The organism is Methanofollis sp. UBA420 (assembly GCF_002498315.1).
GTDB lineage: Archaea > Halobacteriota > Methanomicrobia > Methanomicrobiales > Methanofollaceae > Methanofollis.
Genome location: NZ_DAGX01000005.1, coordinates 372,654 through 419,959, shown reverse-complemented (window position 1 = coordinate 419,959; position 47,306 = coordinate 372,654). Strand labels below are relative to the sequence as shown.

Annotated in this window: 51 protein-coding genes and 2 tRNA genes; 17 read left to right on the top strand and 36 right to left on the bottom strand. The window is 58.4% G+C overall.

Annotated features, from left to right (window positions below):
- From rpoB to BP869_RS08275, 4 genes are all read right to left on the bottom strand, one after another.
- Positions 1–1,550 (bottom strand): DNA-directed RNA polymerase subunit B (rpoB, locus tag BP869_RS08290; RefSeq protein ID WP_342678620.1); only part of this gene is annotated, 1,550 nt, incomplete at its 3' end.
- Positions 1,547–3,118: a DNA-directed RNA polymerase subunit B'' gene (locus BP869_RS08285; protein ID WP_342678618.1), complete on the bottom strand. Its 1,572-nt coding sequence runs from the start codon at positions 3,116–3,118 to the stop codon at positions 1,547–1,549. The genes BP869_RS08285 and rpoB, both read right to left, overlap by 4 nt.
- Positions 3,119–3,128: 10 nt before the next feature.
- Positions 3,129–3,380 (bottom strand): DNA-directed RNA polymerase subunit H, encoded by a 252-nt coding sequence (locus BP869_RS08280; RefSeq protein WP_067049113.1) that lies wholly within the window; start codon positions 3,378–3,380, stop codon positions 3,129–3,131.
- Positions 3,381–3,455: 75 nt separating this feature from the next.
- Positions 3,456–3,529, bottom strand: a tRNA-Lys gene (locus tag BP869_RS08275).
- 174 nt (positions 3,530–3,703) lie between these two features.
- On the opposite strand from BP869_RS08275, the gene BP869_RS08270 reads away from it, so the two are divergent.
- Positions 3,704–4,102 carry a phosphate-starvation-inducible PsiE family protein gene (locus tag BP869_RS08270; RefSeq protein WP_342678616.1) on the top strand — a complete coding sequence of 133 codons (399 nt, stop codon included), beginning with the start codon at positions 3,704–3,706 and terminating at the stop codon, positions 4,100–4,102.
- A gap of 34 nt (positions 4,103–4,136) precedes the next feature.
- Here the strand turns inward: BP869_RS08270 and BP869_RS08265 are convergent, their stop codons facing one another.
- Positions 4,137–4,766: a response regulator gene (locus BP869_RS08265; RefSeq protein WP_300162068.1), complete on the bottom strand. Its 630-nt coding sequence runs from the start codon at positions 4,764–4,766 to the stop codon at positions 4,137–4,139.
- Positions 4,766–5,140 (bottom strand): roadblock/LC7 domain-containing protein, encoded by a 375-nt coding sequence (locus tag BP869_RS08260; RefSeq protein ID WP_067049122.1) that lies wholly within the window; start codon positions 5,138–5,140, stop codon positions 4,766–4,768. The genes BP869_RS08265 and BP869_RS08260 overlap by 1 nt, the downstream gene beginning before the upstream one ends.
- 452 nt (positions 5,141–5,592) lie before the next feature.
- On the opposite strand from BP869_RS08260, the gene BP869_RS08255 reads away from it, so the two are divergent.
- The 6 genes from BP869_RS08255 (at position 5,593) to BP869_RS08230 (ending at position 9,580) form a co-directional block, all read left to right on the top strand.
- The gene (locus BP869_RS08255; RefSeq protein WP_342678611.1) at positions 5,593–6,534 is read left to right on the top strand and encodes a hypothetical protein; all 942 of its coding nucleotides are present in this window, start codon (positions 5,593–5,595) and stop codon (positions 6,532–6,534) included.
- Between the two features lie 7 nt (positions 6,535–6,541).
- Entirely contained in the window at positions 6,542–7,135 is a 594-nt protein-coding gene (locus tag BP869_RS08250; RefSeq protein ID WP_342678609.1) for a hypothetical protein, read from the top strand.
- Between the two features lie 57 nt (positions 7,136–7,192).
- Complete coding sequence (gene minD, locus BP869_RS08245) at positions 7,193–7,978, top strand: cell division ATPase MinD (RefSeq protein WP_342678607.1); 786 nt, start codon at positions 7,193–7,195, stop codon at positions 7,976–7,978.
- 1 nt (position 7,979) lies between these two features.
- Positions 7,980–8,186, top strand: coding sequence for a hypothetical protein (locus tag BP869_RS08240; RefSeq protein WP_067049131.1), 207 nt, complete (start codon positions 7,980–7,982; stop codon positions 8,184–8,186).
- A gap of 437 nt (positions 8,187–8,623) precedes the next feature.
- Positions 8,624–8,700: transfer RNA gene (locus tag BP869_RS08235), tRNA-Pro, on the top strand.
- A 19-nt stretch (positions 8,701–8,719) separates the two neighbouring features.
- Complete coding sequence (locus BP869_RS08230; RefSeq protein WP_342678606.1) at positions 8,720–9,580, top strand: damage-control phosphatase ARMT1 family protein; 861 nt, start codon at positions 8,720–8,722, stop codon at positions 9,578–9,580.
- On the opposite strand, the gene BP869_RS08225 is transcribed toward BP869_RS08230, so the two are convergent.
- Positions 9,570–10,274, bottom strand: a complete 705-nt coding sequence (locus BP869_RS08225) for a tetratricopeptide repeat protein (protein WP_342678604.1) — start codon at positions 10,272–10,274, stop codon at positions 9,570–9,572. The two genes, BP869_RS08230 and BP869_RS08225, sit on opposite strands and share 11 nt — an antisense overlap.
- A gap of 326 nt (positions 10,275–10,600) precedes the next feature.
- Between BP869_RS08225 and BP869_RS08220 the strand changes: the two genes are divergently transcribed.
- The 3 genes from BP869_RS08220 to BP869_RS08210 are packed head-to-tail and all read left to right on the top strand — an operon-like array spanning position 10,601 to position 12,270.
- Positions 10,601–11,059 (top strand): NfeD family protein, encoded by a 459-nt coding sequence (locus BP869_RS08220; protein WP_067049140.1) that lies wholly within the window; start codon positions 10,601–10,603, stop codon positions 11,057–11,059.
- The gene (locus BP869_RS08215; protein WP_342678600.1) at positions 11,060–12,136 is read left to right on the top strand and encodes an SPFH domain-containing protein; all 1,077 of its coding nucleotides are present in this window, start codon (positions 11,060–11,062) and stop codon (positions 12,134–12,136) included. It begins immediately after the preceding gene.
- 8 nt (positions 12,137–12,144) lie between these two features.
- A complete protein-coding gene (locus BP869_RS08210) occupies positions 12,145–12,270 on the top strand; it encodes a hypothetical protein (RefSeq protein ID WP_342678598.1) in 126 nt (41 codons plus the stop codon).
- A 56-nt stretch (positions 12,271–12,326) separates the two neighbouring features.
- Here the strand turns inward: BP869_RS08210 and BP869_RS08205 are convergent, their stop codons facing one another.
- The gene (locus BP869_RS08205) at positions 12,327–12,539 is read right to left on the bottom strand and encodes a KTSC domain-containing protein (protein ID WP_342678596.1); all 213 of its coding nucleotides are present in this window, start codon (positions 12,537–12,539) and stop codon (positions 12,327–12,329) included.
- A 200-nt stretch (positions 12,540–12,739) separates the two neighbouring features.
- Entirely contained in the window at positions 12,740–13,228 is a 489-nt protein-coding gene (locus BP869_RS08200; protein WP_342678594.1) for a hypothetical protein, read from the bottom strand.
- 262 nt (positions 13,229–13,490) lie between these two features.
- Here BP869_RS08200 and BP869_RS08195 point away from each other — a divergent pair, with 262 nt between their 5' ends.
- Complete coding sequence (locus tag BP869_RS08195) at positions 13,491–14,126, top strand: type 1 glutamine amidotransferase family protein (RefSeq protein ID WP_342678592.1); 636 nt, start codon at positions 13,491–13,493, stop codon at positions 14,124–14,126.
- 219 nt (positions 14,127–14,345) lie between these two features.
- Here BP869_RS08195 and BP869_RS08190 read toward each other — a convergent pair whose 3' ends face one another.
- The 5 genes from BP869_RS08190 to rnhB all read right to left on the bottom strand — a co-directional run bounded on the left by BP869_RS08190 (position 14,346) and on the right by rnhB (position 23,193).
- On the bottom strand, positions 14,346–18,221 hold the full coding sequence (locus BP869_RS08190) for a DUF4062 domain-containing protein (protein ID WP_342678590.1): 3,876 nt from the start codon (positions 18,219–18,221) through the stop codon (positions 14,346–14,348).
- A 177-nt stretch (positions 18,222–18,398) separates the two neighbouring features.
- Positions 18,399–19,691, bottom strand: a complete 1,293-nt coding sequence (locus BP869_RS08185; protein ID WP_342679128.1) for an APC family permease — start codon at positions 19,689–19,691, stop codon at positions 18,399–18,401.
- Positions 19,688–21,007, bottom strand: coding sequence for an APC family permease (locus BP869_RS08180; protein WP_342678588.1), 1,320 nt, complete (start codon positions 21,005–21,007; stop codon positions 19,688–19,690). Before BP869_RS08180 ends, BP869_RS08185 begins: the two co-directional genes overlap by 4 nt.
- A gap of 40 nt (positions 21,008–21,047) precedes the next feature.
- Complete coding sequence (locus tag BP869_RS08175) at positions 21,048–22,352, bottom strand: site-2 protease family protein (RefSeq protein ID WP_342678586.1); 1,305 nt, start codon at positions 22,350–22,352, stop codon at positions 21,048–21,050.
- Between the two features lie 199 nt (positions 22,353–22,551).
- Positions 22,552–23,193, bottom strand: a complete 642-nt coding sequence (rnhB, locus tag BP869_RS08170) for a ribonuclease HII (protein WP_342678584.1) — start codon at positions 23,191–23,193, stop codon at positions 22,552–22,554.
- 56 nt (positions 23,194–23,249) lie between these two features.
- Between rnhB and BP869_RS08165 the strand changes: the two genes are divergently transcribed.
- A complete protein-coding gene (locus BP869_RS08165) occupies positions 23,250–23,918 on the top strand; it encodes a TrkA family potassium uptake protein (protein WP_342678582.1) in 669 nt (222 codons plus the stop codon).
- A 50-nt stretch (positions 23,919–23,968) separates the two neighbouring features.
- Here the strand turns inward: BP869_RS08165 and BP869_RS08160 are convergent, their stop codons facing one another.
- From BP869_RS08160 to BP869_RS08130, 7 genes are all read right to left on the bottom strand, one after another.
- Entirely contained in the window at positions 23,969–25,165 is a 1,197-nt protein-coding gene (locus BP869_RS08160) for an NAD(P)/FAD-dependent oxidoreductase (RefSeq protein ID WP_342678580.1), read from the bottom strand.
- A complete protein-coding gene (locus BP869_RS08155; RefSeq protein ID WP_298668242.1) occupies positions 25,155–25,334 on the bottom strand; it encodes a 4Fe-4S binding protein in 180 nt (59 codons plus the stop codon). The genes BP869_RS08160 and BP869_RS08155 overlap by 11 nt, the downstream gene beginning before the upstream one ends.
- Before the next feature lie 233 nt (positions 25,335–25,567).
- Positions 25,568–26,725, bottom strand: a complete 1,158-nt coding sequence (locus BP869_RS08150; RefSeq protein ID WP_342678576.1) for an energy-coupling factor ABC transporter ATP-binding protein — start codon at positions 26,723–26,725, stop codon at positions 25,568–25,570.
- Positions 26,726–26,733: 8 nt separating this feature from the next.
- Positions 26,734–27,519 carry a cobalt ECF transporter T component CbiQ gene (gene cbiQ, locus BP869_RS08145; RefSeq protein ID WP_342678574.1) on the bottom strand — a complete coding sequence of 262 codons (786 nt, stop codon included), beginning with the start codon at positions 27,517–27,519 and terminating at the stop codon, positions 26,734–26,736.
- Positions 27,520–27,559: 40 nt separating this feature from the next.
- Positions 27,560–27,850: an energy-coupling factor ABC transporter substrate-binding protein gene (locus BP869_RS08140; protein WP_300162007.1), complete on the bottom strand. Its 291-nt coding sequence runs from the start codon at positions 27,848–27,850 to the stop codon at positions 27,560–27,562.
- Entirely contained in the window at positions 27,847–28,542 is a 696-nt protein-coding gene (locus BP869_RS08135) for an energy-coupling factor ABC transporter permease (protein ID WP_342678573.1), read from the bottom strand. The genes BP869_RS08140 and BP869_RS08135 overlap by 4 nt, the downstream gene beginning before the upstream one ends.
- Positions 28,543–28,763: 221 nt before the next feature.
- Positions 28,764–29,837, bottom strand: a complete 1,074-nt coding sequence (locus BP869_RS08130) for an endonuclease Q family protein (RefSeq protein ID WP_342678572.1) — start codon at positions 29,835–29,837, stop codon at positions 28,764–28,766.
- A gap of 252 nt (positions 29,838–30,089) precedes the next feature.
- On the opposite strand from BP869_RS08130, the gene BP869_RS08125 reads away from it, so the two are divergent.
- Positions 30,090–30,716 carry a hypothetical protein gene (locus BP869_RS08125; RefSeq protein ID WP_342678570.1) on the top strand — a complete coding sequence of 209 codons (627 nt, stop codon included), beginning with the start codon at positions 30,090–30,092 and terminating at the stop codon, positions 30,714–30,716.
- Positions 30,717–30,913: 197 nt separating this feature from the next.
- On the opposite strand, the gene BP869_RS08120 is transcribed toward BP869_RS08125, so the two are convergent.
- The 9 genes from BP869_RS08120 to BP869_RS08080 form a co-directional block, all read right to left on the bottom strand.
- Positions 30,914–31,660, bottom strand: coding sequence for a proteasome assembly chaperone family protein (locus tag BP869_RS08120; RefSeq protein WP_342678568.1), 747 nt, complete (start codon positions 31,658–31,660; stop codon positions 30,914–30,916).
- The gene (locus tag BP869_RS08115) at positions 31,648–31,809 is read right to left on the bottom strand and encodes an RNA-protein complex protein Nop10 (RefSeq protein ID WP_083523345.1); all 162 of its coding nucleotides are present in this window, start codon (positions 31,807–31,809) and stop codon (positions 31,648–31,650) included. Before BP869_RS08115 ends, BP869_RS08120 begins: the two co-directional genes overlap by 13 nt.
- Entirely contained in the window at positions 31,806–32,594 is a 789-nt protein-coding gene (locus BP869_RS08110) for a translation initiation factor IF-2 subunit alpha (protein ID WP_342678565.1), read from the bottom strand. Before BP869_RS08110 ends, BP869_RS08115 begins: the two co-directional genes overlap by 4 nt.
- A 9-nt stretch (positions 32,595–32,603) precedes the next feature.
- Positions 32,604–32,792 (bottom strand): 30S ribosomal protein S27e, encoded by a 189-nt coding sequence (locus BP869_RS08105; RefSeq protein ID WP_067049209.1) that lies wholly within the window; start codon positions 32,790–32,792, stop codon positions 32,604–32,606.
- Positions 32,793–32,797: 5 nt separating this feature from the next.
- The gene (locus BP869_RS08100; RefSeq protein ID WP_342678563.1) at positions 32,798–33,076 is read right to left on the bottom strand and encodes a 50S ribosomal protein L44e; all 279 of its coding nucleotides are present in this window, start codon (positions 33,074–33,076) and stop codon (positions 32,798–32,800) included.
- Between the two features lie 153 nt (positions 33,077–33,229).
- Positions 33,230–33,925, bottom strand: coding sequence for a hypothetical protein (locus BP869_RS08095; RefSeq protein ID WP_342678561.1), 696 nt, complete (start codon positions 33,923–33,925; stop codon positions 33,230–33,232).
- Positions 33,922–35,058, bottom strand: a complete 1,137-nt coding sequence (gene priS / locus BP869_RS08090; RefSeq protein WP_342678559.1) for a DNA primase catalytic subunit PriS — start codon at positions 35,056–35,058, stop codon at positions 33,922–33,924. Before priS ends, BP869_RS08095 begins: the two co-directional genes overlap by 4 nt.
- Entirely contained in the window at positions 35,058–36,629 is a 1,572-nt protein-coding gene (locus tag BP869_RS08085) for a tRNA uridine(34) 5-carboxymethylaminomethyl modification radical SAM/GNAT enzyme Elp3 (RefSeq protein WP_342678557.1), read from the bottom strand. Before BP869_RS08085 ends, priS begins: the two co-directional genes overlap by 1 nt.
- A gap of 5 nt (positions 36,630–36,634) precedes the next feature.
- The gene (locus BP869_RS08080; RefSeq protein WP_235809566.1) at positions 36,635–36,907 is read right to left on the bottom strand and encodes a UPF0058 family protein; all 273 of its coding nucleotides are present in this window, start codon (positions 36,905–36,907) and stop codon (positions 36,635–36,637) included.
- A 57-nt stretch (positions 36,908–36,964) separates the two neighbouring features.
- Here BP869_RS08080 and BP869_RS08075 point away from each other — a divergent pair, with 57 nt between their 5' ends.
- Positions 36,965–37,849, top strand: a complete 885-nt coding sequence (locus BP869_RS08075; protein WP_067049221.1) for an ADP-ribosylglycohydrolase family protein — start codon at positions 36,965–36,967, stop codon at positions 37,847–37,849.
- Here the strand turns inward: BP869_RS08075 and BP869_RS08070 are convergent, their stop codons facing one another.
- Positions 37,850–38,299, bottom strand: coding sequence for a UPF0179 family protein (locus tag BP869_RS08070; RefSeq protein ID WP_342678554.1), 450 nt, complete (start codon positions 38,297–38,299; stop codon positions 37,850–37,852). It lies immediately after the preceding gene.
- Between the two features lie 6 nt (positions 38,300–38,305).
- Positions 38,306–39,385 (bottom strand): NAD(P)-dependent glycerol-1-phosphate dehydrogenase, encoded by a 1,080-nt coding sequence (locus tag BP869_RS08065; RefSeq protein WP_342678552.1) that lies wholly within the window; start codon positions 39,383–39,385, stop codon positions 38,306–38,308.
- Positions 39,386–39,396: 11 nt separating this feature from the next.
- Between BP869_RS08065 and BP869_RS08060 the strand changes: the two genes are divergently transcribed.
- From BP869_RS08060 to proS, 3 genes are read left to right on the top strand one after another with little or no spacing between them, the layout of a single operon-like run.
- Positions 39,397–40,242 (top strand): DUF63 family protein, encoded by an 846-nt coding sequence (locus BP869_RS08060; protein ID WP_342678550.1) that lies wholly within the window; start codon positions 39,397–39,399, stop codon positions 40,240–40,242.
- On the top strand, positions 40,235–40,801 hold the full coding sequence (locus BP869_RS08055; protein ID WP_342678548.1) for a stage II sporulation protein M: 567 nt from the start codon (positions 40,235–40,237) through the stop codon (positions 40,799–40,801). Before BP869_RS08060 ends, BP869_RS08055 begins: the two co-directional genes overlap by 8 nt.
- A 10-nt stretch (positions 40,802–40,811) precedes the next feature.
- Positions 40,812–42,248, top strand: a complete 1,437-nt coding sequence (proS, locus tag BP869_RS08050; RefSeq protein ID WP_342678546.1) for a proline--tRNA ligase — start codon at positions 40,812–40,814, stop codon at positions 42,246–42,248.
- Here the strand turns inward: proS and BP869_RS08045 are convergent.
- The 4 genes from BP869_RS08045 to BP869_RS08030 all read right to left on the bottom strand — a co-directional run bounded on the left by BP869_RS08045 (position 42,242) and on the right by BP869_RS08030 (position 47,169).
- Positions 42,242–42,703: a hypothetical protein gene (locus tag BP869_RS08045; protein ID WP_342678544.1), complete on the bottom strand. Its 462-nt coding sequence runs from the start codon at positions 42,701–42,703 to the stop codon at positions 42,242–42,244. The genes proS and BP869_RS08045 overlap by 7 nt on opposite strands.
- A gap of 3 nt (positions 42,704–42,706) precedes the next feature.
- The gene (locus BP869_RS08040; RefSeq protein ID WP_342679125.1) at positions 42,707–43,195 is read right to left on the bottom strand and encodes a pyruvoyl-dependent arginine decarboxylase; all 489 of its coding nucleotides are present in this window, start codon (positions 43,193–43,195) and stop codon (positions 42,707–42,709) included.
- Positions 43,196–43,841: 646 nt separating this feature from the next.
- The gene (locus tag BP869_RS08035; RefSeq protein WP_342678543.1) at positions 43,842–46,448 is read right to left on the bottom strand and encodes a heavy metal translocating P-type ATPase; all 2,607 of its coding nucleotides are present in this window, start codon (positions 46,446–46,448) and stop codon (positions 43,842–43,844) included.
- Between the two features lie 37 nt (positions 46,449–46,485).
- On the bottom strand, positions 46,486–47,169 hold the full coding sequence (locus BP869_RS08030) for an endonuclease V (protein ID WP_342678541.1): 684 nt from the start codon (positions 47,167–47,169) through the stop codon (positions 46,486–46,488).
- Positions 47,170–47,306: the final 137 nt, after the last annotated feature.

Sequence of the window (47,306 nt, the reverse complement as noted above, 5' to 3'; positions counted from 1 at the left end):
TCCATCTCACCGAACCGGAGACCACCTTCACGGGCACGCCCTTCGGTCGGCTGACGGGTGAGCACCTGGATCGGGCCGCGGGACCGTGCATGCATCTTCGAGGAGACCATGTGGTAGAGCTTCTGGTAATAGATCACGCCGACATAGATATCCGCGTGGAACTGCTTGCCTGTGTAGCCGTCGTACAGGATCTCGCGGCCTGTGTGTGCGAAGCCGTACTGCTTCAGGGCCTGGCGGAGGTTTTCCTCTGTCTCGCCCTTGAATGCGGTGGAGTCGATCCGCCGCCCATCGAGGGCGCCTACCTTGCCGCCGAGCATCTCGAGCATGTGCCCGATGGTCATACGTGACGGGACAGCGTGCGGGTTGATGACCAGGTCGGGGGCGATGCCCATCTCACCGAAGGGCATGTCCTCCTGCGGGACGATCCAGCCGACGACACCCTTCTGCCCGTGCCGGGACGCAAACTTGTCGCCTACCTCGGGCACACGGAGGTCGCGGGTCCTGACTTTCACCAGGCGCGAGGAGTTCTCGCCCTCGGTGATGATTACGGTGTCCACGATGCCGTGCTCGTTGCTCCGCATCGTCACCGAGGTGTCGCGCCGCTTTTCAACGGCGATCAGTTCGCCGCTCGGCTCTTCGAGGAAACGTGGCGGGGAGGTCTTCCCGATAAGGACGTCCTTCTCCTTGACGACCGTCTCGGGGTTGATGACTCCGTCGTCGTCGAGGTTCTGGTAGTACTCCGCGCCGTGGGCGCCTGAGACTTCTTCGTCCGGGATCTCGATTCTGTCGACCTGGCCGCCGGGATAGCGCCTTTCTTCGCCTTCGTAGGTCCTGAAGAAGTGGGAGCGTCCGAGGCCGCGGTCGATCGAGGCCTTGTTGAAGATGAGGGCATCCTCGATGTTGTAGCCTTCGTAGGAAAGGATGCCGACGACGAAGTTCTGGCCGGCCGGCCGATCGTCGGAACCGATCAGGTCGGAGGCCTGGGTATAGACCATCGGCTTCTGGCAGTAGTGGAGCTGGTTGCCTCTCGTGTCGGGCCGCAGTTTCGTGTTGGCCGTGGCAAAACCGAGGGCCTGCTTGACCATGCCTGCGCCCATCGTGACACGCGGCGATGCATTGTGTTCGGGGAACGGCACATGGGCCGCACCGATGCCGAGGATCAGGGAGGGGTCGATCTCGAGGTGAGTGTGTTCGGGGGTCAGGTCGGCCTCGTTGATCGCGATGTAGAGGTTCTCCTCCTCCTCCGCGTCGACGAACTCTATGAGTCCTCTCTTGATGAGGTCTTCGAAGGCGATCTCGTTCGCGGCGAGCTGGGCGATCTCGGCGTTCGTGATCACGGGCTTACCGTCCTTGACGACGATCAGGGGCCTTCTGGCCCGGCCGCGGTCGGTGTTGATGACGACGTCGCCGTTGAACTCCGCGAAGGCGATGTTCACCTCAGAGGAGATTGCCCCGTGGCGCCGCATGGCCCGCGCCTTTTCTACGATCTCTTGTGGGTTTTCAACGAGTCCGATGAGGGACCCGTCAAGGAATACGCGTGACTTTTTCATTCCTTCTTCCCCCCGATGATCAGCGGCTCCACGCCGAGGTTATAGAAGATATTCTTGACATCGTCAGTTTTGTCATAGCCCTTTGAGATCTCTACCATTTGTGCGAAGTTCTTCACCAGACCACAGTTCGGACCTTCAGGGGTTTCTGACGGGCAGATCCGGCCCCACTGGGTCGGGTGCAGGTCACGGGCCTCGAAGTGGGGCTGGGACCGGGACAGCGGCGAGATAACGCGCCGCAGGTGCGAGAGCACGCTCATCCGGTCTGTCCGGTCGAGGAGCTGAGAGACACCTGTCCGTCCGCCGACCCAGTTGCCGGTGGCAAGGGGATGGAGGAGGCGCTCGGTGAGGACATCGGCCCGCACGGCTGTGCTGATCGAGAGGTCCCGGTGGCGCATGCTCGCGCGTTCGAGCTGGTACTTGATATCGCGGGTCAGCCTGTTGAGGGAGATACGGAAGAGGTCCTCCATCAGGTCGCCTGCAAGTTTCAGCCGTTTGTTCGAGTAGTGGTCCTTGTCGTCGATCTTACGGCGGCCGAGCACGAGGTCGAAGCAGGCTTCTGCCATGCGGCCGAGGAAGTGTGCCTTTGCAAGCCGCACACCGATAGCCGTCTGTTCATAGCCCTCGTCGCCTTCCTTGAGGTTCTCGGGCATGAGGTAGTTGAGGTGGGGCAACAGGTAGTTGTCGATAACGAATTCGGCCCTTCTCCTCTGGTACTCCCGGGTCTGGTTCGGAGCGAGTTTCTTGCCCACGTACATGACGCCGCTCTCGACAGAGTCGCATTCGCTCTCTTCGAGGTTCTGCATCATGTAGGTGAGGATTTCCTCGTCTGTCGAGACCGCTTCTACGATCTCCCTGTCACTCCCGAGGCCCAGGGCCCGCATCAGGTCGGAGAACTTCAGGTGGCCGGCGACCGACGGGAAGGAGACTTCGAGCAGGTTCTTCTTGTTTTTCTCGACGACGACGAGTGCACGGTACCCCCGGAACTGGGAGAAGACCTTTGCCACGTAGATCCGCTCGTTGTACCTTTCGGTAAACTCGGTCATGATCTTGTTCGAGGCAAGATCCTCAAGGGTCATGAGGACGCGCTCAGAGCCGTTCACGACGAAATAGCCGCCCGGATCTCTGGGGTCCTCGCCGTGAGCGACCCGCTCGTTGTCGGAAAGCCCCGCGAGGTTGCAGGCGACTGACCCGACCATGACGGGCAGTTGCCCGATCTCGGTCGTGATCGGATCGCCACGCATGTCCCCCTGCACGAGTGCCATCTCGAGTTCGATGGGTGCGGCATAGGTGAGGTTACGCAGGCGCGCCTCTGTTGGGTAAAGAATGCTCTTCGAACCGTCGGCCTCGCGGACGATCGGTTTCAGGATCCGGATCGTGCCGAGTTCGACCCAGACCGCCTCGCTGTTTTTGCCCCGATTTTCGATGTCGGTTTCAATGATCCGCTGTTCGTCCACCACTTTCTGGAGGTTGTGCTCCAGGAAATGATTGTACGAATCCAACTGGTGGCGGGCGACGTGCTCTTCTGAGAAGTATGCCCTCGATATAACGCTTCTATCTAACAGATCCATCCGCCCCCGGTTACTTCTTTGGCCTCTTTACTACAGAACGATACGAGTCGGCGAGGCCAGCCGTCTGGCTCTTCCGGACAATCTTGATGACATCCCCGATCTTTGCCCCGGTGGCCTTGACGGCCGGGTCATCGCTGTAGATACGCGGAAGCTGGTCGAGTGCGATCTGATAACGGGAAAGGAGCTCTGCAATCTCGCTATCGGTCATCTTCTGATGATCCGGCACCATTTCATGATCTAAAACATTAAATCTGGTGCTCATCTTCAATCCCCCGGACAAGAAAGAGTTAAATTCAGATGTATCACCACATAAAAACCACAGACTGCGCCATGGCAGCGGGCCTAGAGGGATTTGAACCCCCGACCATCTGGTTAAAAGCCAGACGCTCTACCTAACTGAGCTATGGGCCCCGTACGCAGACGGCATTATTACAATGATGTTAGAGTTAATATAATTTTCGCTCCCTCGGGACCGTCCGGTCGCTGAAGATTGTCCGGGATGCATCCCTATGCGTTATGATAAGATTTAACTGCTCCGATTCAGACGAATGTGTGATGGCTCTCCCTCAGGATGATAATCCGCAGATGCAGTGGGCGATCGCTGCCATCATGCGGGTCAACCATGTAATATATCTCTTCATTGCCATCGTGCTCGCCCTCCTTGCGGTGGTATCGTTCTATGATGTGGCGCTCCAGTTCATGGATAGCCTGAGGTCCGATGTGCCGATGACCGACAGCATCCTCACGGTGCTCCACGCCCTCCTGGTCACCATCATCATCATCGAGATCCTGGAGACTGTGACTGCGTATTTCCGGACCAACCGTCTGCAGGTGCGACCGATCCTTATTGCGGGCCTCACCGCTATGGTGCGGAAGGTGCTCGTCTACGGCCTGGAGCCGACCGACATTGTTGATGTGGCAGGGACGGTGGCGGTCATTGCGGTGCTCACCCTTGCGGTGGTCCTGATTGGAAAAGAGGAGTAATGCCCCTGGTGGACCGGGCATCGAAGAAACGGATTTATTTTTTCTGCTGAAGGGTGTCGATCTCTTCCTTGATCTGGGCAAGGCGTTCCTGCTGGAACCTGATGCTGTTTTCCATGGTCTTGATCGCAAGGGAGACTTTCTCGCTCGCCTTGCTGTCATTGATATTGTAGGTCGTCTCAAGGATGCGGAGGAGGCGGTTGTTCACGTCGACCCCTTTTGCGAGCCGCGCGTATTCGTCGACAAGGCGCTGGTCGAGTCCGACCTCCTTCGCCCTGTCGACATCGTCCCTGATCATCTCACGGCGCTTGAGCACGCGCTCGATCGCGTCATAGAGTTCCCGATGGGTGATGGGCTTTAAGATGTAGTCTTCGATATATGAGCCGTACCCTTCTGCTTCATCTGGCGTGAGTTGTTTTGCTGTCAGCATCAATACCGGGATGTCGCGCGTCTTCGGGTTGATCTTGATATTTTCGAGAGTCTCCCAGCCGTCCATCGGCTCCATCATGATGTCGAGAAGGATGAGGTCGGGTGTGACGGTAGTGAGGATCTCAAGGGCCTCCTCGCCGCCGTATGCCGCGATTGACTGGTACCCTCCCCTCTCCAGCATGGTGACGAAGACGTCCACGATGAATGGGCTGTCGTCCACCACCAGAACCGTGTACATTATAGTACCTCCGCGATCTCAGCCGCGATCTTGGTGAATAACTTGTAGGCTGCCTCTGTGTCTGCCGTGGGATCGAGGACGACCGCAAGGAGCGTCCGGTCTCCGGCACCCATGACAAGCATCGAGGCGTCGTCTGAGGTGACCAGTACCTTCCCTGGTGGCTGGATATGTGATATGCTCGCCGCGGCCTCGGCCGCTGCCAGCATGGTCGCGCTCATGGCAGCGAAAGAAGGTACGGATACCCCTGCTGCGAACGATTTGCCCATCAGGATCCCGTCGCGGGAGGCGAGCACGCAGGCTGAAACGCCCCTGACCTCCATGATCTCCCTGATGAACGAATTTATTCTCTCTTTTAATCCCTGATGTTCTGTCATGCCCACCGTGTATCTTACTTCATCTTATATATCATATTTTGGTTTCTCTTGCGCCTGATATCAGGTAATCTCACCAATATGGGCATGTTATGGGGTTCTTGTCGACGTGTTCCGAACATTTTGATTTTTTTTCTCGTGCATCTGTCCGGGACGAATGTTCTGTTCGGTGCATGTGCGGTCTGTTAAAATTCGCCGTCTGTGCCGGTTTTTCAGAATCGGGGGTGACGTCTCCTGCAGGAGATATCGATATATTTTAATGGCGATCTTGATGCTGTCTTGTGATGTAATATTATCTTTTCTATTTCTCACCATTAACATAGGGTTATAATATTCCTAAACACTACACCATATTAATGGATATTCCGAGAGGTACCTTCTCTACAATCAGACGAGATACCGCCATATCTGCTGTTCTTGCAGAGATCCGGGATACATCATTCAGCGGATATGCGATGGTGAGCCACGGAGGCGGCCTGATCTCACTTGTCTTCTCCGAAGGTGCCTGCATACTCGCAGAGTACCAGGGCCTGCTTGGCGCCGCAGCCTTGCAGGCAGTCCAGTCAATGGGGGAGGAGACGGCAGAGATCGGGCTTTATCTTCTCACCCGCCAGCAGCTTCGGCTGGCAGACGAATTCAACAGAAATGCCCGGGTCACTATTGGCGAACCCCCTGCACGGAGTGGGGGGGCGCCGGCGGCACGGGGCGCCGTGAAAGCGCAGCCGCCCGCCGCCGCGCAGGCATCTCCCGGGAAAGAGCGCCTTGTCGTTCCCAGGGGGGAGCTTTGCGAGGTAAAAAAGGATGTGCCAATTGCAGGGATGCTTGAACACCTGAAGGAGCGCGCATTCACGGGCTATGGTCTCTTTACGGTGGCTTCGGTCGGTTTTACCCTTGTCTTTTCCGGGGGATCCTGTATCCTTGCCGCGTATGGCAGGGAGCGCGGCGCTGCCGCTCTGGAAAAAGCGAAGACATCGAGTGCGCCGGGTGATGTCGGTCTCTATACTCTTACTCTCCAGCAGATCGCCCTCTCTCTTGAGTTCAATGGCGGGTACCGCGTCGAAGGTCCCCCCCGGACAGAGGTCCGCTCTATGGCTGGCAGCCCGCCCCTCTCTCAGAAAGGGGCGGAGGCACCTGCCCTGAAGAACCGGCCCTCGCCGCCCCAGAAGGGAGGTACGGCAGGGCCTGCTGTCCCTTCACCGGCACCGGTGCGGGAGAACCTGAAGGGAACTGACCCGGACTCCTCAATGGTGGCCGCTGCCGTCATGAGGGATCTCGACGCCCTTGATGCGATCGATCCCGTGGAAATGGCGGCAAACCTGAAGACCGGCTATGTCTCGATACTGGACCGCCTCCAGCTCGGGCATCTGGTCGATGAAAAGAAGAAAAAGGAAGCGTGATAGTCACATGGATGATGGAACAACGTTCATTGCACTGGGACAGATCATTGTCGTACTCCTTGCATTGATAGGTATGGGTGTTGCCGGCTGTGTCCTCTATCTGGTGAGAGTTCAGGACCAGCTGGCAGCGATACGAAAAGATTCGCAGGAAAGGCAGCAGTATGCCCAGCTGCGGAACATCATCGGCGGGACAGCACAGGCGCCGGTGGACATGTTCACGCTCTTCAAGCATATCCAGCGGTCTCGTGAGGTTGAATGGGAAAAGCCCCCCCTTGCTCTCAGCCTCTTTGATGGACGCACCGATATTGCGGGAAGCATGCAGGCGATGTGTGAAAAGTACTATCTGGATGCATTCACGATCGCCACCGACGACGGTCTTGTGGTCGCCTCCTCGGAGGACGATGCATCTGCCGATGCGGCAAAGTACAGTTACCTCTTTACCGAGGGGAAACTTCCCGACGATCCGAAGGTGATGCTCTTTGGTATCCAGCACAAGGGTTCGAGCCTTGTCGGCATCCTCAGGACCGAACACAACATCCCCGATGCCTGGGTCAAAGACATGGAAAGCGACGCGGTGTCCGTTCTGAGGAACTGGCTGTGAGGATAGTGTGGAGGTCGGACAGAATGAGTCGAACCGAAGCATGGTACGAGGTATGAGATGATACGAGCATACACAATAGCATCCGGTAAGGGCGGGACGGGGAAAACGACCTTCACGGTCAATCTCGGCACCGCACTTGCTCAGCTCGGCAAAGAGACCTATATTCTTGATGCTGACGTCGGGATGGCGAATATCGGGATCCTGCTTGGCCTGGAAAATGTGCCGGTGACTCTCCATGAGGTACTTGCCGGAAAAGCAACTATTGATGAGGCGATCTATGACGGCCCTGCCGGTCTGAAGGTGGTCCCGAGCGGCATCTCCCTCCAGGGATTTCAGGATGCAAATCCTGACCGTTTGAGGGAAGTCATGCATGACCTTGTCGATCGGTGCGATTACCTGCTGATCGATGCCCCGGCAGGCATCAGCAGGGACGGTGTGGTTCCGCTTGCAGTTGCCGATGAGGTGATTCTGGTGGTCAATCCAGAACTCTCCTCCATTGTCGACGCGCTGAAGACAAAGATCCTCACCGAACTGGTCGGGGGCCATGTCCAGCATGCGATCATCAACCGGGCCGGCAGGGATAACCTTGATTTCGTCGAGCATAAGATTGAAAAGTCTCTGGGTGTCACCTCACTGGGCGTCATCCCCGAAGACACCTATGTCAGGGAATCGGCGGCGTACAAGATGCCGGTGGTGATCAAGCACCCGACTTCGGGCGCCGCGCGGGCTATCAAGAAGATCGCCGCGGAGATCGCCGGCTGTGAGTATCACGACGATGTCGCTGTAACGCGTGAAGGATTCATTGATCGTCTTGCAAGAACTCTCTTCAGGGGGAATCGGTAAAATGGAACCATTCGACATGGGAGGCATCCTCCTCATTATTCTGGGCTGCGTGATTGTCATCCAGCTCTTCATCATGTATATCATGTACGTCAGAATTCAGCAGCTGCTGACAGAAGTCGACGCCATCGGTAGCAAGATGAAGATCACGGACACCGAACTTGAAGCGCTCACCAAGAACGTTGAAAAGTTCAAGCAGTTACGGATCTGAATTTATTTTACTTTTTTTTAATCTCTGATGAATCGCTCATGAAACGAAGTTTCAGGCGTTTCTTTGAAATCATCTCGGGGGTTTTCGTGGTAAATCTTTTACCAGTCTTCTCGTGCTCCCTTCGGTCGCAGCCCCCGGACCCCCAATGTAAGATAGGACGGGAAAGACAGAACAGAAAATCCAGGGGGGATTGCCATCCACTCCTACCTATCCTAATGTTGGGGTCTGGGGGTGAAGCCCCCGGTGAATTACGCCCGTACACTACCTTTTCCGTAATGCTGCGTTCTCCGGGGTAGCGATATACCTCTTCTCCTCCAACCCCTCCCGCTCCAGTCCCCTGCTCGCGAGTCGTCCCTGTCACTGCCCTCTGGCCCCCATTCGAGTGCTCCTGACGGAAGAGTACATATAGCGTGACGTCCCAACATATACAGTCGGTTGGGGTCATAGGGTAGCCTGGCCATCCTAGGAGACTGGGGGTCTTCTGACCCGCGTTCAAATCGCGGTGACCCCACCACCTTATTCTTGGTGTTTTTATGAAATTTCAGCCACGGTGTACTGAATGTCTTCTCTCCCGCGTGGGATATGAGGCCGGGCTTGTGCTCGACGATCCCGCAGCGATCGAGGAGGTGCGGCGTGCGGCGGCGGCAGTGCTCGCCGCGGGACAGGATGACCCGGCGGTGCCGGCACCGGTGCTTGCAGGTGCTGTCCACCGGTGCGCGTATAGTCTGATCGGTGTCGATGACCCGTACCTGGACCTCAAGAAGCAGAACAACAGGGACGCCCTCCTTGCCGTCGAAATGGTCGCGCCCGACCTCGTGACTTTCAGGGATTATGTCACTGCCGCGGTGCTCGGCAACACCTTTGACTACGGTGTCCAGTCCCACCAGGTGACCGGAGACTTTCTCTCGTTCTTTGCGACAGAGTTCCCGAAAGGCCTTGCAATCGACGACACCGACAGGATCCTCCCGCTCTGCCGCGATGTCGTCTATTTCACTGACAATTGCGGGGAGATTGTCTTCGACCGCCTCCTTCTCAGGTACCTGAAGGCACAGGGTGCGACGGTGACCGTCGTCGTGCGCGGCGCTCCCATTCTCAATGACGCTACCATGGAAGACGCCCTCACCCTCGGCCTTGACGCCATTGCCGACCACGTGACCACGACAACCTGCGGCGAGCGTGAACTCGGCGTGAACCTCTCTTTCATCCCTGACGACCTTGCGACGGCCCTCGAAGGATGCAGCCTTGTCATTGCAAAGGGGATGGCAAACTACGAAGCTCTCACCGAATATGACGATTTCCCGCCGACCGCCTTCCTGATGGCTGTCAAGTGCGAGACGATCGCCGGTATGGTCGGCGTCCCGAAGGGATCGAAGGTGGCGCTGCTCAGGGACTGATCCCGTCCTTCTCCCGGATCATCCCTTCCATGCACCTCCTGATGAGGTCTTCTGTCTTCGGATTGCCCGGACGCCTGGCCATGGCACGTTTGCAGAATGCGGCGGCCTCTTTGTAGTGGCCAAGTGTGATGAGGCGTTCGGCCATCTCGTGGATGAGGTCGACGTTGGTCGGGTCGAGGCGGCAGCCGCGGGCCAGATATTCGATCGCCTCCCTGTCGCTCCCGGCTGTTTTTGCAAGGTAATACATCAGTTGAGGCTGGTTCGGCTTTTTTCTCAGGGCCTGCCGGAAGGCCTCCCGGGCTTCTTCTTTCCTGCCGAGGTGGTAGAGCGCCGCCCCGTGGCCGAACCAGGCCTCGCCGTCGTACCTGTTGAGAGTGAGGGCTGCAAGGAAGGCCTCGTCGGCGGGCCCGGGCATGTCGAGTTTGAGAAGCGAACTCCCCAGGAGAACAAGAGCCTTCAGGTTTTCGGGCTCACGGGTGGCGGCCATAAGGAAGTGCTGGTATGCCTCCCTGTACTGACCTGTCGCCATCAGCACCTCCCCTTTGCCGATCAGGAAGTCAGGGTGGTCGGGCACCACCTTGAGTGCACGCTCGAAAAAAGAGAGCGCTTCCTCGTATTCGTGCATGGAAAGGTGTGTGATGCCTTCGTTGTACCATCCGAGAGCATATCTCTTCTGTCTGGGTATATCCTGCATGGCGATCACGGGCGGTGCGACGAATGATCAAATACTATTTATTGTATTTATTTGTTTTCCTGGGTCCTCGGGGACAATAATACTGAATTCATAATATAATCATATATTTTTGTAATGTGTGAGAAAATAGTGGTTATTTGTTGGTAGATCTCTCCCGCCTTTCTCGTCCCTGCCTCTCTCTGGCGAGGGCGTCCATAAAAGAGGTGATGACCTGGCATGGAAGAATATTTTTTGCCAGAAAAAAAGCCTTTAATGGAACATTCGGCACGATCAAAACTCTGTATATCTCCAGACAGGTTTATATGCGGCCTCTCCGTATTCTTCGTATGGATCCTGTGCTGGGCATCTCCCTTGGCTGGGTTCTGATCGTGCTCGGGGCCCTCCTGCTCGTTATCGAAGCCACGAATCCCGGCTTCTTCGTCGCCGTCCCCGGGACCGTGATGATCATCCTGGGTGTTCTCTTTGTGCTGGGCGTCGATGTCTTCGGGTCGACCCTCGGCGTCGTCGTCGGGGTGGTGACGGCCCTTGCAGCGGCCGCGGTCACTGTCTGGCTCTACTCCCGGATCACTCCCCAGGAAAAGCCGACGACGATCAGCCGCGACTCCGTCGTCGGCCAGGAGGGGCATGTTGTCAGGGACGTGGACCCTGACTCCATCGCGGGGAAGGTCAGGATCGGTGGCGTCGAGTGGAGCGCCAGCTCGGCCTCCGCCCCTCTCAGGGTGGGGACGAGGGTTGTCGTCGTCCGTTCAGAGGGCGTGCATGTCGTTGTCGATGAGGTGAAATGAATGGTAGTTGAAGAAATACTCAACAATCTGGTCACGATCTTCCTGATCCTCGTGGTCATCTATATCATGTCACGGGGGGTTGTGATCATCCAGCCCTATGAACAGGGGCTGCAGATCAGGCTTGGAAAGTATATCGGGAGGCTCAACCCGGGTTTCCGGTGGGTCGTCCCCCTGATCACGTTCGTCCAGAAGATCGACCTCCGCACTCAGGTGATGGATGTCCCGTCGCAGGAGGTGATCACCAAGGACAACTCCCCGACCAATGTCGACGCCATCGTGTACACCCGTGTGGTGGACCCGGAGAAGGCCTTCTTCGAGGTCGCGAACTACCGGATGGCGACGGTCGCCCTTGCCCAGACAAGCCTTCGCGGCATCATCGGCGATATGGAGCTTGACGAGGTGCTTTACAACCGCGACCTGATCAACACGAAGCTGCGTGACATCCTGGATCGGGAGACCGACCAGTGGGGCGTGAAGGTTGAGCGCGTGGAGATCAAGGAGGTCGACCCTGTCGGTGCCGTGAAGCAGGCGATGACCGAGCAGACGGCTGCGGAGAGGGAAAGGCGTGCGGCAATCCTCCGTGCCGAGGGTGACAAGCGCTCGGCGATTCTCCGCGCCGAGGGTGAGAGGCAGTCCGTGATCCTCCAGGCCGAGGGCGAGCGGCAGAGCAAGGTCCTCCGTGCCGAGGGTGAACGGCTCTCCCGGATCCTCCAGGCGCAGGGCGAGGCCCAGGGGCTGCGCATCCTTTCCCTTGGCTCCCGGCCGCTGGACAAGAAGACGATCACCGTTCTCTCCCTCGACGCCCTGAAGCAGATGGCAGACGGGCAGGCGACGAAGATCATCTTCCCCTTCGAAGTGTCGAGCCTGATCAAGCAGAGCGCGCGCTTCCTCGGGGCGACCGACGAGATGCCCGAGGTCGAGGGCGTTACAGAGGCAGGGGAGATCGACGCCTCGATCCTCGGCGAGGTGCCGAAGCCCGAAGAGATTGCAAAACTCCTCGAACGTCTCGAAGAGAAACTGGAAACCGAAGGGGAGTCGATCGAGGAATTGAAGATCGGGAAGAAAGAGTCAATCTAATCTTTTTTTTGTCCCGGAATATTTCCGGGACCTATTCCCATTTCTCCTCTCTTCTCAAGCAACTCGAAAAAGAGGTGGAGTGCGGCGAGACGATCGAGGAGTCGAAGACCGGGTCTGTCTCCGGGGCCCCGTAATTTTTTTCGGCACGGAAAAATATCTTTTTTCCCGGTTCAGGTAAATTCTCTGCCTCTTACCGGATCTTTCTGAAGTGATACCACTCTTTGATGTGTTCGTTGAAGTATGTCCCGTGGGAGGAGGCCGCCATCAATTCCCGATAGACCGACGCAGGGACGTCCGAATACTGGTAGAGAGAACCGTTCGTGAACTCGATCTCCAGGGTGCCGGAGAGAGCACTGTATCCGACCGATTGGATGGTGCCGGAGGTGACCGCTTGCCGCAACATGGATCTGCCTCTAGCGTGTCTGTTGATATACTGTTCTATTCGAGGTATCGAGCCTCATCAAGCAGAGCGCACTCTTGCTGGGGGGGCACGCGACGAGACACTGGAGGTCGAGGATGTCACGGAGGCCGGGAAAAAAGAGGCACTCTAATCTTTTTTTGGGCGAATATCTGTTCCGGGTCCCGGTCAGGTCTCCTTCGCCGTCAAGCCCCTCTCCATCCAAGAAACCGATACAGAAGCGTCGCAAGACCGACATTCACTGCCATCACGCAGGCATAGACCACGCCGTTGGAGAGAGGGGTGTGCCAGTAGATGGCCGGCACCATCGAGAGGCCGGAAGAGACGAGGAGAAACGGGAAGAAGATCCCGACAACCGAAACCAGGATGTCGCAGACGAGAACGCGTCTGAAGCCGGGCGTCTCGCCTGACCGACCGGAGACGACGAAGGGCGGGACGAGCACCGCCACGGGCACCCCGAATGCCAGTGCCCCGATAAGAAGCGTTGGGGCGTCGGTCTGCATGAGCAGGGCAAAACCGAGCACGGCGAGGAGGATGAGTATCCCGAGGTGGTGAAGGCGATCGCCTGTCTTCGCGAGAATTGTATAGAAACAACCGAGCAGCACGAGCCCTATGAGGCAGGCGACGACCTCGAAGAGTATCACGAGGAAGAGAAAGCCTTCGACGACATCCATTCAGGGTCCTCGTGCAGATGATTGGTGGGCTCCCCCTTGTATCTTTGTATTCGCCCTTCCCTCTCAAGGGGTGGGCTTCGTGCCTGTTTTGAAAAAAAGGACTCTGTTGAATCGCTCATGAAACGAAGTTACAAGCGGTTCTTTGAAAACCCCCTCAGTGGTTTTCATGGCCCGGGCAGAAGGTAGAGGGAAGGCGGCGGATCTGTGCTCCCTCCCCGGGAGATATTATACCTCCGACTTCAAATCCTCTGTACGGTGAACGATGAAAGGTAGTGTCTATCTCTTCGCATGTCCTGCTTTTGCCGACTGGGAACCGCCGCTTGCGGTCTCCATGATCTCTGATACGAACAAAACATTCCCGAAAAAAAGAAGTTACAGGGTGATCGCCTTCGGGCTTTCGAAAGGGCCGGTCACGTCGCTCGGCGGGATCACGGTCCTCCCGGACGTCGATGTCGGCGGAGTCGACCTTGCGGATGCGGCGATGGTGATCCTGCCAGGGTCGTCATACTACGAAAACCACGACCCAGTTGAACTGGTCCCCCTGATCCGGGAGTGCGTGCGGCAAAAAATCACCGTAGCGGCGATCTGCGGGGGGACGCTCTTCCTCGCACGGCACGGTTTTCTGGACGACGTCCGCCACACCAGTTGCGGTCCAGAGTGGCTGAAGGAGCACGCCCCCGACTATCGCGGGGAGACGCAGTACGTCCATGTGCCGAGCGTCGCCGACGGTGGCATCATCACGGCAAACCCCTTTGGGTTCGTGGAGTTTGCCGCCGAGATCATACGGACGCTGGACGTGTTCCTCCCCGGATTTCTCGAATTCTGGGTGCGCACCATCAAGACCGGCTACCTGAATGTCGATTCGGCCGACCCGACGGCGGGAAAGATGAAAGAGTGAGGGTCGGCGACGATCCCGAGCGCACGCCTGAGCGTGGACGCGATCACTCCGTTGAAGAGGTTGCGGTAGTTTCTGTGCTGCTCGGTCATGCCTTCACGCCTTCGGTTCCTGAAAGTGACTCCAGTGATCATATCGTTCCTAATTGCTGAAGAAAGGGTGAGATTTTTGCATCAATGAATCGATTCCAGAACAAAAGAAAATACTGAAGGAAGGGAAAAATCAGTCATCGAAATAGTCTTCATCGTCGATTATTGCGTCCTTTACCCATCTGTTTGCCTCATCTGCTAATTCATGATAAAATCTCCCTGTAGCAGATCCAGCAGGGAATTTATGTGCACAGTCATCAGCACCATCCCTTATTTTAAGATCAAGCGGGAATGGCTCACCCACTGTTCCCGTTCTTGCAGAACATCGTGCAATTCTATGGAGGGTTTCTTTTACTTTATTATGACAGGGGATATCGATCTTCGATGATGATTCCAGAATTTTATTAACAAAATCTGAATTGGAAAGAAGGAATTCTGGGGGCGCATGCTGGATCAGGGCACAGACTGTCAGAATTTTTCTTTGACTGCCAGAATCAACCCACTCTGATAGAGACTGTAAGGATCCGGCAGAATAATTATTTGAGATCAGTTTGAATAAGCACCCGTACCTCCATTTATAATTGGCATTATCTGCTTCATCACGAACCTTTTTCAGCAATTTTTGGTACTCGGGGCGTCTGTAGAAGGGTTCCAGCCAATCCGAATGTATAATGAAAGGAATTGGCTCAAAACTGTTCCAAGATCTTTCACGGATCTCCTCCCCATATTTTATCCTTTCAAAAAATAGAGAAATTATTGCATCTGGATCCTTTTCACCAGCATACTTGAAAAAATTGCAGACATAAAATCCTCTTCCATTTGGAAGTTCCTCTAAAGATGGCAGAGGTTTCAATTTCATAATCATCTTTTTAATTTCTGATTTTGTTAGTTTAAGTGCGGGTTTATTTGTTGTGGAAAAAAATAATTTAAAAAGTTCATCTGCAAACGAAATATTCTCGCCGATGTCCAAGTTTAACGCAATTTTTTTTATTTTTCGATTTTCCGACCGTGGAAATTCTGCAAGGGCAGCAATTGCAGATTTTCTGATATAATCGTCTGAACATTTCAATAATCTTTCGACAGTCTGTAATTCACTTTTTTCAATCCTACCCTGCCACCACCCGTTTGAATATCCAAATGCAATCGATCTACAAATTGAAATTTGCCGGGAGTGGAGTCCCTCTTTGATAAGGCGTTTTGCAATGCTCTTGTTCGATTCAATAATCCCCGCTATAATTGATCCATAATGCTGACATAAGGATGAGGATTGATCTGAGATTATGTTTAAACAAATTTTTTCAGAATATTTTGGATCCATCTTTCCGAGGAAATAAAAAAATCGCCCTGAATTATAGGAAATTCTTTCGATATCGAAGTTGTGAATTATATCATTGAGCCTCGAATATGCAGCATCTGGGGATTTTTGTTTGGAAATGAATTTTTTAACTGTATTCTGGATATTGTGGTCGATTGCTTCTGTTGTCTTCTTATAATCTCCTCCCTCTCTTTCATCAAATGAATATCGCATTGCTCTGACCAAGCGTACATCAAACGTTTCTCTGATTTTTTTAATTGTGTTTTTAGCTTTTTTCAGATTTTCCTCATCTCTCCCGAACCTTGCATACCAATGTAAATTCTGACGGATCTCTATCCTTACAACAGGATCTCGGATTTCCGAGGTAATTTTTTCAAAAATATTGAGTATTTCTTTTTCTTCGGCATACCATTTCACATATTCCTCCTCTGATATTTTCCTTCCAAATAACGGTCTAGGGGGACGAAGCGCATCCATAAGACTTTTTATCGCTCGTAGTCTCACTCTGGTTGACTCTATTGCAAATGATGTGGATATTAAATCTAATGCTTTCCTTCGGATTTTTAGTGTTTTATGATTACTGATTGCAAATGATGTGAATTCGAACTTAGATCCCGTAAATCGAGAGTCTTCTCCGTCTTTTTTGAGAATTGGATCGATTATATCAAGGGGTGAATGGAGATGGTTATGAGATGAAGGGTCTCGCAGCCATTTCTCTACGGCATCTAAAAGAATCGATTGGATAACTGTGGGTTTATGGAGACGATACTGTGCGAGATCCTGAAGAATGCTTATAGGAGGGCTTGTATCAGAGTTAAGATCTCCTTCATGATCTTTGCCCAAGTCCCATAAGATGTCGCAGCATTGGGGAAGATATTGTATGTTATACGATATTTTTTTGAGGATCCCTGGAATGTCAGATATTATATCTTCATGTGTAAATACGTAAAGTCCAGATATACCCTCATCTTCAGAAGAGTGGTGTGTTAATGCAAACTCAATGATCTCAAACGATTTTGAGGGTTGAAGATATGCAATTTTTTCTATGATCGTTAAAATCTTATGCCGATCTAGATTTGAACCTTGTTTATAGTGATTGAAAATTTTCTCCCAGATATGATTCATTACATCAATTTTGGTTCCATTACTTTGAACCCGCCAATCTAATTCCGCAATATTTGAAATTATTTGGGCGGGAAACGTATCATAAAATGCATCAAATACCTTATCGGCATATCCTGTAAGGCGATCCTGCGTTACGCAAACTTCAGACAAAATGTAATCAGAGAATACATCTGGAGTAATTCTTAATCCTGCTCGCCCTTTTTTGAGAAGAACACCTGCTGACTCTAATTCAGAAATAATCAAGTTCAATTCATATTTTTCTATGCCAATAAACTCTGATATCTTATCCAATGTTGTGTCGTTAAGATCCACTGGTTGAAGTGCAGAAAATAACCTGAGAACATGTTTTACATCGGATCTATCGAATTCATCAGTCAAATTGCCTATTAAAATATCTGAGAATTTTTCAAGAACAATGGTTTGGAAATCCTTATCCTTCGATAGTAAATGAGGGAGAATTGAATTATCATTCACCAATCTTGCCCCAATAACCAGGACTAAAGGTGAATCACGGGCCACATTAACCAAAGCGTCTCTAAAATTTTTATGATCATCATCCAATATGGAGTCTGCAAGAGCCTCCATGTCTTCACGCTTTAAATCTGTGATTTCGGGCAATATTTCTATATCCCCGGGTTCAAATCCATTCTGAAGAGATTGGGCTTTTAATGAATTCAAACCATAATTTCTAAGAGAGAAGATTAGTTGAATCGAATCAGGAGAGTCTATTGCAATTTGAAAAAGCATCCTCAGATCATTTTGGCGATGTGCATCATCGATGATGATAATATTCTTTCTTTTCAATGGGATTTGCCGGTACAAATCTTCGAATATTTGTGCATTTTCACGAAGAAACCATACTTTATATTGGTGCTCACTGACGATTTTATTCTGCAATTCATAAAGCAACTTACTCTTTCCGATACCCCCTCGACCATGAATCATCAGTATTTTTTTTGTTGATCCAATGAATTCGCAAGCCTTTTGAAAAATTTCAGTTCGACCAAGAAACTGATGACAATGATTGAATATTTTTTGCTTGGATAAATAGGGCTTGAAAAATTGATCTCCAGTCAAGATTTGGCGATTGTGTATTCCAACTTCTCCATACTCAGATTCATAATTGTATATCGCAATTGCGATTTTTCTTCCTAACTCCTCTGGTCTTTGAAATGTTACTCTTGTTATTTCAGAATCCAACCGTTTCTTAAAATATTCAAGTTTTTCTTTTTTCTCGGATTCTTCATCAGGTATCCAATTGCCTTTATCATCATTTTTTAAAAAGACTAATACTGGCAAATTATGCTTTTTTGCTTCATTATACTCAATTTCGGTAATGGATAGATTTTCTTCGGGATCTTCTGAGCCGTATTTAAATCCCAATATTAGAATGACCAAGTCACATTCCCGCAGGTATGATAAGCAGACGTCTTTTGATGGATGGGGATTCGATGGAAATCTCTCCATTGCAACAGCCTTTGCGGAATCGAGATCATCGATTGTTTCAATTGCTATATCCCGTTCATTTATTAAATCTCTAGATGTTGAACTGATGAATATGGATTTCATATCTTCCTATCGTTTATTCAGTTATTCTGGCAAACATAAGTCTTGTCTTTCTGTCTTTGGTATAAATCTCACAACCGACAAAGCATCCTTTTCAACACATTTCATCCTTAATGAAGCACGAAAATCATTCGTTCTCTCTGCCGCCTCGTCTCCTTCAGGAGACAGATGCCTCCACGCTCACGCCCTTCTCTCCGTCCTCCTCCTCTCTCTCACCCCCCGATACGCCCCCTCGATCCCGAAGGCCGCAACGAGGAGGAGGGCGGGGACGACCAGGCGCCCGGGGGACGAAAGGCCGATCTCCACCAGGAGGATGCCGAGCGCTGCGGCACAGAGAACGCACCCGAGAAGGGCGATGCCGCGGCTGCTCCTCGCCCGGTCGGAAAGCCGGTAGCACGCAACGTTCACCGCAAGGAAGATGAAGAGGAACCCCGCGCTGCCGGCGACCGAGATCGAGGAGAGGTCCAGGAAGCTGGCGGCGAGGAGGGCGAGCGCCGAGGTGATGAAGAGCCCTTCGACGGGCCGGTCCCAGACCCGCCGCTCCAGGTCTTCAGGGAGTTCGCCGTCCTTCGCGAGGGTGTAACTCACCCGCGCCGTGCCGTACAGGGTGGCGTTGATCGCCGACGCCGTCGAGAGGAGGGCGGCGACAGTGATGAGCAGGAACCCGACGGCACCCAGGACCGGCCGCGCCGCCGCCGCGAGGGCATAGTCCTGCGCCGCGGCGATTTCGGAAGAGGAGAGCGTGCCGACGGCGACCGCCGAAACCGCGATGTAGAGGACCATGACCAGGACCACCGAGATGCCGTAGGCCCGCGGCAGGGTTCGCTCAGGATCCCGCGTGTCCTTCGCCGTGTTTGCGATCAGTTCGAAGCCCTCGTAGGCGACGAAGATGATCATCCCGCCGGCGACCAGGCCGAGAGGAGACGCCCATGTCGAGGGTGCGAGCCTGGAGGGGTCGATCGCAGTAAGCCCGGCCAGTACGAAGAGGGCGAGGATCGCCAGTTTGAAGGCGACGATCCACTCCTCGGCCTCGCCGACGATGTTTGCGCCCAGAGCGTTTATCCCGGTAAAGAGGAGGATGACGGCGATGATCAGCGCGTGCTTTCCGACGGCGCTCCACCCTGCGGGGAGGTACGACGCCCCGTAACTCCCGAAGGCGTAGGCGTAGAGCGCGATCATCACGATATAACTCTCCCAGAGCAGGACGTTCAGTCCGCCCGAGAGGAGACCTCCTCCGAAGGCTTCGTCCAGGAACCTGGTGGTTCCGCCCGCACTCGGGAACGCCACCGAGAGACGGGCGTACGAGTACGAGGTGACGAGAGCGACGATCCCCGCCAGGAGAAACGCGACCGGTGTCCCTCCCTTCCCCAGGTCCGCGGCAAGCCCGAGAACGGCGAAGATGCCCCCACCGACCATCCCGCCGATCCCGATGGCGACGACCTGGAGGAGGCCGAGACTCCGGTTCGCCGTTATCCCCCCTCCTTCCCGATGAACTCCCTGATCTCGGCGGCCGCACGCTCTCCTTCGGGCGTGTCCTCGATGACGAAAAAGAGCGTCCCGGCAAGGAGGGCCGCGCCCCCGGCCGCCAGGATCGAGAGGGGAAGGGTGACGAGCATGAGGATGCAGGAACCCGCGCCGACCAGGGGGAGGAGAGGGCCGAACGGAACCTTGAAGTAGGTCCGGTCGCCCGGGACAGTCCTGTGCCCGAGGGTGAGGACGACGGCGCTGATGTTGACGAGGGCCATCGAGACGAGGGCGACGGTGTTGGTGAGGTCGACGATCACTCCCAGGTCTCCGAGGAGGATCAGCCCGGCCGCAACGCCTGCCGAAAGAAGCACGGCATTCGCCGGCTTTTCGCCCCGGAGGACGGCAAAACGTCCGGGGATCTGTTTTTCGGCCGCCATCGTGAGGATCACCCTGGACCCGCCGATGATATTGGCGTTCGCCGCCGAGAGCGTGGAAAATATCGCCCCGAGAGCGATGATCGTCCCTCCCCATCCGCCGAAGAAGACGATCGCGGCATCGAAGAGGCTGCTCTCCCCGTAGGCTGGGAGGCGGGCGGCCAGGAGGGCGACTTCGACGCCGCAGTAGATCACGGCGACGATCCCGATCGAGGCGAGGGTGGCGAGGGGAACGACCCGCGCCGAACTCTTGATCTCGCCTCCCATCATCGCCACGACCTGAAAGCCGAGATAGGCGAAGAAGACCATCGCAACACCGTCGAACATCGCACCGGTCCCGTGGGGGAAGAAGGGTGTGAGGTCTGCAGGCGTGAGATATGTCGCGCCGACGACCGCCACCAGGGTAAGGATGGCGATCTTCACTGCGACGAGGGCCACCTCGGCCCGTCCGGCCTCGGCGGTGCTCCTCAGGTTGAGGACAGTGAGCAGGGCGAGGCCGGCAAGGGCGGCGATCCTGGGGTCGAAGGCAGTGCCGAGAAGGCGGTTTGCATAGATGCCGAGGCCGAGAAGGACGAAGGCCGAGGCGATGGTGACGCTGATATACATCCCCCACCCGGCAAGAAAACCGGGATACGGCCCGAGCATCCGGTGGGCATAGAGATATCCGCCGCCGTCGCCCGGGCAGATGCTCGCAAGGACGGCATAGGACAGACCGGTGAAGGCGACGAGGATACCGCAGAGGAGATATGACAGAATGGCTGCGGGGCCGGCCGTCTGTATCATGAGGCCGGAGAGCACGAAAACTCCTGCTCCGACCATGTTTCCGACTGCGAAGGCGACCGCGGTGCCTGCGCTGAGCCCACCACTACGGGTGTAACCGTCGTCCATCAGGTTACAGCCATGTCCTTCCGGTAAAAAAAAGGGATCCTCAGATATGGAGGAGATAGGGCAACGCGATCAGCCCGAGCATCATCGAGAGGAGGACCCAGGAGACGAAGGTGACGATCGCCTGCCCGTACCGGCCCCATCCCCGCGGTTCGAGGACGCGGTCGACTCCCTCCTTGAGGATGTAGCCGCCGTCGAGGGGCACCATCGGGATGGCATTGAAGATCCCGACGTTGATGTTGATCCATGCCGACCAGAAGAGGAAGTGGACGACCCCCCAGAAGAAGGGGAAGGGCTCCTCATAGTAGGCGGCGGCCGGGGTCTCGAAGGCGAGCACCTTCAACTGCTGGCCGCCCACAGACATGTCGAAGGGGATGGTGACGAAGCGCAGCCAGCCGATCGGCGAGAACATCTGCCCGACCATGCCCTGCACGCTCGCGGCGTCGTAGTAGTAGATCCCCATGTAGCCCGAACTTCTCGGCCCCACCTGTGCGGTGATCGCCTCGGGCCATGCCGTCAGGTTGAGGGTGCGGTCTGTCAGGACGCCGTCCTTCTCGACGGTGAGACTGAGGCTGTCGCCGGGACTCGTCGCGTTGAGGGCCGCCGTCACCTCGTCCCGCGTCGCGACCGGGACGCCGTTCACCTCTGTTATGACGCTCGGCGTCGGCAGGCCCGCGTCATATGCCGGACCTCCTTCGTAGACCCCGTAGACCGCCGGGGTATTGAGGGGCGTCGCCATCCCCACGACCAGGATAAAGAGCACGAAACATATGCCGCCGATGACGATGTTGTTCGTGATCCCTGCGCCAAGCATCCTGGCCTTCGGCCAGCCGCGGACCCGTTCCGCGTCCTCCTCGTCGGGTTCGACGAAGGCCCCGATCGGGATGACTGCATAGAGGAGGCCGGCGCTCTTCACTTTTATGTCCTCGATCCTGCAGAGGATGCCGTGGCCTGCCTCGTGGATCACGAGGGTGAGGAAGAAGGCGAACCAGACCGCGAGGGTCGAGGGGACGTACTCGTTGATCCCCGGGAGGAGGAGGATATTCTGGGGCTTGTAGATCCCGGTCGGCTCGGGCTGGGTGACGAGAGTGACGTTGAAGGCGAAGACAAGCATCAGGGTCATCAGCACGGCCGAGATAATCACCATGACGACCCCGACCGTCCCGTAGACGCGAAGGAGCCGTGAGTACGGCCTGAACCAGTCGAAGACCCCGACGTTTTCCGTCTTGATCATCATGATCGGGCCGTAAAACCCGATATGATCGGCAAACTTCCCGGTCGCCTTCACGTATGCGGCTGCCAGGATGTAGATGCCGAGAAGAAGTATGAGGATCGTTACCCAGTCCATCTGAGAATAGTGGTGGTTGCCGCACCCAGATAAGGGTTCTCGCCCGGGGAGGCGGCACCGTCGCTCTCCGCGGTTTTATTCAGATATTGTGCGGTAATCCCGGTCATCTGGATGCAATCGAAATGTAATATATAAATCGACAGAAATTTCGGTGTCGTCCTGCCCAAAAAGTATTATATCAACGCTTTTTTCGGCAGGATCAGAATTCGCCAAGCGTCGCCTGGCGCCGCCTGTCCATCAGTCGCGCCACCGTCTCCCAGCTCTGCCTGGCACAGGCGGGCGGCATGCCGTTGCCGGCGATATAGTCCTTCAGGTACGTGATGGTGGTCTGGTCGGAGGGATAACCGCTCCCGATCTCCCCCGCTTCGGCGTGCAGCGCCTCGATCGCGCGGTCACGCGTCACCTTTGCGACGATGGAGGCGGCAGAGACGACAGGGAAGAGGGCGTCGCCGTGGTTGCGGGAGACGACCGTACAGGCCTCTTCGAGGAGGGTGGCGACCGTCGAGCCGTACCTCTCCTCGTTCACGTCGCAGGCGTCGACATAGGCGGTCAGGGGAAGGGGTGCGAGGGTGCGGATGGCGTCGGCGTGTCCCCTCGCGACAAGAGTGTTCATCGTCATCTCCTGCCGCAGGCGGTCGATTTCGGCCGCCGGTATCTCGACCACCCCCCAGGGAAAGGAGCCCGTGATCTCGGCATAGAGCCTCTCTCTCTGCCGCGGGGTGAGGGCCTTCGAGTCCCGCACGCCAGCCGGCAGGTCTGTTTCTTTCTCGCACCCGACCGCCCCGACCACCATCGGGCCGAGGACCGCGCCTTTCCCGGCCTCGTCGACGCCGCATATCATGGGAAGAGGGTACGATGCACAAGATATTTCAAGACAGGGGCGGCAAACTGGTGTAGATGTATCTCATCATCGTGGGCCTCGGGGGAATTGGACGGAACCTGACGGCGATATCCGCAGAACACGGCGATTCTGTCGTCGTCATCGACCAGGACGAGTCGAAGTGCAACGATATCCTCGACCACTATGATGTGCTTGCGATCACCGGCGACTCCACAGACAGTTCTGTTCTGGACGATGCCGGGATCGACCGGGCGCAGAGCCTTGTCGCCACCACGAGCGACGATGCCGTCAACCTGATGACCTGCTGGCTGGCAAAACGCTACAATGTCCCCAACGTCGTCTCCATCGTGAACCAGAAGGAACACTCTGCCCTCTTCAAGGAGGTCGGCGTGAAGATCAGCGAGAACCCTGACGAACTCGTGGCGAACCGCCTGTATTACTGGGCCGAGAACCCGAACATGCAGCAGCTTGCCTCCATCCCTGGCGGGACCATCTTCGAGATCGTCGCCGAGGACGGTGCGCCGATCATCGACCACGAGATCAAGGAACTCGAAGTGAAGAACTTCGTCTTCATCGCCATCCGCCGGGCTGGCGGCGAACTGATCATCCCGAGCGGGCAGGTGAAGATCCGGCCGGGCGACAATATCACCGTCTTTACCAAGAAGGAAGCCGAGTCAGAGTGCCTCGCCATCCTCAACAGGCAGCTGAAAAAGGCCGGGGAATAAAAAAAGTATGCGGCAGGCCCGTCAGGACCTGGCCTCTTTTTAACCTTTATTCAGATGAGGGCGTGCGTCAGGCCCTTGAGTTCAAGGAGCATCTTCGGGTTTCTCTTGATGATCTCGGTGAGGAGGGCCATCACGGTAAACTCGCTGAAGTTGATGCCCTCGATGGACCGGGCAAGGGTGTTCATCTTCTCGTCGGAGAGGGTGACGAAGTACTCCTTCACCTTATAGTTCCGCTCGAGGGTCTTGCCCATCTTCGCCTGCCGCCACCCGGCGTCGTAGGGCATCAGGGCCTCCTTCGAGGTGTCGCCCTGTGCGATTGCCTTCGCCGCCACCTCGGCGGCGAGTCTGCCGGTGATCATGGCGTTGCCGATGCCGCCGCCGGTGATGGGGTCGACGACGCGTGCGGCATCGCCCACGACCATCAGGCCGTCTGCAACCGTGCAGGGGAGGGGCCTCGATACCGGGTCGCCGCCGAAGATGCACTCGATGATCTTGCCGTTCGGGAAGTGCTCGCGCATGAACCGATCGAGGTAGTCCCGCGCCCGCATTTCGGGCTTGTTCTTCGACGCCGGGATGCCGATGCCGACATTGGCGCTCCTTTCGCCCTTGGCGAAGACCCACAGGTAGCCCTGGGGGGCGACGTCGTTGCCGAGGTAGAAGTCGTTCGAGTTCGGGTCGATATCGATATCGGTAACGAGGTACTGGATGCAGCTCATCATCTCGGTCAGGGGGATGGTGGTGTCGATGCCGCACCAGCGTGCGAATTTCGCCTCGACGCCGTCGGCGGCGATGGTGACCTTCGCCCTCACATCCTGCCTCTTTCCGCAGCACTCGACGACGGCACCCCGGACGTGGCGCCCTTCCATGATCGGGGCGACGGCGCGGGTCTTCACAAAGACGTCAGACCCCGCTTTCGAGGCCTGCCAGACGAGTTCTCGGTCGAAGATCTTCCTGTCGAGGACATAGCCGACCTCTGCGCCGGCCCTGTTCTCGTCGAGGGCGACGGTCGTGCCGTCGGGGGCCACGATCCGTGCCTTTTTGATATCGGCGGATATCCAGCGGGGGTCGGGCTCGATGAAACTCTTCAGGAGTTCTTTGCCAATCCCTTCGGCACACCGGACAGGTGCTCCGATCGCCGGCCGCTTTTCGATCAGGCAGACCGAGAGACCCAATCTGGCAGCGGTCCATGCAGCAAGAGCCCCTCCGGGCCCGCCGCCGACGACAAGAATGTCGTACTCACTCTTCATCGGTCACCTCCAGAGCTCCGAGCGGGCAGGCCTTCGTGCAGATGCCGCAACAGCGGCAGGTGTCGCCCTCGACTGTCAGGTACGCATCGACGAGTTCGAGAGCCCCTTCAGGGCAGACCGAAACACATGCGCCGCAGTAGCCACATATTTCCCGGTGAATTTGAAGCATTGTACTCAGTATTATACCGCCTTTCCATTAATCTTATCTTCCCTTTTCTGCCGTCGGCCTTTCCGAAAATATGGGTAATTGCAGGGATTACCTCAGGGATATGGACAATCGGCCGGTTCTTTTGCTGTGGTGCCGGGATCCGTATCCCTCCGACGGATTGGTCTGGCGGTGACCCGCGGGGGCCTGCTATCAGGGAGAATGCTGCCGCGAAACCGGTGCTCTTTGTCCTTCTCTCAGACCTGCCTGACCGCGATCTCCCTGCCGCTCGTCCGGGTGTAGCCGGCGATCCTCTCGACAGTATGGGCGACCATGCCGCCCGAGGTCAGGATCAGGGAATCTTCGCCGTTCACGGCGCGTAACAGGCACTTGTCGATGACGCCGTAGGTGAAGTCGAGGTCTATCCCCGCCTCCCGCGCCACCTTCTTTGCCCTCGTCCCCATGGCGCCGACCCACACCGGTGCGCTCCCCGCGAGGAAGTGCGTGAGTGCGGTGGTGCCGTCAGGGCCAGCGACGTCCCTGAGATAGATGATGCCGTGGCCGTCGCGGCTCACGCCGCCGCGGAGACGGCACTCGATGAGGTCGGTGAAGGCGAGTGCGCTCTTCGGCGGTGCGGCGTCGGCCAGCACGCGCCGGCCCCTCAGTTCCCGGAAGAGGTCCAGCACGGTCGGGGGTTTGAGGCGCGCCCGGGCGAGGGCGTCGTCGTCGGCAAAGATCTCCTCCGGCGCCCCCATCCTGAGCACCGACCCGTCCTCCATGAGCACGACCTCGTCGGCCCAGCGGTAGGCGAGTTCGACGTCGTGCGTCGAGAGGAGAATCGTCCTGCCGCCATGGTTCATCTCGTCGAGGAGGTCCATCACCTCCTCGGAGGTCGCGGGGTCGAGGGAACTTGTTGGTTCGTCGAAGACGAGCACCTCAGGGTCCATTGCGAGCACTCCCGCAATGGCGACTCTCTTCTTCTCCCCGCCTGAGAGGTGGTGGGGCGGGCGTTTCTCGTAGCCAGAGAGGCCGACATAGTGGAGGGCGTCGCCGACGACTTTTTTCACCGTCTCCTGCGGCATGCCGAGGTTCGCCGGCCCGAAGGCGACATCCTGCCAGACTGTCGGGGCAAAGATCTGGGCGTCGGAGTTCTGGAAGACAAGGCCGACCGACCTCCGTACCTCGCGGAGGGAGCGGGCGTCGTACGCCACAGGTCTGCCGCCGACGAGGACCCTTCCTTTCGTCGGTCGCAACATCCCGTTGCACATCAAGAGGAGGGTCGTCTTTCCCGCGCCATTCGGACCGACAAGGGCGACCTTGCTCCCTCTGCTGACGGTGATGTCGATCCCCTTCAGGGACTCGGGGCGGTCGGGGTAGGCAAAGTGCACGTCCTGGAATTCGATTGCTGCTGTCATGGTCATTCTCAGAAGATCTGTATCCCGCCGGTCAGGAGGGCGAGCGCACCACATAGGATGAGGTAGGCGACGACGGCCGCGGCACCCCCGCGGGAGAGCGTCGTCTCTCCGCCGCAGGCCGGGAATATGCCGTCATAGCACCGGGCGTCCATGGCGAGGATGAGTTCCTCGCCTTTCTCCCATGCCCGTACAAAGAGTGTCCCCGCGAGCATCGAGAAGGACCGCACCGAGTTCCCGAACCCGGCATAACCCTGCCTGATCTCCTGCGCATTCCGGGTGGCCACCGCCTCGCCGATGAGGACGAAGATGAAGTGGTAGATGAGCATGGCAAGGTCGACGAACTCAGGCGGCAGCCTGAGGGAGCGCATTACCGTGAAGATCTCGACCATGGGCGTGGTGAGAGCGATAAAGAAGAGGGCGCACATCCCGGCGAAGGTCCGGGCGAGGACAAGGGCGGCCTGGTTGGCGCTCCCTGTCGTGACAGCGAGGGTGATGCCGCCGATCGGCATGCTCCAGACGGTCTCACCGCCGCCGGAGAGGAAGAGGATCACGCCGCCGGAGAGGACGGCGAAGGAGAGGGGGATGGTGAGGAGTGCGGCGTAGAAGCGCGCCGGGATGCGTGCGATCCCGACGGTGATCGCCGCCATGGACGCGGCGATGAAGGCCGGGGCGATCGGGCCTGCGGAGATGAGGGCGGCGGCGATCGCCCCGCCGCCGAGGAGGAGTTTTGCCCGCGTGTCGGTCTCCCGCAACGCGCTCTGCTGGGCATAATCGTCCAGTATATTCTCCATCATCCTCTGCAGCCCTCACCTGTACCCGGAAAATTGGGGTGTTTCAGGTAGTGATCTGTCGTCCGCGGTAATAATACCCGAAGAAAAACCCGATCACGAGAGCTCCGATCGCTGCCTGAAGCGAGAAGAAGAGGGACTCGATCTCGCCGCTTGGCGGTTCGTAGACCGGTGTCGTCCAGGGTTCGTACTCCGAGCCCGTCATCTCCTTGATGACGTCCTCGGCCTGGTCGTCGGCCCCGGCCCATTCGTGGTCGCCGGTGGAGAGGACGACGAGGATGGACGCGGCAAAGACAAGGACGATCGCGAGGACGGCGATTTCCATGGCATACTTCATGCCCCGACCCCCCTGAGGCGGTCGACCGCCGCATCGGTGAGCACACCGAGCTTCACCAGGATCTCGGCACGGACGTCGATGATGTACTTGAAGGTCAGGGCGATGACTGCGCCCTCGATGATGGAGAGGGGCAACTGCGTGACCGCGAAGACGGCGGCAAAGGCGGCGAAGGAGGTGGCGAAACCGCCGACTTCGGCCGGGAAGGCGAGGGCGAGCTGGACCGAGGTCACCACGTAGGTGAAGAGGTCGGCGAGGGCGGCGGCGAAGAAGACCGTCAGGTAGGTGTTGAGCCCTGTCTTCTGGCCTCCCTTATAGATCGCCCAGGCGAGGATGGGCCCTGCGATCCCCATGGAGAAGACGTTCGCGCCGAGGGTGGAGAGGCCGCCATGGGCGAGGAAGATCGCCTGGTACAGGAGGACGATCAGGCCGAGGATGGAGGTGATGCAGGGGCCGAAGAGGATCGCCCCGAGGCCTGTGCCGGTCGGGTGGGAGCAGCTCCCGCTCACCGAAGGGAGTTTGAGGGAGGAGAGGACGAAGACGAACGCCCCCGCGACGGCAAGGAGGGGGAGGGTCTCTCTCTTCTCCCGCATCAGTATTCGCAACTGGTACATCCCGTAGATGATGAACGGCGCCGAGACCAGGAACCAGAAGAGGCACCAGGCCGGTGGGAGGAATCCTTCCATGATGTGCATGTCATATCACCATATCAAATTAATTTGCATTAATGTAATAATAATTTGGTACGCCCCGGCCGTATTTATCTCTGTCTTTTTTATGGTGCGGTCAGTGTCTCTCTGTCGGAGATGAACCCGGGGGATCTGGAGTCATTCCGGCGGAAAAAAAGGGTGGAGAAGATCTCTCCACGGCTACGCCTGGCAGTGGCCCGTGTGCCGGGAGGGCAGTGGCTGGCGCATCAGGGGAGAGTGAAGGTGCCGTACTTCCCGCCGCCGCCCGGGACCAGGTGCACCCTCCCCTCCCTGAAGGCCTGGACTGCCGCGCCGACCGCGGGGTCGGCCTCCCTGATCTCGGCGACTGGCACCTCGGCGAGGACGGCAATCTCTGTCCCGAATATTTCTATCAGGCGGGAGTATCTCGCCTCCACCTTCTTTGTCGCGGCCGAGGAGACGCCGAGCACGACCCTGATGATCTCGCCGAGGGGGATGATATGGTAGTACGGCGGCCTCTCCGAGGGTGCGCCGCCGCCCAGTTCCCGCGCCCGGTCGGAGACCCCTTTCTTGATCTGGCCGCCGTCCTCCGGGCATGTCCAGCCGAGACGCACGGCCTCCTCCAGGGAGTACGGGGTGTAGCACCGGGTGCAGGCGGTCCTGTTGTACTTCCCCTCCTCAGGGAAAAATCCGGCATTGAGGGTGATCTTCCCCCGGCGCACCGCGTCGAAGGCGGTCGCCGGCGTTACGCGGTCGAGGTCGAGACCGTTGAACTCCCGGCCGAGTTTTGTGGGGTGGGTGGAGTGGGCGTCCGAGTTCGAGAGGAAGGGGACGCCGTCGAGTTCCCGTATCCCGGCGCCGTACGAGGTGTCGGCGGAGAGGCCGAGTTCCAGGAAGTCGATCGTCTCCCCGCCATAGCACGACGCCACCGAGTCGTGTGCCGCATAGAGGGATGTCCAGGGGGTGAAGGCATGGGCCGGCCCGACGAGGCCGCCGAGGTCGTGGGCGGCGGCGGCGATCGCCTCGCCGGTGAGGTGGACATGCGGCCGCCCACCCGTGGCGATGTCCTTGCTATGCGGTGCGAAGATGCCGGCCAGCTCCTCGAAGGCGGAGAAGTCTTTCATGAGGATGAGGTGGTGGACTCTCCCCTTCCCCTCCACCTCTGCTGTCGGGAGGACGGCGATGCCGGTGCCGTTCTCGTGCTCTTCCCATGCCTTCCGCCATGCAGGATGGAGGGCGTCCCCGCTCCCGATGACCCCGATCCCCTTCGTAGCCGCGCCGGCAAGGAGGCTCTCCGGCGTCATCGAGGGTGAGGTCGCCATGGAATAGGGTGAATGAATGTGGAAATCGGCGTAGACTGACATGGTTCTGGCAGATTATTCTGCCGTCTATCGACATTAGTCTATGCCGGAGGTGTGGAGGAGAGAGGGCAGGGGCTCCGGGCATCTGGTCAGGAAGGGGTGTGTCTGACATGAAGGGAGTATAATCGACACTTTTTCCAATCTCTTATATCTTCAGTGGATAGATCTCATCTCATAATTCCGCAAAAAGTACTCCTGATGAGTGGAGAAAATATGTTCCACGAAAAACTCAAACAGCATCTGGTCGATGAAAGGCTTTCCGTCCGCATTATACTGGCGGTCGTCCTCTACTTCGCCTTCTTTTTCACGCTGACAGTTCTCAGTTATTATCTGCTGCCTGAAGAGTTTTTAATGAACAAAAATTCTCTTACGGACTTTGAAACGTCAACCAATCTATTCACATCGACAGTACAGATTTTTTCCTTCAACCTCCTCTCCGTTGTATTTATTGTCATCGGGAACCTGTTTGCATTCTTCAACAGAAACAATGGGTTTATTCCCTGTGGCTATCTTGCCCTCGGACTGCAATTTGCCACCAATGCAATAACCCTCGGCACCTGGTCTTTCACCGTGGCAAGCATTGCACCCGATCTGCCCGGCCGGTTGCTGAGGATGTTCGATCTTGCGCATCGTGGGGGATTATGGGAAATGATGGGGCAGGTACTGGTTATGTGCGCCACCGCCCGCATTGCTATTGTGAAAACAAATGGCAAAGAAGTTATCAATACTCCTATCAAGGAGATTCGTTTAAAAAAATCGGAGATAGCGTGTGCAGTCTCCGGACTGTGTTTGATGTTTGCCGGGGCCTTTGTAGAAAGCAGTTCGATACTATCCCTATGAATCGGCGCACCAGGGTTCCGGAGAGATCCCGCGGGAGTGCGGCGTCGGGTCCCGGGTAAGATTTACAAAGCCTGATTTTCCCGTTCATGGCAAATGAAACATTTGCCTGTTCAGGAAAATGCTCTGCATTTTTCACTTTCTCAAACTCGCTATCGCTCGTCCGTGCAATGAACGCGCCTTAAAAAAAGAGAAAAAAATTATCCGATATAGGTCAGTTTTTCTTCTTCCCGCCCTTTTTCCATCTCTTCGTACTTCGCCAGGATCTTCTCCACCTCGGCGGCATGCTCGGCAAGCCGGGTGGCGTCGACCGTGATCCCGAGGAGACGGCAGAGGACGGCAAGGACGGCGGTTGCGCTCTTCGGGTCGACGACATATCCCGGTGTCTCACCCATCAGGCAGATCCCCTCGATATCCCGCATGGCAGCAAGGCCGAGAAGCAGACCCGAAGCACCGACGATCCCGCCGGGCTCCTCGCCGGTCATGACGCCCCCGGCGACGACGATCCCTGCGGCAAGGCTCTCGTCGTTGGCCGCCCCGAGGACTCTCGACTCCTCGGTGAGGTGGCCGACACCATAGCCGCCGAGGGTGTAGATCCTCTTCACCCCGAGCTCCTCGGCGATGTCGAGGTAGGCCTCGCAGAGGAGGTAGTGCCCCTCGTTCGAGGTGCTCTGGAAGTCACCAATGAGGAAAGCGATCGATTGCCCTTCGTCGTTCTTCCAGAGGTACACCTCGTTGTTCGGGAGGCGGACACGTCCGCCGGGTTCGATGAGCACCTGCGGCGGGAGGAAGATGGAGGTGATGTCGACGATCTTCTCAGCCCCGAGCTCCTGGATCATGTGCTCGACGACGAGTTTGCCGACCTGTCCGATGCCCGGCAGTCCTTCGATGAGGACATCGGCCTTGACCTCGTCTTCTGTTAAAAAGTCAATATTTATGTCATCCATCGTTTTGCCTCTCTCCGGTAGTCACCGTACCGGTCCTGCGGTGAATACCGTGCGGGGTGAGCCGACCGTGTCGGCGACCCGCAGATCGGGCAGGTTAAAAATAGGGTATAGCGGCGGTCATGCTCGCAATACCTGATCCGCCCGCTCATGCACTCTTTGCCTTTTGTTTTCTGACGAACTTGCCGGTGTCGCCCGCCCGCTCCATGACGCCGATCGCGGATCTGGAAGCCTTCTCGATGGCTTTCTCAGCCCGCTTATAGTCCGGGGCGGTGACCTTGACCCGGTAATTCGGCGCACCGAAATAGGTGAGTTCGATATCGACATCGTCGATCTTCGGCTGTGCGCTCCTGAGAGCCCGCCTGATGATGTTCACGCCGTCAGGTTTCGTCGATGAGAGGACAAGGGTGCCGGTGATCGTCACCTTCGGGATCTTCACGTTCTCGTTGGCGACGACCAGCAGAGCGTCGTTGACCTGCTTTGAGAAACCGAATTTTGTGAGGGTCGCTTCGCCGCTTATGACGATATCCTCGAAAGCCGGGTACAGCAGGCCGTAGGAGGAGTAAAAGGCCTCTGTGATCGTATGGAGGTCGGCGCCGGTGTCATTGGCGACAAAACCGATCCACTTCTCGGCCTTCTGCTCGTTCTTCCACTCCTGGATCTTTTCCCGCCTCTGGTGGTCGTTGACGTCCTTGAGGGAGAGATCGATGTGCCCGCGGTCGGCGTCGACATTGAGCACCTTGCAGACGATCTTCTGCCCTTCACGGACAAAGTCGCGGATATGCTTGATCCAGCCGGTGGCGACCTCGGAGATGTGGATGAGCCCTTTCTTGTTCTCGTATTCGTCCAGACGCACAAATGCCACGAAGTCCTTAACGTCCTCTACCGTACAAACGACGAGTTCGCTTTCTTCCGGCCATTCATTCAGTTCATGCATCGGACGGTCTCACTGGAGTTCGGCCTTGATCTCTGCGTTGATCTTTGCCTTCCCGCCGGTCGGCTCGGCGAGCACATGCCCGCAGACTGCACAGTCCACGACCGTGCTGGCCTTCTCGAAGATCACCTGTTCATTTTCGCAGTCCGGGCACTTGACCCTGAGGAATTTGCTTCTGTTTTCACGGTGCTGACGTACCATATCTCTCACTCCACAATTTCGAATTTGCCTGATCTCCAGCCTGCGCGGAGGTGCGCCTTCCCGCACTTCGTGCAGCGGTACCTGACATTGACCTTCTTGGTCGGCTTGTCGCCGCCGGGCACCTTGGAGTACTTGCCCATGTTACCTACTTTACCTCTGCGCGCCTTCTGCCGGTCGATCCAGTGCAGGCCGCTGGTGCGTCCCTTTTTCACCTTTTCAACTTCATGCGTCTCGTGCGATCTGCAGAACGGACAGTAGGCCTTGAATTTTGCTGGCATCTTCATGATATAAGCCCCTCGTGATCTCTTTCGGCCCGGTTACGGGCCGTTTCGGCAGTGCCGGAATACGCTTTTCCCCGCGGGAAATCCCAAACCGGCAAAGATCCGGAAGATTTTTTCCGCGGCCATATTCCGAAACTATTCTCTCGAATACCTGTATTATTTGATAAGCCTTATATTTAAGGCTATGTTGCGTTCGCAGAGGACCTCCGCGTTCCCCTTCGGAAGGGTGACGATGTCCTCCTCCTCGAGGGCGTACGTCCGGCCGTCGAGCCCCATGAATCCTGGCACATCCTGCTTCATGAGTACGACGGCGGTTTTGTCTGTGGCTTCGGCTGCGGCTTTCTCTTCGGGTGCCGCCGGCGCCACCGGACCCTCATCCTCAAAGAAGGCCTCCTCCCCGAAATCGAAGGGTGTGCCTATCTCTGCCGGGAGGTCTTCCTTGATGACCTCTTTCACGACGGCCGCCTCTCCTCCGGGCTCTCCCATGAGGGTGTCCCGGCAGACGCCGATCTCCCGGCAGACTGCGTCGAACATGGCCCGCTCGGGAGGGAGCATCAGTTTCACCTCCTCCTTGTCATAGTACCGCTCCTCGATCTGGGCCTCGGCAAGTTTGAGGATCTTCTTGAGGCGGAGTTTGATGATCGTGTTGAGCGTTTCCCGGGTACTGTGGTACTGGTCGAGGAGTTCTGCCGCCTCCTCGGAGAGCGGGTTGGCAAACTCCCTGATACGCGCCTGGATCTCTTCAAGGCTCTTCTGTCCGTTTCTGAAGAGGTCGCCGGGGATCTCGGAGAGTTTTCCGCTCTCCTTCTCGTTCCAGACGATCAGGCGGATGTCATTGAGGAAGTCGCTCATGCCCTGCCTCCGATCTCGGCGATCCCGCGGCAGCAGAGGAAAACCGCGAGAGCTTCGGGGACGACGTTCGTACCTTTTCTCAGTTTCCAGGTGTTCCCGAGAATCGGCATCGCGAGCGGGAAGGCAAGATCGATCTTCACCTCGCGCTCCCCGAAGACGACGGCGTCGACAAGGGGGTCGAAGTCGGCGAGGTCAGCAGGCGGGATCTCGACGACCCGGAGGCCGCTCCCGCCGTGGAGGGAGGTCGGCATCCTGATCAGCCGTTTGATGTCGGTCGTCACCGGTTCATCGACGAGGGCCGCCTGACTTTTGAGGAGGGGAAGCAGTTCGCCCCCTTCCGCGGAGAGAAGAGTCTGCATCACCGGTGAGGTGAGGAGTGCGTCGGTGGGGCGCTCCTTCTCGTCGCCGCCGAAGTTCTGCAAGGCCCCGAGGAACCGGCCGGCATAGGTCTCGCCGACCCCTTTCATTCCCTTGAGGTGTTTCAGGGCGGCCTTCTCGCCGCCGGCGAGAAGCCGGTCCGCGTAGATCTTCATGGCGACGGAAAAACGCCTCTGCCACCCGGAAGATCCGTTCCCCGCGGCGAAGAGCATCTGCGGCTCGATTCCGGTCCCGCAGAGGTAGTCCACGACCTCGCGCCGTTCGCGGCTCTCCCAACTCCTCACCCTCGGGTCGCGCACATGGACATGGTAGCCCCGCCCGCCCGAGAAGACAAGGGAGAGGGTGCGCGCCGAAAAGCCGAGTTCACCGGTGAGCATGTCGAGGAGTTTCTCTGTCTCCTCCTTCACCCGGGCGAGCATGGCATCATAGGGCACGCCGCGGATGAGGTGGTCGGCGTCGATGTCGAAGATCAGGTCGGCCCCTGTCCATCCCTTCTCCCCCATCGTCCCCGCGGCCGGGTTCGTGTAGTACGCCGTCGAATAATAGGCATGGGCCGGGACCATCGACCTGATGTACTCCAGACACTCGTCCCGTGAGCCGAAGCCGAGGTGCCGCCGCATCCGCACTTCGGGCTTTGCGTCGAAGAAGATGAACCCCCACTCCCGGTGTTCGAGCGCCGGCGGGACACTGAGGTGACCCTGCTGGTAATACGACATGAAGCGTTGCCGGACGAATTCGAGGGTTGCGGGTTTCATCAAAGCCTCTTTACCATGTATGGACCTTCACGTTCATAGTCCTGACTCCGGTAGTATGGGCGGACCCCGATACCGCTGTTGATGGCGAGCTTTTCGTATCCCTTCTCCGCCGCCATCTCTTCGGCCCTGGCAAGAAGTTCTTTGCCAAAACTCCGGTGCTGGAACTCTCCCTTCTCGCCGTCCTCTCCGATCGGGACCATCATCCCGTACACATGGAGTTCGCGCAGGAGGGCAGCCCCATCAAGCTCGACTCTGAAGGTTTCGCCCGGGTACCTGAGGCGCGCAAACCCGATCAGGGCGTCCCCTGATTCGGCCTGGATGAAGTGCTCCTCGCCGCCGCAGCACCGGTATGCGAGGTCGCGGAAGGACGGTTCAGCACCGGCCGGGTGCCGGCCGGCCTCCCGGCACCTGATGCACCGGCATGTCCCCCCCTCTGCCCTGAGCCGTTCCTGCGCGAGCTGCCTGAAGTTGGAGTGGTGCGACCCGGCCACGATCAGTCGTGCCGGGATGTCGCGCTGGACCCGCTGGAGACGGACATACTCGGGGAGGAGGGCCTTCGCATGGGCGATGAGCCCGACCAGATCGTCTTCCGGGTACGGTGCATACTCGCCGCGTTGCCAGAGCGCTTCGATCTCCGATCCCGGCGTGACGAGCGTCGGGTAAATCTTCAGGAAGTCCGGCCTGAACCGTTCGTCGTCGAAGAGGGTCCGGAACATCTCCCTGTCCTCTTCGAGGTCGCTCCCGGGCAGGTTCGGCATGATATGGAAACCGACCTTGATCCCGGCATTGCGGAGCATTGTGTTTGCCTCCACGGCGTCCCCGACAGTACAGCCCCGTCTGTTGAAGGCGAGGATCCCGTCGTCGGTGTGCTGGACCCCGAGCTCCACCTTGGTCACCCCGAGGTCGAGCATGCCGTTAATGTGCTCCCTCCGGCACCAGTCTGGCCGCGTCTCGAAAGTGGCGGCGATGCACCGCACCCCCGCGCGCTCGTTCCCGGCGAAGACCTCGTCCATGGGGGGGAGGGGCCGGTGCGTCCCGGTGCCGTACTCGTTCATTGCATGGATACAGGATGCGACAAACTCTTCCTGGTACTCCCGTGGCCGTGCCGTGATCGTCCCGCCCATCACGATCAGTTCGGCCTTGTCCACATAGTGGCCGAGGGCCTCAAGCTGGGAGAGACGCGCCTGCACCTGTTCATAGGGGTCGTACCCGTTCTGGGCGCCCCGCAGGGCCGCAGGTTCCTGCCCCGTATAACTCTGGGGCGAGTGGAAGGGGTGGTCAGGCCCGCCCGGGCAGGGGAGACATTTCCCGTGCGGACAGGGTGCGGGCGAGGTCATCACGGCCACCGGGGCGACGCCTGAGATCGTCCGCGTCGGCTTGACCAGGAGGAGGCGACGGAGCCGCTTTGCCTCTTGTGGGGTGGCTGCGGCAAGAATGGCAGAGTTTTTTGGGACCACCGCACAACTGTGCTCCCGACAGACCTCGATCTTGATCCGCTGGAGGTCTGCGGGGTCGCAGGGGGAAGAAGAGATCCGGGAGATTATCTCCCGGTAGATTTCGACATCATCCATACCGGTTAATGTTCTTGCATTACGACCTCATTAGTGGTCGCTTCGTGCATGTTCTCCAGCTGGCGGAGGTGTGGGGTTGTCCGCAGCTGGTGAACGAGGTCTTCACCAAGGGCGAGGATCGCTTTTTTATGAGTGATCTTGTTCTTGTGGATATGGGCAGGGGATACATGAAGCACATCATAGTCGGGGGTGTAGACCTCCTCTCCTGTGGTGGTCTCGTAATACTTCTTGATGTGCATCAGCAACATGTGTAAATGGAGCAACTCTTCCTTCTGCACGCAATCACCTAACTTCAAAAAATACATTTTTTCGGAGGTTGATATAACTTATTGGTGATGTTTATATTCCCCTACCAGAATGCAGCAGGCACGCTCCTTGGACTGGCAGTGGGGGACGCGTTGGGTGCGCCCCTCGAAGGCCTCCCGCCGCCGGAAAAAACCGTGACAAATATGGTCGGCGGAGGGATCCACGGCATGACACGGGGCGAATATACCGACGACACCCTGCAGGCCGTGGGGCTGGCCCAGTCCCTCGTCTTTTGCAGGGGCTTTTTGCCCGAAGACTTCGTAGAACGCCTCATTACGGGTTTTGATCGCGCGCCGGAGTACTACGGCCCCACCTCGCGGATGGTCTTCTCCCTCATTAAGGAGGGTTTCAGCCCTGAAGACGCGGCCCGGATCGCTCATATCCATAACAGGGGGAGCAGGACCAACGGGAGCGTGATGCGTGGGCCGCCGCTCGGGATCTATTATGCGCCTGTCCGTGTGCGAGAGATGAGCCTTGCCTGCTCGGCCCTCACTCACCATGACCCTGTCGCCGGGGAATGCTCGGCCTTCGTGAACCTGATGATCTCGGAGATGTGCCGGGGGATGCCGAAGGTCAGCGCCTTCTGTCACGCCCTCGACCGCTGCGAGAACCCGGAGGTGCTTGAACGGGTCGGGAACTTCCATGCCTGGCCCCTCGAACCTTCTCTCGACGCCGTCCAGACCACCCACTGCGCCGTCGCCGTCTTCATGAGTGCTGACGGTTTTGAAAAGACGGTGTTGCGGGCCGTCAACCTGGGGGGCGACGCTGATACCGTCGGGGCGATCGCCGGTGCCCTTGCCGGTGCCTGTTACGGTTTTTCCACCATACCCCACCGCTGGCTCGTGGGTTTCAGGCACACCGGCCAGCTCCTTGCCCTGGCGCAGCGGCTCTGGGCCGCTGCGGAGCACGCCTGATCAGACAGGCCTGAGTTCGACGAGTTTCAGGTTCTTTCCCTTCTCGCAGACGTCGGGGGCATTGCCGAGCACCTTTGCGACAAGGTACTTCTCCCCTTCAATGATGCCGTCGGGGTGACAGAGAAGGTAACCCCGGCAGTCGGTCTTTGTGCAGACAGGTTCATACCTGACCGTCGAGTTGAGGATCGCCCGGTCTGCCGGGATGAGGGTGACGATCGGCGCCTCGATCACCTCGACGGCGCAGATGCCGTCGCGGTGGATAGGGCAGTCCTGATCGGTGTTCTTCCGTATCTCGACGATCTGGTATTTTTTTCCTGGCTGGAGGTTGTGGCACACCTTCAGGAGTTTGCAGGTCTGGCACATGGCCACCTGCCCCTCGTACACGAATTCGAGCCCTTTTTCTGCCAGGCATCTCCCAATCAGGGTCACTTTCGGTTTTGTTTCTGCCATACCATATCACTCCTCGTACAGCATCCTGATGATCCGTTCGGCATTCTCTTTCGAGAGGCCCATGTCCAGGATGGTGAAACGTTCGGGCCTGATGGTGCGTGCCGCAAGGACCGCCTCGACCGCGATTGCATCGTCGATCCCGAGTTCTGCCGGTGTTGTCGGCGCCCCGATCCTCTTCAAAGAGTCCCGTATCCACCGCCAGTCTCCGCCGTGGAGGTACATCGTGATGATCGCCCCGACGCCGCACTGTTCCCCGTGGAGCGCCTTTCCCGGTGCGATCCGATCAAGGGCGTGGGAGAACTTGTGCTCGCCGCCACTCGCAGGTCTGGACGACCCGGCGATACTCATGGCAACGCCTGAGGAGACGAGGGCCTTCATGACGATCCAGGCGCTCTCCTCGGTCAGGCCGCTGATCACGTCGGCGTTTTTCACGATGATCTCGGCGGTCATCTTCGAGAGGGCCATCGCGTACTCGGAGAGGGGTTCGCCCCGCAGGCGGTGGGCGAGTTCCCAGTCCAGGATCGCGGTGTAGTTCGAGATGATATCGGCGCACCCCGCGGCAAGGAGGCGGGGAGGTGCGGCGGCGATGATCCCGGTGTCGGCCACGACCGCGATGGGGGGGTGGGCGCTCAGGGAGACGCTCCCCTCGGGGGTCGGGATGCTTGCCCGCGACGAGGCGATGCCGTCGTGGGCGGCGGCCGTCGGGACCGAGATGAACTGGCGGTCAAGGTTGTACGAGACGATCTTGGCGGTGTCGATCACCCGCCCCCCCCCGACCCCGATGATGAAGTCGGCGCCGGCACCTTCCCTCTCGATCCGTGCAATGTCGGCCGCGGTGTTCGAACCGACGATGCAGGTCTTCACATCGCAGGTGTCCGCGAGGAGGGAGACGATCTCGTCTCCGGCAACGGTCATCGTATGTTCTCCGGCGAGAAGGAGGGCATGGGAGCCGAAACAGAGGTCCTTACAGACCGAAGGTATCTCCCTGAGGACGTTATGCCCGATGAGGATGTCTCTGGGGAGCTGCATCCATCTGGACTTGTCAAAGACCTTCTCCCTGAGTACTTTAATATCCTCTCCGTCCATTGAGATCACAGATGATTAGGGAGTTCCTCTACAAATACTACATCGATCCGATCAGGTACGGCCAGCCGTACACGATCGTCGATACGCTCACCTACGCCCTCATCCTCATCTTTTCGGTCTGGCTCGTCTATCGCGGCCTCCGCCGTTTCGGGATCGAGGTCGACCGGCGTTTCACACTCTCGACGATCCCCTTCGTCGTGCTCGGCGGTCTTCTGCGGGTCGTCGAGGACACCGGGATGATCACGTCGGACGCCCACTTCCTCCTGATCACGCCCATCATCTTCTTCGTGGTCTTCTTCATCACCGTCATCGCACTCTTCCTCTCCCGCATCCTGGAGATGAAGGGTCTTGTCGCCGACTCGATACGGGTCTACGGATGGATTGGCATCGCCCTTTCGGTAGCGACGACGCTTCTCCTCCTCGGGTGGGGTACGGTCAACACCAGGATCGACTTCGTCGTCCTCTTTGCGATCCCGGCGATGGCGGCGGTCTCGACCGCGGCGGTCTGGGGTTTCCTCAGGTACGTCCTCCACTGGGAGTACGTCGCCGACCCCCTGTACACTCTCCTCATCGCCGGCCACATGCTCGACGCGAGCGCCACGAGTTTCGGGATCGACCTCCACCCCATGGCTTATGTGGAGCAGCATGTCGTCGGTTCCCACCTGATCGAGTGGACAGGGACGGCCTTTTCGATGTTCCCCTTGAAACTCGCCGTGATCATCCCCGCGATATATGTCCTTGAAATGTACCGGAAGGAGGGGAACCCCGCCTTCTGGCACCTGGTGATCCTTGCGATGATCGTCGTCGGCATGGCGCCCGGTATCAGGGACATGATGAGGATGGTGATCTATGTCTAGGCGGGAGTTCCTCCCCTATCTTGCCGCGACGGTCGTCATCTTCTCTGTCGGCATCGCCGCGGGCTATGGCCTCGCCGCCTCGGGAGACCCGGCGGCAGACCAGATCCTGAAGACGATTATGGAGGGTGTCTTCTCCCAGATCCTCGGCGACAGTCCTGTCATGCTCGCCGTGAAGATCTTCCTGAACAACCTGCAGGCCTGCGTCCTCCTCTTCCTTGGCGGCGCCACTTTCGGCCTCCTGACCTTCTTCATCCTCTTCTCGAACGGCCTCGTGATCGGCCTCTTTGCCGACCAGATCGCGGAGAAGGTCGGACCTCTCGGCCTCCTTGCAGGGCTCGCCCCTCACGGGATCTTCGAAATCCCGGCCATCTTCATCGCCGCGGCCCTCGGCCTCGCCCTTGCCCGTTCCGTCTTTGCCGACGCCAGGGGGCAGGGGGACGCGGCGGCCGATGCCGCCCGGTTGGGTGGCCTCTTTCTCCGCATTGTCGTGCCCCTTCTTGCCGTGGCGGCTATTATAGAGGCCTTTATAACGCCCGCACTCCTACATTTAGTAGTTTGAGGTTACTTTCATGGAAGAAGAGAGCGGTTCACTTCCCCTAAAATCCGACTTTTCCGCCTGGTACAATGACGTGCTCTGGCGTGCCGAGATCATGGACGTCAGGTACCCGGTCAAGGGCCTGTACGTCTGGTACCCCTTCGGCTTCGGCCTGCGGCGTCACACCTATGCGATCCTCCGCGATCTCCTGGACCGGTCTGGCCATGAAGAGACTCTCTTTCCCCTCCTCATCCCCAAAACCGAGTTCATGAAGGAGGCCGAGCACATCAAGGGCTTCGAGGAGGAGGTCTACTGGGTCACCCACGGCGGCCTTTCAGAACTTGATATCCCTCTTGCCCTGCGGCCGACGAGCGAGACGGCGATCTACCCGATGTTCTCCCTCTGGGTCAGGTCGCACGCCGACCTGCCCATCAAGGTGTACCAGATCGTCAATACCTTCAGGTACGAGACGAAGCACACCCGGCCCCTGATCCGCCTCCGCGAGATCACCTCCTTCAAGGAGGCGCACACGGCTCATGCAACCTGGGAGGAAGCAGCGGCCCAGGTCGAGATCGCACTCTCCCTGTACACGCGCTTCTACGATGACCTCGGCATCCCGGTGATCATCTCGAAGCGGCCTGACTGGGACAAGTTCCCGGGCGCCGACTACACGATGGCCGTGGACGCCCTGATGCCCGATGGCAGAACCCTCCAGGTCGGGACCGCCCACCACCTTGGCGACCATTTCTCGAAGACCTACGATATCACCTACGAGGACGCGAACGGCGAGAGGCAGTTCGTCTCCCAGACCTGCTACGGCATCTCGGAACGGTGCATTGCGGCGACGATCGGTGTCCACGGCGACGACAGGGGCCTTGTCCTGCCGCCGAAGGTGGCGCCCGTGCAGGCGGTGATCATCCCGATCATCATGAAGAAGCGGGCCGACGAGGTCGTGGCCGCGGCTGCGGCCCTGAAGGACGAACTCGAAGCCTCCGGTCTCCGGGTGAAGGTGGACGACCGCGATATGCGGCCCGGCGCGAAGTATTACCACTGGGAGATGCGGGGCGTGCCCCTGCGCATCGAGGTCGGCCCCCGCGACCTGGATGCCGGCACGGTCGTCGTCGCCACGCGGGACGGCGAGAAGATGGCGGTGAAGCGCGACGAGATCGTCGTGCGCATCCCGGAGATCTGTGCGGCATTTTCCCTGCGCCTGCGGGAGAAGGCCGAGGCCTTCCTCACCTCCCACCTCGTTCCTGCGGAGAGCGTCGAAGAGGCGGTCCGGGCGGTCGAGACGGGCATTGCCGTCGTACACTGGTGCGGCGACGAGGCGTGTGCAGAAAGAATCGAAAAAGAGACGAATGCGAGCGTCCTTGGCACAGAGGTCAGGAGCCCGCATGTCACGAAGACAGAGGGGCGCTGCATTGTTTGCGGTCGCCCCGGCACGTCGACGGTAATTGCCCGGACTTACTGAGAGCAGTGGGGGCAGTGGTAGGCGACGGTGAAACCCGGCCTGCCCGCATCCCCCGCGATCACTTTTTTCCCGCCCCTGACGAAGAGTTTGCCGCAGGAGGCGCAGTGCCTGGGTATGAACCGTTCCAGGCGGCGGAAGGGGACTTCGACCTCGAAAGAGGTCGTCGCCGTGGCGTCCTCCCCGAAGATGTCCTCCTCGTCGAACCGCTGGATCACCTGCATGATCTGGAGGGGGTTCGCGCCGAGTTCGTCCAGTTTCTTAAAGAGGAAGTAGTGGCAGATGAGCCACGAGAGGTCGGAGCGCTCGATGCCGTCCTCATCGACCTCGATGTCGTCCTCCGGGTCTTCGAGGGTGCCGCCGCAGAGGGGGCACTTCCCTCCGATCAACTCCTCGAGATAGACCTCTTCGTTGCAGTACGGACAGATGGTGTGGTGGGCGCGTGTACGTGATGTCATATATTACTCCATGAGGAAGACTGCAGCCGCGAGGACGGTCGTCCATCTGCCGTCCTCGTCCACGATTGCGCTTTCAGTGATATTTAAAGTTTTTTCCGGCGTTTTGTCGGTGATGCTCCGGTACATGTTGTACGCAAGGTGCTCGGCGTACTGCCCGGCCTTTTCCTTGTCGTCACCGAATGCATGGTGCTCGGCGAAGTAACCCCATTCCTCCTCCATGTTCTGGGGGATTGCGACCCCGATCGATGCGGAGATCCTGCGGTGGGGCTCGTTGGAGGCGATCCTGGACATAACCGTGAAGACGACGCTCCCTGGTTCGAGGTCGAGAAGACCCTCCTCACGCGGGATGATCCGGCACTTTGGCGGTAGGATCGAACTGACTGTCACGAGATTGTAACACTCGATCTTCGCTGCTCTGAGAGCCATCTCAAAGGACCCGAGGTACTCGGAGTCCCGTCCCACGCCGCAGGTAAAAAACACCCTTTTTGGCACAAATGTTCTGGTCAACCCCTATATCACCCATGGAATGAATTGCTTCTCTATTTGTGTCCCCCTCTACTTAAAAGTATATTTCTTTGCAGAATATTTTCGAGATTTCGTGATATTATCCGATTATATCTGTTTAATCGAATCTTTGAGCCGATTATATTTTTATCCGCGTATCTGTTTGCCGGGCGGAGGTGTTCGGTGATGATGCTTTCCAGGGAGGTGTGCCTGAAGGCCGAAGGGTACTTTCGAACGTGCCAGTCGTCTGGATGTCCTGTACTTCAACCTCTCCCGCAGGTTTCTCCGTCGACAAGGTGATGGTTGTGAATACTGGGCTGTGTGGCGAGCGTTCTCTGTCCATGACTGCTTTTTGAGGCTGCTTATTTGCAATAGAATGATATGTTGACGATTATGCTATAACTAGGATATCTCTCATCAACGTATTCTCTGTCAGGAACACAGAATATTTTCTGGAGTGATAATGATGAGGTTACGGTCTACACTAAAAATGGAATATCTGTCTATGTCGAGGAGGAGGTCATGATCTACGATAAGAATGGGGTCTACTATCTCGACCCTGAGTTCTGACAAGTCTTTATCAGACCAGCCCCGATGCCCCTGTGAATAGAGGGGAAGAGTTTCTCTCCCGCCCTCACCCTTTCAAATACTTCTCTGGCTCTGCCTCGAACGCCTTCTTGCACCCCGGTGCACAGAAGTAGTACTTCTTCCCCTTGTAGTCGCTCGTGTGCCGGGCGGTCGTCGGGTCGACCTTCATCTTGCAGACCGGATCGATCTCCATGCCTCTTTCCTCCGTCTTCCCTCTTTTCGCCTCCGGCATATAACCTTTGAGGAGGAGGGAGAGCGTCACGACGGTGACCGAACTCGCGGCCATGGCGAGGCCGGCGAGTTCGGGCCTGAAGGTGATGCCGAACGCGGGGTACAGGACGCCGGCGGCGACGGGGATGAGGGCGGCATTGTAGGCGAAGGCCCAGAAGAGGTTCATCTTCACCCGGCCGATCGTCTTCTGGGAGAGCTGGATCGCGGCAGGCACGTCTGTCAGGTCGTCTTTGACGAGGACCACGTCGCCGCTCTCGATGGCGACGTCGGTCCCGCCGCCGATGGCGATCCCGAGGTCGGCCTGGGCGAGGGCCGGGGCGTCGTTGATGCCGTCGCCGACGAAGGCGACCCTGTCGCCCCGGTCCTGGAGCGCCCTCACCTCGGCGGCCTTCTCGTCCGGGAGCACCTCGGCGAGGACGCGGTCGATCCCGATCATGCCGGCGATGGCATGTGCCGTCCTCTCGTTGTCCCCGGTGACCATCACGACGGATAGGCCCATCTTTTTCAGGGCGGCGACCGCCTGCATGGCGGTGGGCTTCAGGGTGTCGGCGACGGCGAGGACGCCGAGCACCCTGCCGTCGGCCGCGAGGAAGGAGACGGTCTTTCCCTCCTCTTCGAGGCGTTCCGCAGCATCCGCCGCTTCGCCGGAAGGCGTGATCATCCTCTCCGCGAGGAGGGCCCTGTTGCCGAGGGCGACCTGCCTGCCCTCGACGACGGCGACGACGCCCTTCCCCCGCACGGTGTCGAAATCCGTGCTCTCCGGGATGGCGAGGCCCCGCTCTCCGGCAGACCCAACGATGGCCGTGGCGACCGGGTGCTGCGAGTTCCTTTCTACACCCGCGGCAAGGGCGAGCACCTCGTTCTTCTCCGCCGCAAGGCCGACGACGTCGGTGACCTCCGGCTTCCCCTTTGTCAGGGTGCCCGTCTTGTCGAAAGCAACGGTGGTGAGGTTCTCGGCTGACTCCAGGGCCTCGCCGCTCTTGATCAGGATGCCGAGTTCGGCACCCCGGCCGACGCCGACGGTGATCGCGGTCGGGGTCGCAAGGCCGAGGGCGCAGGGGCAGGCGATGACGAGCACCGAGATGAGGGTGGTGAGGGCGAAGAGGAGGGTGGCGTCGAGGACAAAGTACCAGGTGAGGAACGCGGCCGCGGCGACGGCGAGGACGGCCGGGATGAAGTAGGTGACGGCGGTGTCCGCGATCCTCTGGACAGGGGGCCTGGTACCCTGCGCCTCCTCGACGAGCCTGATGATCTGGGCGAGGACGGTGTCCCTGCCCACCCGCGTGGCTTCGACCTCGAGGACGCCGTCCTGGTTGATGGTGCCGCCGACGACTTTTCCCCCGGGCTCTTTCCCGACAGGGAGGGGCTCGCCGCTGATCATCGACTCGTCCACATAACTCTCCCCCTTCCTGACCGTGCCGTCGACAGGCACCTGCCCGCCCGGTCTGATCAGGATGACGTCGCCCGGCCTGACCTCTTCGATCGGCCTCTCCTCCTCCTTCCCGTCAGCAAGGACGGTGGCGGTCTTCGGCCGCAGGCGGACGAGGGCGGCGATCGCCTCGCCTGTCCGCCCCTTCGCCCGCGCCTCCAGGTACCGACCGAGGGTGAGGAAGGTGGCGAGCATCACGGCGGTCTCGTAGAAGAGGAAGTCGGTGGTGAGGACGATCCCGAAGGTGCCGAGGACCGAGGCCGCGAAGGCGACGCCGATGCCCATCGAGTACATGACGTCCATGTTCAGGGTCCTGTTCTTCAGGGCCCGCCAGGCACCGAGGAAGATCGGCCCGGAGAGGTAGACGAAGGGGGGAGTGGCGATGACGAGGAGGAGGTAGGGCATGGCCACGGGCACCGGGGGCATCGCAAACATCAGCCCCATCAGCACCGCGGAGGCGACGGCGCCGACGATGATGCGCCGTTTTTTGTCCCGGAGGTCGGCCTCTCGGGCCTTCTTCTCGATCTCGCCCGTCTCCTCCCCCTCCATGCCGAGGTACTGGTAACCGGCGTCCTCGATCGCCGCCTTCATCTCAGGGATGCCGACGGTGTCGGGGTTGTAGACGACATAGGCCCTCTCCGCCCCGAGGTTGACGGTGGCCGAGACGACGCCGGGCAGGGCCTGCAGGGCCGTCTCGATCGTCTTCACGCAGGTGGCGCACATCATGCCGCCGACCTTGAGGGTCGCTCTGCCGGTGACGACCGCGTAGCCCGCGCCCGCGACGGCCTGCTCGATCTCGGTCGCACTCACCTTCGCCGGGTCGTACTCCACGGAGGCCTGCTCGGTGCCGAGGTTCACCGCGGCCCCCTTCACCCCGTCCATGGTCTTCAGGGCCTTCTCGATGGTGAGAGCACAGGTGGCGCAGTGCATGCCAGAGACCTTGAGGGTCTCTTTCCGGGTCTGGCCCTCCTGTTTCTCTTCCTCCGTCTCCATACGCCCCTGTTGGGTATCTTCTGATATGAACCCTCCCTCACCGGAATGCGGCGGAGTCTCGGGCGAGGGCGGCGAGGCGGTGGGCGGCCCGCAGGGGTTCGGGGGTGCGGAAACGGGGCGTGGTCAGGAGGACTATCCTGACGGCCCCGGCGATGTCGATGAGGTGGCCGGGGGAGACGTAGACCGGCCTGACGCAGGGGCTGGTCCGCACCGCACACCCGATCGTCTCGCCCTTCTCCGTCACCGGCGCCGTCGCCCCCCGCAGTGCGCCCGTCTCTCCTGCCTCGCCGCAGAGGAGGGTGTCGGCGACGCCGACCGAGGGGATGCCGGTGACGACGCCGAGGTGCGAGGCGATCCCGCACCGCCGGGGATGGGCGATGCCGTGGCCGTGGACCATCAGGAGGTCGGGGCTGGAGGATAACCGGTCGAGGGTGGTGAGGAGGGCTGGCCCCTCCCTGAAGGTGAAGAGGCCGGGGATGTAGGGGAATGTCACCGGCACCGCGGCTGTCACCCCCTCCACGAACCTGAGGGAGGGGCAGGCGAGGGCCGCGGCCGCCCCGAAGATCGTCCTGCCGTCGGCCGAGTACGCCGCGTCGAGTCCGGCGATACGGATCGGTTCAGGCGACCCCGCGGGAACCACCTGGCTGCGCAGTTCCTTCTGGAGGGCGAGGGCGTCGGCAGGATCGGTTGGCCAGGGGATGGGGTCGTGGCGCGGTGTCACGAGGAGGGATGGGGGTGGGGGTACTTAAGGGGGGGTGGTCGCGATGGGGGCAAAGAGTGAGAGTGAGTTCGAAAAAAATCATTGAATTTCTGGTCATCTAGAATCTCTATCCGGGAGTGGCGGTTGCCCGGGGGGGG

Bases quoted from the DNA above. Each gene is read 5' to 3' on its own strand.
- BP869_RS08285 (WP_342678618.1), bottom strand. From the start codon at position 3,118: ATGGATCTGTTAGATAGAAGCGTTATATCGAGGGCATACTTCTCAGAA.
- BP869_RS08280 (WP_067049113.1), bottom strand. From the start codon at position 3,380: ATGAGCACCAGATTTAATGTTTTAGATCATGAAATGGTGCCGGATCAT.
- BP869_RS08270 (WP_342678616.1), top strand. From the start codon at position 3,704: ATGCAGTGGGCGATCGCTGCCATCATGCGGGTCAACCATGTAATATAT.
- BP869_RS08265 (WP_300162068.1), bottom strand. From the start codon at position 4,766: ATGTACACGGTTCTGGTGGTGGACGACAGCCCATTCATCGTGGACGTC.
- BP869_RS08260 (WP_067049122.1), bottom strand. From the start codon at position 5,140: ATGACAGAACATCAGGGATTAAAAGAGAGAATAAATTCGTTCATCAGG.
- BP869_RS08255 (WP_342678611.1), top strand. From the start codon at position 5,593: ATGGTGAGCCACGGAGGCGGCCTGATCTCACTTGTCTTCTCCGAAGGT.
- BP869_RS08250 (WP_342678609.1), top strand. From the start codon at position 6,542: ATGGATGATGGAACAACGTTCATTGCACTGGGACAGATCATTGTCGTA.
- minD (WP_342678607.1), top strand. From the start codon at position 7,193: ATGATACGAGCATACACAATAGCATCCGGTAAGGGCGGGACGGGGAAA.
- BP869_RS08240 (WP_067049131.1), top strand. From the start codon at position 7,980: ATGGAACCATTCGACATGGGAGGCATCCTCCTCATTATTCTGGGCTGC.
- BP869_RS08230 (WP_342678606.1), top strand. From the start codon at position 8,720: ATGAAATTTCAGCCACGGTGTACTGAATGTCTTCTCTCCCGCGTGGGA.
- BP869_RS08225 (WP_342678604.1), bottom strand. From the start codon at position 10,274: ATGCAGGATATACCCAGACAGAAGAGATATGCTCTCGGATGGTACAAC.
- BP869_RS08220 (WP_067049140.1), top strand. From the start codon at position 10,601: ATGGATCCTGTGCTGGGCATCTCCCTTGGCTGGGTTCTGATCGTGCTC.
- BP869_RS08215 (WP_342678600.1), top strand. From the start codon at position 11,060: ATGGTAGTTGAAGAAATACTCAACAATCTGGTCACGATCTTCCTGATC.
- BP869_RS08205 (WP_342678596.1), bottom strand. From the start codon at position 12,539: ATGTTGCGGCAAGCGGTCACCTCCGGCACCATCCAATCGGTCGGATAC.
- BP869_RS08200 (WP_342678594.1), bottom strand. From the start codon at position 13,228: ATGGATGTCGTCGAAGGCTTTCTCTTCCTCGTGATACTCTTCGAGGTC.
- BP869_RS08195 (WP_342678592.1), top strand. From the start codon at position 13,491: ATGAAAGGTAGTGTCTATCTCTTCGCATGTCCTGCTTTTGCCGACTGG.
- BP869_RS08190 (WP_342678590.1), bottom strand. From the start codon at position 18,221: ATGAAATCCATATTCATCAGTTCAACATCTAGAGATTTAATAAATGAA.
- BP869_RS08180 (WP_342678588.1), bottom strand. From the start codon at position 21,007: ATGGACGACGGTTACACCCGTAGTGGTGGGCTCAGCGCAGGCACCGCG.
- BP869_RS08175 (WP_342678586.1), bottom strand. From the start codon at position 22,352: ATGGACTGGGTAACGATCCTCATACTTCTTCTCGGCATCTACATCCTG.
- rnhB (WP_342678584.1), bottom strand. From the start codon at position 23,193: ATGATATGCGGCGTCGACGAGGCCGGGAAAGGCGCGGTCCTCGGCCCG.
- BP869_RS08165 (WP_342678582.1), top strand. From the start codon at position 23,250: ATGTATCTCATCATCGTGGGCCTCGGGGGAATTGGACGGAACCTGACG.
- BP869_RS08160 (WP_342678580.1), bottom strand. From the start codon at position 25,165: ATGAAGAGTGAGTACGACATTCTTGTCGTCGGCGGCGGGCCCGGAGGG.
- BP869_RS08155 (WP_298668242.1), bottom strand. From the start codon at position 25,334: ATGCTTCAAATTCACCGGGAAATATGTGGCTACTGCGGCGCATGTGTT.
- BP869_RS08150 (WP_342678576.1), bottom strand. From the start codon at position 26,725: ATGACAGCAGCAATCGAATTCCAGGACGTGCACTTTGCCTACCCCGAC.
- cbiQ (WP_342678574.1), bottom strand. From the start codon at position 27,519: ATGATGGAGAATATACTGGACGATTATGCCCAGCAGAGCGCGTTGCGG.
- BP869_RS08140 (WP_300162007.1), bottom strand. From the start codon at position 27,850: ATGAAGTATGCCATGGAAATCGCCGTCCTCGCGATCGTCCTTGTCTTT.
- BP869_RS08135 (WP_342678573.1), bottom strand. From the start codon at position 28,542: ATGCACATCATGGAAGGATTCCTCCCACCGGCCTGGTGCCTCTTCTGG.
- BP869_RS08130 (WP_342678572.1), bottom strand. From the start codon at position 29,837: ATGGCGACCTCACCCTCGATGACGCCGGAGAGCCTCCTTGCCGGCGCG.
- BP869_RS08125 (WP_342678570.1), top strand. From the start codon at position 30,090: ATGTTCCACGAAAAACTCAAACAGCATCTGGTCGATGAAAGGCTTTCC.
- BP869_RS08120 (WP_342678568.1), bottom strand. From the start codon at position 31,660: ATGGATGACATAAATATTGACTTTTTAACAGAAGACGAGGTCAAGGCC.
- BP869_RS08115 (WP_083523345.1), bottom strand. From the start codon at position 31,809: ATGAGCGGGCGGATCAGGTATTGCGAGCATGACCGCCGCTATACCCTA.
- BP869_RS08110 (WP_342678565.1), bottom strand. From the start codon at position 32,594: ATGCATGAACTGAATGAATGGCCGGAAGAAAGCGAACTCGTCGTTTGT.
- BP869_RS08105 (WP_067049209.1), bottom strand. From the start codon at position 32,792: ATGGTACGTCAGCACCGTGAAAACAGAAGCAAATTCCTCAGGGTCAAG.
- BP869_RS08100 (WP_342678563.1), bottom strand. From the start codon at position 33,076: ATGAAGATGCCAGCAAAATTCAAGGCCTACTGTCCGTTCTGCAGATCG.
- BP869_RS08095 (WP_342678561.1), bottom strand. From the start codon at position 33,925: ATGAGCGACTTCCTCAATGACATCCGCCTGATCGTCTGGAACGAGAAG.
- priS (WP_342678559.1), bottom strand. From the start codon at position 35,058: ATGAAACCCGCAACCCTCGAATTCGTCCGGCAACGCTTCATGTCGTAT.
- BP869_RS08085 (WP_342678557.1), bottom strand. From the start codon at position 36,629: ATGGATGATGTCGAAATCTACCGGGAGATAATCTCCCGGATCTCTTCT.
- BP869_RS08075 (WP_067049221.1), top strand. From the start codon at position 36,965: ATGTTTATATTCCCCTACCAGAATGCAGCAGGCACGCTCCTTGGACTG.
- BP869_RS08070 (WP_342678554.1), bottom strand. From the start codon at position 38,299: ATGGCAGAAACAAAACCGAAAGTGACCCTGATTGGGAGATGCCTGGCA.
- BP869_RS08065 (WP_342678552.1), bottom strand. From the start codon at position 39,385: ATGGACGGAGAGGATATTAAAGTACTCAGGGAGAAGGTCTTTGACAAG.
- BP869_RS08060 (WP_342678550.1), top strand. From the start codon at position 39,397: ATGATTAGGGAGTTCCTCTACAAATACTACATCGATCCGATCAGGTAC.
- BP869_RS08055 (WP_342678548.1), top strand. From the start codon at position 40,235: ATGTCTAGGCGGGAGTTCCTCCCCTATCTTGCCGCGACGGTCGTCATC.
- proS (WP_342678546.1), top strand. From the start codon at position 40,812: ATGGAAGAAGAGAGCGGTTCACTTCCCCTAAAATCCGACTTTTCCGCC.
- BP869_RS08045 (WP_342678544.1), bottom strand. From the start codon at position 42,703: ATGACATCACGTACACGCGCCCACCACACCATCTGTCCGTACTGCAAC.
- BP869_RS08035 (WP_342678543.1), bottom strand. From the start codon at position 46,448: ATGGAGACGGAGGAAGAGAAACAGGAGGGCCAGACCCGGAAAGAGACC.